General features: G+C 70.3%; 55 protein-coding genes, 1 tRNA gene and 1 other RNA gene (1 of these 57 only partly in view). 35 read left to right on the top strand and 22 right to left on the bottom strand.

Annotated features, from left to right (window positions below):
* The 3 genes from AC1DVZ_RS05455 to AC1DVZ_RS05445 form a co-directional block, all read right to left on the bottom strand.
* Nucleotides 1-397, bottom strand: the 5' end (the start) of a protein-coding gene (locus tag AC1DVZ_RS05455; protein ID WP_477617188.1) for a GAF domain-containing protein. It extends 803 nt beyond the left edge of the window; only the first 397 of its 1,200 coding nucleotides appear in the window; it begins with the start codon at nt 395-397; its stop codon lies off the left edge, out of view.
* A gap of 179 nt (nt 398-576) precedes the next feature.
* A complete protein-coding gene (locus AC1DVZ_RS05450; protein ID WP_477617164.1) occupies nt 577-1,104 on the bottom strand; it encodes a LytR C-terminal domain-containing protein in 528 nt (175 codons plus the stop codon).
* A gap of 61 nt (nt 1,105-1,165) precedes the next feature.
* Nucleotides 1,166-1,462, bottom strand: a complete 297-nt coding sequence (locus tag AC1DVZ_RS05445; protein WP_179421136.1) for a type II toxin-antitoxin system VapB family antitoxin — start codon at nt 1,460-1,462, stop codon at nt 1,166-1,168.
* Nucleotides 1,463-1,552: 90 nt separating this feature from the next.
* On the opposite strand from AC1DVZ_RS05445, the gene AC1DVZ_RS05440 reads away from it, so the two are divergent.
* Nucleotides 1,553-3,136, top strand: a complete 1,584-nt coding sequence (locus AC1DVZ_RS05440) for a helicase HerA-like domain-containing protein (protein ID WP_477617163.1) — start codon at nt 1,553-1,555, stop codon at nt 3,134-3,136.
* Between the two features lie 5 nt (nt 3,137-3,141).
* On the opposite strand, the gene AC1DVZ_RS05435 is transcribed toward AC1DVZ_RS05440, so the two are convergent.
* The 3 genes from AC1DVZ_RS05435 to AC1DVZ_RS05425 form a co-directional block, all read right to left on the bottom strand.
* Nucleotides 3,142-4,062, bottom strand: coding sequence for an AEC family transporter (locus AC1DVZ_RS05435; RefSeq protein ID WP_477617162.1), 921 nt, complete (start codon nt 4,060-4,062; stop codon nt 3,142-3,144).
* A 9-nt stretch (nt 4,063-4,071) separates the two neighbouring features.
* On the bottom strand, nt 4,072-5,979 hold the full coding sequence (locus AC1DVZ_RS05430) for a propionyl-CoA synthetase (protein ID WP_477617187.1): 1,908 nt from the start codon (nt 5,977-5,979) through the stop codon (nt 4,072-4,074).
* A 279-nt stretch (nt 5,980-6,258) separates the two neighbouring features.
* Nucleotides 6,259-6,816 carry a hypothetical protein gene (locus tag AC1DVZ_RS05425; protein ID WP_477617160.1) on the bottom strand — a complete coding sequence of 186 codons (558 nt, stop codon included), beginning with the start codon at nt 6,814-6,816 and terminating at the stop codon, nt 6,259-6,261.
* Between the two features lie 263 nt (nt 6,817-7,079).
* Between AC1DVZ_RS05425 and AC1DVZ_RS05420 the strand changes: the two genes are divergently transcribed.
* Nucleotides 7,080-8,978 carry an HNH endonuclease signature motif containing protein gene (locus AC1DVZ_RS05420; RefSeq protein WP_477617158.1) on the top strand — a complete coding sequence of 633 codons (1,899 nt, stop codon included), beginning with the start codon at nt 7,080-7,082 and terminating at the stop codon, nt 8,976-8,978.
* A gap of 132 nt (nt 8,979-9,110) precedes the next feature.
* Here AC1DVZ_RS05420 and AC1DVZ_RS05415 read toward each other — a convergent pair.
* A tRNA-Ser gene (locus AC1DVZ_RS05415) sits at nt 9,111-9,198 on the bottom strand.
* Between the two features lie 168 nt (nt 9,199-9,366).
* Entirely contained in the window at nt 9,367-9,828 is a 462-nt protein-coding gene (locus AC1DVZ_RS05410; RefSeq protein WP_477617157.1) for a DUF3817 domain-containing protein, read from the bottom strand.
* Nucleotides 9,829-9,953: 125 nt separating this feature from the next.
* Here AC1DVZ_RS05410 and ffs point away from each other — a divergent pair.
* An RNA gene (ffs, locus tag AC1DVZ_RS05405) (signal recognition particle sRNA small type) lies at nt 9,954-10,050 on the top strand.
* A gap of 11 nt (nt 10,051-10,061) precedes the next feature.
* Here the strand turns inward: ffs and AC1DVZ_RS05400 are convergent.
* On the bottom strand, nt 10,062-11,465 hold the full coding sequence (locus tag AC1DVZ_RS05400) for a hypothetical protein (RefSeq protein WP_477617156.1): 1,404 nt from the start codon (nt 11,463-11,465) through the stop codon (nt 10,062-10,064).
* Nucleotides 11,462-12,091 carry an ABC transporter ATP-binding protein gene (locus tag AC1DVZ_RS05395; RefSeq protein WP_477617155.1) on the bottom strand — a complete coding sequence of 210 codons (630 nt, stop codon included), beginning with the start codon at nt 12,089-12,091 and terminating at the stop codon, nt 11,462-11,464. The genes AC1DVZ_RS05400 and AC1DVZ_RS05395 overlap by 4 nt, the downstream gene beginning before the upstream one ends.
* A gap of 166 nt (nt 12,092-12,257) precedes the next feature.
* On the opposite strand from AC1DVZ_RS05395, the gene AC1DVZ_RS05390 reads away from it, so the two are divergent.
* Genes AC1DVZ_RS05390 through AC1DVZ_RS05375 form a run of 4 tightly spaced genes read left to right on the top strand, consistent with a single transcriptional unit; the run spans nt 12,258 to nt 16,206 of the window.
* Nucleotides 12,258-14,480 (top strand): DNA polymerase III subunit gamma and tau, encoded by a 2,223-nt coding sequence (locus AC1DVZ_RS05390; protein WP_477617154.1) that lies wholly within the window; start codon nt 12,258-12,260, stop codon nt 14,478-14,480.
* 5 nt (nt 14,481-14,485) lie between these two features.
* Nucleotides 14,486-15,052, top strand: a complete 567-nt coding sequence (locus AC1DVZ_RS05385; protein ID WP_477617153.1) for an SRPBCC family protein — start codon at nt 14,486-14,488, stop codon at nt 15,050-15,052.
* Nucleotides 15,053-15,062: 10 nt separating this feature from the next.
* A complete protein-coding gene (gene recR / locus AC1DVZ_RS05380) occupies nt 15,063-15,662 on the top strand; it encodes a recombination mediator RecR (protein ID WP_477617152.1) in 600 nt (199 codons plus the stop codon).
* The gene (locus tag AC1DVZ_RS05375; RefSeq protein WP_477617151.1) at nt 15,655-16,206 is read left to right on the top strand and encodes a DUF5063 domain-containing protein; all 552 of its coding nucleotides are present in this window, start codon (nt 15,655-15,657) and stop codon (nt 16,204-16,206) included. The genes recR and AC1DVZ_RS05375 overlap by 8 nt, the downstream gene beginning before the upstream one ends.
* Nucleotides 16,207-16,397: 191 nt before the next feature.
* On the opposite strand, the gene AC1DVZ_RS05370 is transcribed toward AC1DVZ_RS05375, so the two are convergent.
* Both AC1DVZ_RS05370 and AC1DVZ_RS05365 read right to left on the bottom strand, forming a co-directional pair.
* The gene (locus AC1DVZ_RS05370; RefSeq protein WP_477617150.1) at nt 16,398-17,549 is read right to left on the bottom strand and encodes an ABC transporter permease; all 1,152 of its coding nucleotides are present in this window, start codon (nt 17,547-17,549) and stop codon (nt 16,398-16,400) included.
* Nucleotides 17,546-18,460, bottom strand: coding sequence for an ABC transporter ATP-binding protein (locus AC1DVZ_RS05365; protein ID WP_477617149.1), 915 nt, complete (start codon nt 18,458-18,460; stop codon nt 17,546-17,548). Before AC1DVZ_RS05365 ends, AC1DVZ_RS05370 begins: the two co-directional genes overlap by 4 nt.
* Nucleotides 18,461-18,636: 176 nt before the next feature.
* Between AC1DVZ_RS05365 and AC1DVZ_RS05360 the strand changes: the two genes are divergently transcribed.
* Nucleotides 18,637-19,908, top strand: a complete 1,272-nt coding sequence (locus tag AC1DVZ_RS05360) for an aspartate kinase (protein WP_477617148.1) — start codon at nt 18,637-18,639, stop codon at nt 19,906-19,908.
* Nucleotides 19,905-20,996, top strand: coding sequence for an aspartate-semialdehyde dehydrogenase (locus tag AC1DVZ_RS05355; RefSeq protein ID WP_477617147.1), 1,092 nt, complete (start codon nt 19,905-19,907; stop codon nt 20,994-20,996). The genes AC1DVZ_RS05360 and AC1DVZ_RS05355 overlap by 4 nt, the downstream gene beginning before the upstream one ends.
* Nucleotides 20,997-20,998: 2 nt before the next feature.
* Here the strand turns inward: AC1DVZ_RS05355 and AC1DVZ_RS05350 are convergent, their stop codons facing one another.
* Nucleotides 20,999-21,505, bottom strand: coding sequence for a hypothetical protein (locus AC1DVZ_RS05350; RefSeq protein ID WP_477617146.1), 507 nt, complete (start codon nt 21,503-21,505; stop codon nt 20,999-21,001).
* A gap of 149 nt (nt 21,506-21,654) precedes the next feature.
* Here AC1DVZ_RS05350 and AC1DVZ_RS05345 point away from each other — a divergent pair, with 149 nt between their 5' ends.
* Together AC1DVZ_RS05345 and AC1DVZ_RS05340 are read left to right on the top strand one after the other, a co-directional pair.
* Nucleotides 21,655-22,509: a LytR C-terminal domain-containing protein gene (locus tag AC1DVZ_RS05345; RefSeq protein WP_477617145.1), complete on the top strand. Its 855-nt coding sequence runs from the start codon at nt 21,655-21,657 to the stop codon at nt 22,507-22,509.
* Nucleotides 22,510-22,591: 82 nt separating this feature from the next.
* On the top strand, nt 22,592-23,497 hold the full coding sequence (locus AC1DVZ_RS05340; protein ID WP_477617144.1) for a M15 family metallopeptidase: 906 nt from the start codon (nt 22,592-22,594) through the stop codon (nt 23,495-23,497).
* Nucleotides 23,498-23,510: 13 nt separating this feature from the next.
* Here the strand turns inward: AC1DVZ_RS05340 and AC1DVZ_RS05335 are convergent, their stop codons facing one another.
* On the bottom strand, nt 23,511-23,720 hold the full coding sequence (locus tag AC1DVZ_RS05335; RefSeq protein WP_477617143.1) for a hypothetical protein: 210 nt from the start codon (nt 23,718-23,720) through the stop codon (nt 23,511-23,513).
* 61 nt (nt 23,721-23,781) lie between these two features.
* Between AC1DVZ_RS05335 and AC1DVZ_RS05330 the strand changes: the two genes are divergently transcribed.
* The 9 genes from AC1DVZ_RS05330 to AC1DVZ_RS05290 all read left to right on the top strand — a co-directional run bounded on the left by AC1DVZ_RS05330 (nt 23,782) and on the right by AC1DVZ_RS05290 (nt 32,018).
* Nucleotides 23,782-24,315 carry a L,D-transpeptidase family protein gene (locus AC1DVZ_RS05330; RefSeq protein WP_477617142.1) on the top strand — a complete coding sequence of 178 codons (534 nt, stop codon included), beginning with the start codon at nt 23,782-23,784 and terminating at the stop codon, nt 24,313-24,315.
* Nucleotides 24,316-24,412: 97 nt separating this feature from the next.
* Nucleotides 24,413-25,612 (top strand): pyrophosphate--fructose-6-phosphate 1-phosphotransferase, encoded by a 1,200-nt coding sequence (locus AC1DVZ_RS05325; RefSeq protein WP_477617141.1) that lies wholly within the window; start codon nt 24,413-24,415, stop codon nt 25,610-25,612.
* A 13-nt stretch (nt 25,613-25,625) separates the two neighbouring features.
* Complete coding sequence (locus tag AC1DVZ_RS05320; RefSeq protein WP_477617140.1) at nt 25,626-27,344, top strand: AMP-binding protein; 1,719 nt, start codon at nt 25,626-25,628, stop codon at nt 27,342-27,344.
* 177 nt (nt 27,345-27,521) lie between these two features.
* A complete protein-coding gene (locus tag AC1DVZ_RS05315) occupies nt 27,522-27,947 on the top strand; it encodes an NUDIX hydrolase (protein ID WP_477617139.1) in 426 nt (141 codons plus the stop codon).
* Nucleotides 27,948-28,124: 177 nt separating this feature from the next.
* Nucleotides 28,125-29,366 carry a hypothetical protein gene (locus tag AC1DVZ_RS05310; RefSeq protein WP_477617138.1) on the top strand — a complete coding sequence of 414 codons (1,242 nt, stop codon included), beginning with the start codon at nt 28,125-28,127 and terminating at the stop codon, nt 29,364-29,366.
* The gene (locus AC1DVZ_RS05305; RefSeq protein WP_477617137.1) at nt 29,366-29,821 is read left to right on the top strand and encodes a hypothetical protein; all 456 of its coding nucleotides are present in this window, start codon (nt 29,366-29,368) and stop codon (nt 29,819-29,821) included. The genes AC1DVZ_RS05310 and AC1DVZ_RS05305 overlap by 1 nt, the downstream gene beginning before the upstream one ends.
* Nucleotides 29,822-29,828: 7 nt before the next feature.
* Nucleotides 29,829-30,512 carry a COG1470 family protein gene (locus tag AC1DVZ_RS05300; protein WP_477617136.1) on the top strand — a complete coding sequence of 228 codons (684 nt, stop codon included), beginning with the start codon at nt 29,829-29,831 and terminating at the stop codon, nt 30,510-30,512.
* Between the two features lie 5 nt (nt 30,513-30,517).
* Complete coding sequence (locus AC1DVZ_RS05295) at nt 30,518-31,297, top strand: hypothetical protein (RefSeq protein WP_477617135.1); 780 nt, start codon at nt 30,518-30,520, stop codon at nt 31,295-31,297.
* Nucleotides 31,298-31,307: 10 nt separating this feature from the next.
* The gene (locus AC1DVZ_RS05290; RefSeq protein ID WP_477617134.1) at nt 31,308-32,018 is read left to right on the top strand and encodes a hypothetical protein; all 711 of its coding nucleotides are present in this window, start codon (nt 31,308-31,310) and stop codon (nt 32,016-32,018) included.
* Here AC1DVZ_RS05290 and AC1DVZ_RS05285 read toward each other — a convergent pair.
* Together AC1DVZ_RS05285 and AC1DVZ_RS05280 are read right to left on the bottom strand one after the other, a co-directional pair.
* Nucleotides 31,966-33,099: an NAD-dependent epimerase/dehydratase family protein gene (locus AC1DVZ_RS05285; RefSeq protein ID WP_477617133.1), complete on the bottom strand. Its 1,134-nt coding sequence runs from the start codon at nt 33,097-33,099 to the stop codon at nt 31,966-31,968. The two genes, AC1DVZ_RS05290 and AC1DVZ_RS05285, sit on opposite strands and share 53 nt — an antisense overlap.
* The gene (locus AC1DVZ_RS05280; RefSeq protein WP_477617132.1) at nt 33,096-35,069 is read right to left on the bottom strand and encodes a DUF362 domain-containing protein; all 1,974 of its coding nucleotides are present in this window, start codon (nt 35,067-35,069) and stop codon (nt 33,096-33,098) included. The genes AC1DVZ_RS05285 and AC1DVZ_RS05280 overlap by 4 nt, the downstream gene beginning before the upstream one ends.
* A gap of 156 nt (nt 35,070-35,225) precedes the next feature.
* On the opposite strand from AC1DVZ_RS05280, the gene AC1DVZ_RS05275 reads away from it, so the two are divergent.
* Nucleotides 35,226-35,375: a hypothetical protein gene (locus tag AC1DVZ_RS05275; RefSeq protein ID WP_477617131.1), complete on the top strand. Its 150-nt coding sequence runs from the start codon at nt 35,226-35,228 to the stop codon at nt 35,373-35,375.
* A gap of 2 nt (nt 35,376-35,377) precedes the next feature.
* Here AC1DVZ_RS05275 and AC1DVZ_RS05270 read toward each other — a convergent pair whose 3' ends face one another.
* Nucleotides 35,378-36,031, bottom strand: a complete 654-nt coding sequence (locus AC1DVZ_RS05270) for an MBL fold metallo-hydrolase (RefSeq protein WP_477617130.1) — start codon at nt 36,029-36,031, stop codon at nt 35,378-35,380.
* 18 nt (nt 36,032-36,049) lie between these two features.
* Complete coding sequence (locus tag AC1DVZ_RS05265; RefSeq protein ID WP_477617129.1) at nt 36,050-36,568, bottom strand: DUF6328 family protein; 519 nt, start codon at nt 36,566-36,568, stop codon at nt 36,050-36,052.
* An 87-nt stretch (nt 36,569-36,655) separates the two neighbouring features.
* Between AC1DVZ_RS05265 and AC1DVZ_RS05260 the strand changes: the two genes are divergently transcribed.
* Nucleotides 36,656-37,036, top strand: coding sequence for a hypothetical protein (locus AC1DVZ_RS05260; RefSeq protein ID WP_477617128.1), 381 nt, complete (start codon nt 36,656-36,658; stop codon nt 37,034-37,036).
* Nucleotides 37,037-37,089: 53 nt separating this feature from the next.
* On the opposite strand, the gene AC1DVZ_RS05255 is transcribed toward AC1DVZ_RS05260, so the two are convergent.
* Nucleotides 37,090-40,386 carry a S8 family serine peptidase gene (locus tag AC1DVZ_RS05255; protein ID WP_477617127.1) on the bottom strand — a complete coding sequence of 1,099 codons (3,297 nt, stop codon included), beginning with the start codon at nt 40,384-40,386 and terminating at the stop codon, nt 37,090-37,092.
* 206 nt (nt 40,387-40,592) lie between these two features.
* Between AC1DVZ_RS05255 and AC1DVZ_RS05250 the strand changes: the two genes are divergently transcribed.
* Together AC1DVZ_RS05250 and AC1DVZ_RS05245 are read left to right on the top strand one after the other, a co-directional pair.
* Entirely contained in the window at nt 40,593-41,336 is a 744-nt protein-coding gene (locus tag AC1DVZ_RS05250; protein WP_477617126.1) for a VOC family protein, read from the top strand.
* 139 nt (nt 41,337-41,475) lie between these two features.
* Nucleotides 41,476-43,224, top strand: a complete 1,749-nt coding sequence (locus AC1DVZ_RS05245) for a S8 family serine peptidase (protein WP_477617125.1) — start codon at nt 41,476-41,478, stop codon at nt 43,222-43,224.
* Between the two features lie 123 nt (nt 43,225-43,347).
* Here AC1DVZ_RS05245 and AC1DVZ_RS05240 read toward each other — a convergent pair whose 3' ends face one another.
* The 3 genes from AC1DVZ_RS05240 to AC1DVZ_RS05230 form a co-directional block, all read right to left on the bottom strand.
* On the bottom strand, nt 43,348-43,698 hold the full coding sequence (locus AC1DVZ_RS05240) for an EthD domain-containing protein (RefSeq protein ID WP_477617124.1): 351 nt from the start codon (nt 43,696-43,698) through the stop codon (nt 43,348-43,350).
* On the bottom strand, nt 43,698-44,159 hold the full coding sequence (locus AC1DVZ_RS05235) for a hypothetical protein (protein ID WP_477617123.1): 462 nt from the start codon (nt 44,157-44,159) through the stop codon (nt 43,698-43,700). The genes AC1DVZ_RS05240 and AC1DVZ_RS05235 overlap by 1 nt, the downstream gene beginning before the upstream one ends.
* Before the next feature lie 106 nt (nt 44,160-44,265).
* Nucleotides 44,266-44,928: an SDR family NAD(P)-dependent oxidoreductase gene (locus AC1DVZ_RS05230; RefSeq protein WP_477617122.1), complete on the bottom strand. Its 663-nt coding sequence runs from the start codon at nt 44,926-44,928 to the stop codon at nt 44,266-44,268.
* Between the two features lie 96 nt (nt 44,929-45,024).
* Here AC1DVZ_RS05230 and AC1DVZ_RS05225 point away from each other — a divergent pair, with 96 nt between their 5' ends.
* From AC1DVZ_RS05225 to AC1DVZ_RS05175, 11 genes are all read left to right on the top strand, one after another.
* Entirely contained in the window at nt 45,025-45,804 is a 780-nt protein-coding gene (locus tag AC1DVZ_RS05225) for an IclR family transcriptional regulator (protein ID WP_477617121.1), read from the top strand.
* A 404-nt stretch (nt 45,805-46,208) separates the two neighbouring features.
* Nucleotides 46,209-47,258: an ABC transporter substrate-binding protein gene (locus AC1DVZ_RS05220; RefSeq protein WP_477617120.1), complete on the top strand. Its 1,050-nt coding sequence runs from the start codon at nt 46,209-46,211 to the stop codon at nt 47,256-47,258.
* 40 nt (nt 47,259-47,298) lie between these two features.
* Nucleotides 47,299-48,732: an FAD-dependent oxidoreductase gene (locus tag AC1DVZ_RS05215; protein ID WP_477617119.1), complete on the top strand. Its 1,434-nt coding sequence runs from the start codon at nt 47,299-47,301 to the stop codon at nt 48,730-48,732.
* Nucleotide 48,733: 1 nt separating this feature from the next.
* Complete coding sequence (locus AC1DVZ_RS05210) at nt 48,734-49,504, top strand: hypothetical protein (RefSeq protein WP_477617118.1); 771 nt, start codon at nt 48,734-48,736, stop codon at nt 49,502-49,504.
* A gap of 4 nt (nt 49,505-49,508) precedes the next feature.
* Nucleotides 49,509-50,381, top strand: coding sequence for an ABC transporter ATP-binding protein (locus AC1DVZ_RS05205; RefSeq protein WP_477617117.1), 873 nt, complete (start codon nt 49,509-49,511; stop codon nt 50,379-50,381).
* On the top strand, nt 50,378-51,769 hold the full coding sequence (locus AC1DVZ_RS05200; protein WP_477617116.1) for an MmgE/PrpD family protein: 1,392 nt from the start codon (nt 50,378-50,380) through the stop codon (nt 51,767-51,769). Before AC1DVZ_RS05205 ends, AC1DVZ_RS05200 begins: the two co-directional genes overlap by 4 nt.
* On the top strand, nt 51,766-52,341 hold the full coding sequence (locus tag AC1DVZ_RS05195; protein WP_477617115.1) for an ureidoglycolate lyase: 576 nt from the start codon (nt 51,766-51,768) through the stop codon (nt 52,339-52,341). Before AC1DVZ_RS05200 ends, AC1DVZ_RS05195 begins: the two co-directional genes overlap by 4 nt.
* Nucleotides 52,342-52,348: 7 nt before the next feature.
* The gene (locus AC1DVZ_RS05190) at nt 52,349-54,739 is read left to right on the top strand and encodes a xanthine dehydrogenase family protein molybdopterin-binding subunit (protein WP_477617114.1); all 2,391 of its coding nucleotides are present in this window, start codon (nt 52,349-52,351) and stop codon (nt 54,737-54,739) included.
* A complete protein-coding gene (locus AC1DVZ_RS05185; protein ID WP_477617113.1) occupies nt 54,736-55,584 on the top strand; it encodes an FAD binding domain-containing protein in 849 nt (282 codons plus the stop codon). Before AC1DVZ_RS05190 ends, AC1DVZ_RS05185 begins: the two co-directional genes overlap by 4 nt.
* Nucleotides 55,577-56,071: a (2Fe-2S)-binding protein gene (locus AC1DVZ_RS05180; RefSeq protein ID WP_477617112.1), complete on the top strand. Its 495-nt coding sequence runs from the start codon at nt 55,577-55,579 to the stop codon at nt 56,069-56,071. The genes AC1DVZ_RS05185 and AC1DVZ_RS05180 overlap by 8 nt, the downstream gene beginning before the upstream one ends.
* A partial coding sequence (locus AC1DVZ_RS05175) for a nuclear transport factor 2-like protein (RefSeq protein WP_477617111.1) occupies nt 56,068-56,583 on the top strand: 516 nt, incomplete at its 3' end. The genes AC1DVZ_RS05180 and AC1DVZ_RS05175, both read left to right, overlap by 4 nt.

The raw sequence follows: 56,583 nt of genomic DNA, 5'->3' as shown, positions 1-56,583 counted from the left end.
GCACCGACCGGCGGAAGTGCTCCGCTCCGATGATGTTCACGGGCTGGTCGAGGGCCAGCGCCATGCCCGGCGCGTTGGTGCCGGCGAGCCGTTCGTCCCAGTTGCTGCCCTCGACGAAGCCGATGCTCTCGGCCCGGCGCAGCACGCTCGGGGTGCCGCAGACCCAGAGCAGCTGGCCGGCGGCGTCGGAGACGGCCATGATCGCGTCGCAGTCGCGGGCTGCCCGGCCGAGCACGTCGTCCAGCAGTGGGAAGACCTGGGCCAGCGGATGAGCCTCGCGGTGGTCGCGCAGGGCGTCGGCGGGCAGCGTGATCGGCGCCTCCACCCGGTCGGCCTCGACACCGGCGGCGGCGGACCTGACCCAGGAGTCCGCCACCTGGGCGCGGACGGCCGTCATCGGTTCCACGTCGTCAGTGTGGGTGGCGCTGCCGCGCTTGTCACCGGCCGTCCCGACAGGTGAGGCGAGCGGGCGGTCCGACCAGACGGGCGGTCCGACAGACCGGCGGTCCGACAGACAGGCGTCAGACCAACAGGCGGTCGGACGTGAGGGCGTTCGGCCGACTCGACCGGCGCGGCTCAGCAGCCGGACGAGCTGGGTGCCGTCGTGGTGGCCGTCGCCTTGGGTGGTGCCGTCAGGGCGGTGAACTTGGCGCCCAGGACGAGGTCGACCGAGGAGTCGGTGCGACTGTCCTTGATGCCCTTGGATCCCTTGACCAGGGCCAGCACCAGCTTGGCCGACGCGGTCCCCGTGGCGCCGTAGCGCACCTCCGCGGCGACGGCGACCTTCCTCTGGAGCGGGTCGTTGCTCACGGCCGACACCTTGAACCCACGCTTGCGGACGTCGGACGCGGTCTTGGCCGCCAGTCCCGTGCGATCGGTGGCGTTGTAGACGTTCACCGTGACCTGCGAGGGAACCCTCACGCCGGACGTCGCCGTGCAKGTCGAGCTAGGCGCTGCCCGGGGTCTGCCGCTGTCCTCGAAGTACGAGTAGGCGTACCAGAAGGCAAAGAAGAGCATGAGCGCGACGATCCCGAGCGTGATGAGGGCACGGCGTCGGCGGGCACGGCGCGTACGCGAGGCGCCGGCCTCCACGACGTAGTTCATCGACCCACCTCCACCCGGGGCCCAGTGTGCGTGGGGTCAGTGCGGCCCCCGCTGCGTGGGGTCAGTCAAGCACGAGGACGCGCGCGTGGAGGGTAGGACGCTGTTGAAGGGCGGCACGAAGTGCGCGGTGCAGGCCGTCCTCGAGGTAGAGCGTCCCCTCCCACTCGACGACGTGCGCGAACAGGTCCCCGTAGAAGGTGGAGTCCTCGGCGAGCAGGTGGCCGAGGTCGAGGGTGCGCTTGGTGGTGACGAGCTGTTCGAGCCGCACGAGGCGCGGCGGCACGTCCGCCCAGTCACGGGGCGTCTGTTTTCCGTGGTCGGGATACGGCCGGCCCTCGCCCACCTTCTTGAAGATCACCCAGCAACCATAGGCGTATGCCGTGTGGTCGGCCCTTCGTGTGTCGTGACACCTGCCCGGGGGTGTGGGACCCGCACTAGAGTGCCGAACGTGACCGAGAACGCGACGCCGGAGCAGCCCGCAGAGCCCAACGCCCAGCTCGACGAGATCCGCGCCGGGTACTCCTTCGCGGGGGGTGCGCTCCACTTCGGGGCCGCTGTCATCGACGGCGTGGCCCATCCCGATGCGCCAGTGCGGATCCCGCTGTCGACGCTCAACCGGCACGGCCTCGTGGCCGGTGCGACGGGTACGGGCAAGACCAAGACCCTGCAGCTCATGGCCGAGCAGCTGTCCGGCCAGGGTGTGCCGGTCTTCCTCGCCGACATCAAGGGCGACCTGTCGGGCATGGCCACCGCAGGAACGGCCAACGACAGGATCACCACCCGCGCGACGGACGTCGGGCAGCAGTGGGTCGGCACGGCATACCCGACCGAGTTCCTGTCCCTGGGTGGGCTCGGCAACGGCATCCCGATCCGTGCCACGATCACGTCGTTCGGGCCCACGTTGCTGTCGAAGGTGTTGGGGCTCAACGAGACCCAGGAGTCCAGCCTCGGCCTGGTGTTCCACTACGCGGACAAGAACGGCCTCGCACTGCTGGACATCAAGGACCTGCGCGAGGTCATCGCGTTCCTCAACTCCGACGAGGGCAAGGCCGACCTCAAGTCGCTCGGCGGACTGTCGGCGGCCACCGCCGGGGTGATCCTGCGCGAGCTGATCGCCTTCTCGGACCAGGGCGCCGAGGCCTTCTTCGGTGAGCCCGAGTTCGACACGCAGGACCTGCTGCGGACCGCCGCAGACGGCAAGGGACTGGTGACCTGCCTCGAGCTGCCCGCCGTCCAGGACCGGCCGGCGCTGTTCTCCACGTTCCTCATGTGGCTGCTGGCCGACCTGTTCCACGACCTGCCCGAGGTCGGGGACGTCGACGAGCCCAAGCTGGTGTTCTTCTTCGACGAGGCCCACCTGCTGTTCAGCGACGCGAGCAAGGCGTTCCAGGACGCCATCGAGCAGACCGTGCGCCTGATCCGCTCCAAGGGCGTCGGCGTCTTCTTCGTGACGCAGTCACCCAAGGACGTCCCCGGCGACGTCCTGGCGCAGCTCGGGAACCGGGTCCAGCACGCGCTGCGGGCCTTCACACCCGACGACGCGAAGGCGCTCAAGGCAGCGGTGTCGACCTACCCGCACAGCGGCTACGACCTCGCCGAGCTGCTGACCTCCCTCGGCACGGGCGAGGCCGTGGTCACGGTCCTGTCCGAGCGGGGCGCCCCGACACCTGTCGCGTGGACCCGGATGATCGCGCCGCAGTCGCTGATGGCCCCGTCCGACGAGGCGACGGTGAAGCAGATCATCGCGGCGTCGCCCCTGTCGCCGAAGTATGCCGCCATGGTCGACCGCGAGTCCGCCTACGAGAAGCTCCAGGCGCGGTTGCAGCAGGCGCCCACCCCCGAGGAAGCCCCCGCCCCGGCCCCCAAGGCGCCGGCACCGGACCGCGCTCCCCGTCAACCGAAGGAAGAGCCGGGCTTGGTCGAGCAGGTCGTGAAGTCGAGCGCCTTCAAGTCGGCGCTGCGGTCGGCCGGCACCGTGCTCGGTCGCGAGATCACCCGCTCGATCTTCGGCACCGCCCGCCGTTCCCGCTGAGGGGCTCAGCCGAGGACGGCGGCGACCAGCAGGATCACCGGCACGGCGCCCACCGTCGTGATGAGGATGGTGTCGCGGGCCAGCACCGTGGCGCGGTTGTAGCGGGTCGCGTGCACGAAGATGTTCTGCGCCGTGGGCAGCGCCGAGGTGACCACGATGGCCAGCAGCGCATGCCCGTCGACGCCGAGCAGGACGCTCGCGACGAACCACGCCACCGCCGGTTGCACGAACAGCTTGAGCGCCGAGGTCGACGCGAGCTCGGCCACCGACCCGGCCCGGCCCAGCCCCGGACCCAACCGCAGCGCGATCCCGTAGGCGACGAGCATGCACGGGACCGCCATGTCGCCGAGCAGCCCCAGTGGCGCGGCGACCACGGTGGGCAGCGTCCAGCCGGTGATCGACAGGCCTAGCCCGACCAGTGAACCGACGGTCAGCGGGTTGCGGAACGGTCGGGTCAGCAGCTGCCACCACCGCGACCGCCCGTGCGCGTCGGCGTCGAGGAAGCCCAGCGCCAGCGGTTGCAGCACGAGCAGCTGCAGCAGCAGGGTGGGCGCCACGAACGCCGCGTCGCCCAGCACATAGCTCGCCACCGGGATCCCGAGGTTTCCGGCATTGACGTATGCCGCGGACAGGGCGCCGATCGTCGTGTCACCGAGCGAGCGGTGCCAGACCAGCCGGGCCAGTGCGATGTAGATGCCAGCCGCCGCGGCCACGCCCGCCAGCGAGGCGATGAGGTTGGCGGACAGCACCTGGTGCACGTCGGCCCGGGACAGCGTGATCACCATCAGGGCCGGACTGGCGACGAAGAAGGCGATGCGCGAGAGGACTTGCTGTGCCCCGAGATCGACGATCCTCAGGTGGGCGAGCAGGGCGCCGACGGCGATGACGACGCCGATGGTCGTGAACCCGTTGAGTACGCCCTGCACACCGACAGGCTAGGTGGGCGGTCGCAGCACCGGCGCAAGGGTCTCAAGGACCGACGCGTCCTCGATGGTGCCCGGCACGTTCGGGGTCTTCCCGTCGGCGATCTCGCGCATCGTCTTGCGCAGGATCTTGCCGGAGCGTGTCTTGGGGAGTGCCATCACGATGTCGACCCGCTGCAGCGACGCGATCGCGCCCACCTCGTCACGGACCCGCTGGTGCAGCTCGGCCCGGATCCGCTCACCGTCGGCCGCCCCGTCGACCCCGGCCTTGACGACGACCAGCGCACGCGGCACCTGGCCCTTGAGGTCGTCGTTGACCCCGATCACCGCACACTCCGCCACGGCGGGGTGACCCGCCAGGGCGGCCTCGATCGAACCGGTCGACAGCCGGTGCCCGGCGACGTTGAGGACGTCGTCGGTCCGGCCCATGACGTAGAGGTAGCCGTCCTCGTCGACCAACCCGCCGTCACCGGTGAGGTAGTAGCCGTCGAACGCCGAGAGGTAGCCCGCGACGTAGCGGTCGTCGTCGCCCCACAGGGTGGGCAACGTGCCCGGGGGCAGGGGCAGCCTGATGCAGATGGCGCCCTCCTCGCCAGCGGGCAGCTCCTGCCCGCGCTCGCCCAGGATCCGCACGTCGAAGCCCGGTGTGGGGACGGTGGGTGAGCCCGGCTTGATCGGCATCGGCTCCAGGCCGCGCAGGTTGGCGGCGATCGGCCAGCCCGTCTCGGTCTGCCACCAGTTGTCGACCACCGGCACCCCGAGCCGCTCGGTCGCCCAGGCGTGGGTGTCGGGGTCGAGCCGCTCCCCGGCGAGGAACACGGTCTCGAGGCAGGACAGGTCGTGACCCTTCATCAGCTCACCATCGGGGTCGTCCCGCTTGATGGCCCGGTATGCCGTGGGGGCAGTGAACATCGCCTTCACACCGTGGTCGGCGATCACCTTCCAGAACGCGCCCGCGTCCGGCGTGCCGACCGGTTTCCCTTCGTACAGAACGGAAGTCGCGCCCGTCAGGAGTGGTGCGTAGACGATGTAGGAGTGGCCGACGACCCAGCCGACGTCGCTGGCCGTGAACCACGTGTCTCCCGGGTCGATGCCGAAGACGTTGCCCATGGACCAGCGCAGCGCCACGGCGTGGCCGCCGTTGTCGCGCACGATCCCCTTGGGCCGCCCGGTCGTGCCCGAGGTGTAGAGGATGTACAGCGGGTCGGTCGCCGAGACCTCGACGCAGTCGGCGGGCTCGGCATCGGCGACCAGCTCGTCCCAGTCGAGCTCCTCCCAGTCGGTATCGCGCTCGCCGACCGCGGCCCGCGCCTGGCGGCGCTGCAACACGATCACCGACTCGGGCTTGTGCGAGCTGCGGTCGAGGGCCGCGTCGAGCAGCGGCTTGTACTCGACCAMTCGCGTCGGCTCCACCCCACAGCTCGCCGCCACGATGACTACCGGCTTGGCGTCCTCGATGCGCGCTGCGAGCTCGGCGGCCGCGAAGCCACCGAAGACGACCGAGTGGACCGCTCCGAGGCGCGCGCAGGCCAGCATCGCGACGACCGCCTCGGGCACCATCGGCATGTAGATGACGACCCGGTCGCCCTTCTCGACCCCGAGCGAGGCCAGGGCACCCGCGAACGTCGCGACGCGATCGAGCAACGCGGCATACGTGATGGTCTCGTGGGTGTCCGTGACGGGACTGTCGTAGTGAAGTGCCGCCTGGTCGCCGCGCCCGGCGGCGACGTGCCGGTCGAGCGCGTTGAAGCAGGTGTTGAGGGTGCCGCCGGTGAACCACCGGTAGAAGGGCGGCCGGTCTGCGTCCAGCACCCGCCCCGGGGGAGTGATCCAGTCGATCGCCTTCGCCGCCTCGCCCCAGAAGCCGTCCGGGTCCCTGAGGCTCTGCTCGTATGCCGCGTCGTACGCGCCGCTGCCCATGTCGCCGCTGCCCATGTCGCCATTGCCCATGTCGCCATCGTGCGGCACGGGGTTGGGACCCGCCAGAGCAGACGGGCAGCTGCGAAGGGCTCGTTCCCGAGCCGAAGCTTGCCAAGGAGGGCCTCCGGCTCACGCCAGCCCGCGGAGGTGCCCTCGACGGGGCCTTGATCCTGGCCGACGGTTGCTGGGGGTGGGCAGCGTGCTGGAGCACCCGGCATACCTGCTCGTGGAGAACGCCGGAGGCGTCCGCGGTCCACGGCCGCGCTGACGCCGCGGTGGTCAGTCCTGGGGGCTGGTCTGGTACTTGATGTAGGCGCTCGAGTCCCGGTGCCACAGGCGGATGAGGGCCCAGGCCCCGACCACGAGCAGGGCCAGGGCGAAGGTCTGGGCGAAGAGGCCGGCGGTGGGCAGCAGTCCACCGAAGAAGCTCGCCACGGCGAGCGCGAACAACACGCTCGCGACGATGCGGCCCCACTTGGACCCGCGCGCGGTGACGCGGGCCATGTAGAGCCAGAGGGCGCAGCCGAGCACTGCCGTGACTGTCGTGACCGTGAGGGTGACTCGCAGCACGCCGTCGATGTCGGCATCGGTCGCCACCAGCCGGCCGGCCTTGGCTTCGTTCACGATGGCGGCGCGCAGCTGGTCCCGCGTGAGGAAGCCGCGGAGGATCTCGGCGACCTCGAGGGCGGCGCCGAACCGCATGAGCCGAATGCTGTCGACGATCGAGCGCGGCGGGACCACTGGAGTGCCCGGGCGCCACAAGCGCTGGGCTTCCGGCCGCCCGTCGCCGGGACCGTCAGGGCTCAGCACTCCGCGCCACGAGATCTGTCGAGCCATCTGGTTGGTGCTCCCTCCGAGCGATGTGTTGACATCCTGTCCCGGAACTCTGCGCAGGGCCAGTTCCGCGGCTGGGGCCGCGGTGTGCGCCGGACGGTCGGTGCCCATTCGCCACTGATCGTCGGCTGTCGGCGGGTTCGCTGGCGAATGGCGGTGGTGTGCACTCGGGGACGGCGTCGAATCACGGATTCGTTGTGGTTTCAACGGAATTCGCTAGCCGGCGCCTCTTGTCGGTGTCGGTGTCGATAGGTAGACTCGAACACATGTTCGAATCATCGACCGTTGCTGCGGCGATCCAGTCGGAGCTGGACCGGTTGCGCACCGATGGCCGGGACCGGTCGCTGGGTGAGCTGGTGGAGCTGGTGGGTGCCTGTCAGTCGCTGGTCAACCAGGTCACCGCGCTGCAGACCCTGGCGCTGGCGCACGTSGCGGCGGTCGAGGATGTCGGYCTGGAGGACGGCACCGTGGTGGAGCAGCACCGCGGSYTGGGGCACCAGCGGTTGGACGCCCCGGCCCTGGTCAGTGACCAGCTGGGGGTCAGTGACGCGGTCGCGAGCAGCCGCCTGTCGGYGGCGGTGGACGTGGTGACCCGGGTGCCGGGGGTGTTCGAGGCGATGGGTGCGGGCCGGCTCGATGAGTACCGCGCCCGGGTCGTGGCCGAGGAGCTGCGGGACGCGCCGGTGGAGGTGTGTGCGCAGGTGGTGGCCCGGGTCGCCGGGTCGCTGGGCTCGGAGCCGGCGGCGGTGTTGCGGCGCCGGGTGCGCCGGGTGCTGGCGGCGGTGGACCCGGACCTGGTGCGGGCCAAGGCGGCCCGGGCCCGGTCCGAGCGGGGCCTGCGCCGCTGGCCCGGGGACGAGCCGGGGGTGGACACCTGGATGGGTTCCTTCCCGGCCGAGCAGTCCCGCAGCGGGTGGGCGGTGATCGACGGGCTGGCCCGTCAGTACGTCCTCGAGGGGAAGGCGGTCGGGGTGGAGCAGGCCCGCGCGGATGCGTTGATGGACCTGATCCACGCCCGCGCGASCGGCACGTTCGTCGTGCAGCTGGCCGTCCCCGCCGACCAGCTCACCGAGCCGGACCAGCCCACCGAGCCGGACGAGCCCACCGAGCCCACCGAGCAGACCGAGCCCAGCGCGGCGGCAGATCCCGACGGTGACGCTGTCCCGGCCGAGGCAGCCGACGCGGCTACCCCGCCGGAGGGGGAGGACGAAGCGCTGGTAACGGTGGCCGGGCTCGGGATGCCGGGCACCACCAAGGTGCGGCGCGGATGGGTGACGAGCCTCGCGGACGCCGCGCGCGCCGCGGAGACCACTGACACCCCAGACGCCGCGCACGCCGGGACCGCTGACACCACGGACGCCACGCACGCTGCGGAGGGCACCGATGCCACGGACACCATGGGCGACGTTGGCGCCACGGACCACGCTGGCACCACGGTGAGCCGGTCTGCCGCGCGCCTCGAAGTGGTCGCCTGCCATGCCGAGACCGGTGCCTTGTTGCCCGTGTCGGCCGATCCTGACAAGGTCCGCGGTCACCGGGCGATCGAGTCCAGGGCCTACCGACCACCCGCGGCGCTGATCGACCTGGTCAAGGCCCGTGACGGGCAATGCCGCTTCCCCGGTTGCACGATCAACGCACAGTTCTGCGACGTCGACCACGTCCGGCCCTGGCCCTTCGGGCAGACCCATGCGGCGAACCTGATGTGCCTGTGCCGCCGACACCACCGCATCAAGCAGACCGTACGGTGGCGGGTCCGCATCGAGCCCGACGCCACCGTCACCTGGACCGACCCCCTCGGCAGACTGCGCACCACCCTGCCCCAGGACTTCCTCCAGCTCGAGAATCGCCAGGTCGCGAACCGCCAGGAAGACATTCCGTCCCAAGCCCCGCCTCCGCCAGTCCCGCCTCCGCCCCTCGGCCTCGTGTCCCGAGGCACGCCGGTCCCCATCTGGTCCGCATGGGAGGACGAGCTTGCCCACCAGAGGTGCGCGGCTGAGCGTGCGACCCCTCGACCCGGCCGTGGCGCGTGGGTCGGCGCGAGGCTGGACGTCAGCACGCACGGCAGGGTGGTGGTCCTCGACCAGACCTACGGCCAGACCTGCGAGCGGCGTCGACCGGGCCGGGCGGGCCGACGAGCGCGGGCTGACGAGCCGCCGCCCTTCTGATCGCCACCCGTGTCGCGCGGCAGGATGACAAAGGCCCCGCCCCAAGCGATGGGAATCCCCTGCCCCAGCGCTGGAAAGCCGCTGCCCCAGCGACGAGAAAGGCCCCCGCGCAAGCGTGGGGGCCATCTCGTGTGGCGGAGGATAGGGGATTCGAACCCCTGAGAGCTTTCACTCAACACGCTTTCCAAGCGTGCGCACTAGGCCACTATGCGAATCCTCCGCCGAGGAGGCTACCTGAGCGAACGGCTTGCCCTGAAATCGCTGCCGATTCACTGCCGATTCGCTGTCCATTCGCTTCAGATCCGCCTCCGGGATGAACCGTCTCCGGAGGCCCGTCGACTGATCCGATGGGCATCGTGAGCGAGGGTGAGGCCAGCGGTCACGTCCGTCAGGTCTGGGAGCCCACTGGCGGTCCGACGAGCAGGGCGATCGTGGTCAGGGCCGCAACCGCGACCACGGCAGCTCCCGCAGCCGCCAGCGGTCGGGCCAGCATCCAGGCCTGTGCGTGCTCGGCCGGGTTGTCGGCGCGCTCGCGACCAGGTGCCAACCGCCAGCCACCGGCCAACTGCCCTCGACGCTCAGCCCGGCGGTGGAACCACACCGTCATGAACGGCGCCACGCCCGACGCGAAGGCGATGGCGAGGGTCCCGAACGACCACCGCTGGTTGACGCTGACGAACACCGTCGTCAGGCAGTAGGCGATGAAGACCACGCCATGCGCCATACCGAAAAGGCGTACCCCGAGCTCTGTCGTCTCGGTGACGTACTTGAGGAACATGCCGCAGAGCAGCAGCGCCCAGGTGATCGCTTCGGCGACGGCGAGGCGGCGAAACAGCGTGAGCGGCGACATGCGCCCATTCTCACCGGCGCGTTACTCGATCGTCCGCGCGGGGCCATGCCGTGAGGCCGCAGCGGTCGCCTGAGCGAGGGGATCAGGCGATTCGCAGACCCTGTTGCTGCCCGTCTACACTGGGCGCAGACACCCCGTGTGGTGGTACCTCTCCGAACTCCCCCAGGGCAGGAATGCAGCAAGGGTAGGAGAGCTCTTCCAGGTACGCGGGGTGTCCCTGTCTGTCCGGAGACTCAGGTGCGGTGTCCCTCGTCGAGCAGTCGCACGCGGCGCCGGCCGAACATCACGGCCGCGTAGGACGCGAGCACGAGGACCATGAGCGCGTTCGATGCACTGGACCGGGTGAGCAGCGCCGAGGCTGCGACGCCCCCGATGACCGTGAGCAGCAGCGGTCGGGCGTACCAGAAGGCCACGGACATGACCGCCGAGCCCGGCGAGAACAGCGACACCGGGGGCAGGCCGCGGAAGGCCGCCATGAGGTGCGCCCCGGCCACGAGGGCGACCATGGCCAGCGGCCACACGAGCGTGGCAACCCCGCCGGTCGAGGTCAGGGTGACCACCCCACCGGCCAAGAGCGCGACGACGGCATAGAGCACCGAGGGCGTCACCAGGTGGGCCAGCGCCTCCTGCCCGTACGCCAGCCCGATGAGGGGAGACGTCCCGGCGTTGTCGCCCTGCAGGCGCATCCCCTCAGCCCAGGCGCCGTAGCCGAGGTAGCAGGCGACGACCCCCACGAAGGCGACGATGTTGGGCACCCCCGGGATTGCCGCGTGCGCGAGGGACCAGCACCCGCCACCGGACAGGACCGCCCCGACGAGGAGCGCTCCCGGGGAGCGTCGCAGACCCAGGAGGTCTCGCGCGGCGACCACGGCCACCGGCCCACGGGCCCGCAACCGCCGCCGACGGAGCCGCGTCGTGGGGGAGGCGACGTCGAGCCTGGCCGCGCGCAGGTCGCCCGCGAGCACCGCACCGCCGATGGTCACGGCCCGGGCCGCCTGGGTCCGCAGGCCGACGTGGTGCAGGGCGCGCAGCGAGCGGACCTCACGAAGGACCGTCTCGGGACCCCTCATGCCGGTGGGCCAGGACCGCACCTGTCCCCACAGCCAGGAGCCGGCGAAGCCGAGGCCGACCACGACGCCGCCGAGGGTGGTCGGCACGAGGGCCAGCGGCGAGGCAACGTCGGCGACGACCATGCCGGTGCCGATCACCGCCCCGGTGAGCAGTCCGCCGAGGAGGCAGCCGACGAGGCTGAGCCGCCACGAGCGCCGCAGCACGACGGCGCGGTCGAGCCCGCTGACCACGACGTGGTCGAGGTAGGGCAGGTCAGGCACCACCGGGCCCCGGACCGAGCCCAGTCGGTGCCCGAGCAGCAGGAGTGCCACGACGATGGCTCCGACGACCAGGACACCCTGGACTCCGGTCAGGTGACGTGAGAGCCACGCCGGGTCGACGAACTCGAAGAAGGCGCGCGACGCGGGCACGCCGTAGACCAGGGCCGCGATCACGGCGACGTAGGCGGCATACACGGCATTGCCGTTGCCCTTGTCGGGGAGGCCACCCCGGATGACCTCGCGCGCCTGGGCGAGGCGTTCGCGGTCGGTCGTCGGACCTGTGACCTCGTTGGGTGGCTCGCTCATGGGCCGACGACGTCGACCACCGCGTCGCCGATGGCGGCCGTCATGGTGGGGTCGTGGCAGGCGACGACGAGGGCGGCGCCGGCGGCCTTGCGGGCCAGCAGGATGTCGGTGAGCAGTCCGCGTTTGTGGGTGTCGAGGCGCTGCTCGGGTTCGTCGAGGAGCAGCACCCGCGCCGGCCGGAACAGCACCATCGCGAGGTGGAAGAGGTGTTGCTGGCCAGAGGACAGCTCGTGGGGGAACCGTTCGGACAGGTGGTCGACCTCGAGCTCGGCGAGCATCGCGTCGGCCCGGTCGTCGGCGGTGCCGATCGGCCCGCCCCACGTCGAGTCGATGAGGACGAGGTGGTCGATGAGGGTCAGGTCGCGGTATGCCGTGGGCGAGCCGATGAGGGCGGCCACCCGTGCGCGGGTGGCCTGGTCGCGTTCGTCGAGCGACTGCCCGTCGAGGCTGGCCGTGCCCGACGAGGGGTCGAGGGTGCCGGCGAGGATCCGCAGCAGGGTGGTCTTGCCGCTGCCGTTCTCCCCCCGCAGGACGACGCACTGGCCCGAGGTGACGGCGACGTCGACCGGTCGCAGGAGCACGTTGCCGTCGATCTCCTTGGCGACTCCGGTGGCTGTCAACGTCACCGGTTGCGTCGTCCCTTCCGCGCCCGAACCCGGCTCGGCGGTGGGCTGTCTGCGGCGTGCGAACATCGGTCTCCTTCGTCGCCGTCAGTGTGCCACCCGGGTCTGGACGACAACCTTCCTGCCCTGCCGCGTCTCGAGCCCGCGAGGTCGCCACGCGGCATACCTGATGTCGTGGCGGGCGACTAGGGTTCCCGAGGTGAGCACCGCGTTGTACCGCCGCTACCGGCCTGAGACCTTCGCCGACGTCATCGGCCAGGAGCACGTCACCGAGCCCCTGATGCAGGCGCTGCGCACGGGCCGGGTCAACCACGCCTACCTCTTCTCGGGGCCCCGCGGGTGCGGCAAGACGACCAGCGCGCGCATCCTGGCCCGCTGCCTCAACTGCGAGCAGGGGCCGACGCCGACCCCCTGCGGCACCTGCGACTCCTGTGTGGCGCTCGCCCGCGGCGGCGCCGGCAGCGTCGACGTCATCGAGATCGACGCGGCCAGCCACGGTGGTGTCGACGACGCCCGTGACCTTCGCGAACGCGCGTCCTACGGCCCGGCGCAGAGCCGCTACAAGATCTACATCATCGACGAGGCCCACATGGTCACGCCGCAGGGCTTCAACGCCCTGCTCAAGATCGTCGAGGAGCCGCCCGAGCACGTGAAGTTCGTGTTCGCGACGACCGAGCCCGAGAAGGTCATCGGCACGATCCGCAGCCGCACCCACCACTACCCGTTCCGGCTGGTCCCGCCCGGCCAGCTGTCCGACTACATGGCCAGCCTCTGCGAGCAGGAGAAGGTCGCCGTGGCGCCGGGCGTGCTGTCCTTCGTCACGCGCGCCGGTGGCGGGTCGGTGCGTGACTCCCTGTCGGTGCTCGACCAGCTCATCGCCGGGTCGAGCGACGAGGGGCTGACCTACGAGGGGGCCGCGGCCCTCCTGGGGTTCACCGACGCCGAGCTGCTCGACGCCATCATCGACGCCTTCGCCGCGGCCGACGCGGCGGGCGTGTTCCACCAGGTCGACCGCGTCATCGAGACGGGGCTCGACCCGCGCCGGTTCGTCGAGGACCTGCTCGAGCGGCTGCGCGACCTCATCGTGGTCGCGGCGGTCCCTGACGGCGCGTCCTCGGTGTTGCGCGGCGTGCCCGAGGACCAGCTCGAACGCATGCGCCAGCAGTCGGCCGCCTTCGGCGGCGGGGCCCWGTCGCGCGCGGCCGACATCGTCAACGCGGGACTGACCGAGATGACCGGCGCCACCGCGCCACGACTCCAGCTCGAGCTCATCTGCGCCCGCGTGCTGCTCCCCGCCGCCTCCGGTGAGTCCGGGTATGCCGCGCGCCTGGACCGCCTCGAGCGTCGCCTCGACGTCGAGGGCGTCCCGTCGGTGACCCGTGCAGCCGCTGCCCCCGCGGCGCAGGCCAGCCAGCGCCCGGTTGCCGCGCCTGCGCCCGAGCCCGCCCCGGCGCCCACCCCGACGCCCACCCCTGTGCCCGTCCCGATCGCCGCGCCGGTGGTCACTGTCGAGCCGGAGGGCGCGCCCACCGAGCACGTGCCCGATGCAGGGTCACCCGAGCCCACGTCACCTGAGCCCACGTCACCTGAGCCAGTGGTCGCAGAGCCCGCCGCCGAGGCGCCGCGGTCCGGCACTCCTGGTGGTGGCATCGACGTCGCGGCCATCCGCAGGGCCTGGCCGGACATCCTCGGATGGATCTTCAAGCACAAGCGCACGACGTGGACGCTGCTGTCAGAGCACGCGGTCGTGCACGACTACGACGGGTCCAAGGTGGTGCTCGGCATCTCGACGGTCGGCATCGCCAACACCTTCCGCCACGGTCCGCACGCCGACCTGGTCCGTCAGGCCCTCATCGACGTGCTCGGTGTCGACGCGCGCGTCGAGGGGATCCCCACCCCCGACGCAGCCCTCTCCGCGCCGAGCGGCGAGGCCCACCCCACCGTCGCGCCCGCCGGCCGCTACCCGTCCGACGACCCGGCGGTGAAGGGCGACAACCCTGCACCGTCAGGCGCTCGAGGCGCCACCGATGGTGGTGCGGCGGGAAGCTCCGGTGGCGACGCGGCATACGGAGGTATTGCGGCCTCGAGCCCGCCGCCGGAGACCGGCGGCGGTTGGGCCACCGCGTCCTCCGGTCCCAGCGGCGGCCCGAGCTGGGCCAGCGACGACCCGACCAGTGCGGCGCCTGCTCCCGCCGAGCCCGCACAGGGGTCGAGGCTGGCTGCGGCCAAGGCGGCGGTGGCGGCCGAGGCGCCGGCGCGGACTCCCGACACCTATGTCGCCGATGACAGCGCCGCGAGTGCCGACGACGAGGACATCGCCGAGCTGGGCGAGGTCGGCCGGCCGGTGATCGAGCGGCTGCTCGGCGGCAAGGTCATCGACGAAGGTCCCTGATCGCCGTGCGGGGCATCGCCGAGGTCCTCACGCGTCCGACCCCGGCCGAGCGCGCGTCGTGGCTGCCGGGCGACGACGTCGTGGCACCGGCGGATGTCGTGATGGATCGTGCGTTCACCCTGGACGCTCCCCCCGACGTCGTGTGGCCGTGGGTCGTCCAGCTGGGGAAGCGGCGAGCCGGGTGGTACTTCCCCGCGCTGGTGGAGCGGGTCGTTCCGCCCGGTCGTCGGGGACTGCGACGGATCGACCACCGTCACCAGGGACTCTCGGTCGGCGACGTGGTCCCGGACTGGGGCGGGCCGGACGCGACGTTCACGGTGGTCGAGATGGAGCCCGCCCGGCACCTGCTCTACGGCTCGACCCGCGGCCGCACCCACCTGACGTGGTGCCTGCGGCTGACGCCGGTCGAGGGCCATCGCACCCGGCTGCAGCTGCGCTTGCGGCTGGCGCCGGTCAGGCAGCGGTTCGTCGCGCAGCACCTGGGTGGGTTGTTCGACCAGCTCACGGTCATGGGCCTGGCGGCCGGGCTTCGCGAGCGGGTCCGCGCCACCAGTGACACTCCGAGGGCATAGGCTCACTGATGTGTACGAAGGCGTGGTCCAGGACCTGATCGACGAGCTCGGGCGACTGCCCGGTGTCGGTCCCAAGAGTGCCCAGCGGATCGCCTTCCACCTGCTGCAGGCCGACTCGATCGATGTCCTGCGCCTGGTGGAGGTGCTCACCGAGGTCAAGGCCAAGGTGCGGTTCTGCGAGACCTGCGGCAACGTGGCGGAGTCCGAGCGGTGCCGGATCTGCGCCGACCCGCGCCGTGACAACACCGCCATCTGCGTCGTGGAGGAGCCGAAGGACGTGGTCGCCATCGAGCGCACGCGCGAGTTCCGCGGCCGCTACCACGTGCTCGGTGGCGCCATCAGCCCGATCGACGGCGTCGGACCAGACGACCTGCGCATCAAGGAGCTGATGACGCGGCTGGCGTCGGCCGAGGTCACCGAGATCATCATCGCGACCGACCCCAACCTCGAGGGCGAGGCGACGGCCAGCTACCTGGCCCGCTTCCTGCGCCCCATGGGGTTGCGGGTGACCCGGCTCGCGTCGGGGCTGCCCGTGGGTGGCGATCTGGAGTATGCCGACGAGGTCACCCTCGGCCGCGCGTTCGAAGGTAGGAGGCTTCTCGATGTCTGACGACCTGCAGGTGCTCGCCGACGAGTCGGCCGCCGACGCCCGGGCCTATCTCTCGACGGTCACCGAGGTGGCCTCGGGGACGGCGCCGGATGCAGCCATCCCGATGACGCTCCTCGCCCTGTCCCAGGTGCTCGTCATGGGCGCCCGACTCGGCGCCATCGAGGACATCGTGCCGGCCGAGAGGTTCGAGACCGACACCGTCGAGGCCGAGCTCGACCCGCTGCGTGCGGGCGTCGCCAACCTGTTCGACGGACTCGACGAGTACGCCGACCTCGTCGACCCGGTCACCTCGACCGAGCTCGCCACGGGTTCACTGTCCAACGACGTGACGGTCATCGCCGGTGCGCTCTCCCACGGCCTGCGGCACTACGACGCCGGGCGCGTGTCCGAGGCGCTGTGGTGGTGGCAGTTCAGCTATCTCTCAGACTGGGGCGAGCGGGCGGCCTCCGCCCTGCGCGTCCTGCAGTCCCTGCTCGGCCACATCCGGCTCGACGCCGACGAGGAGCGAGTCTCCGAGGCCGAGTTCGACGCCCTCCACCCCTGACCTGGCCACGATCCTGCTGCAGCCGGCCGATCCGGTCTCGCGGTCCCGCCTTGCTCGGCTCGGCTCGGCTCGGCTCGGCTCGGCTCGCGAGCAACCTTTGCTAGCAAAGGAAACTGAATGGCGGACAGGTTGCAACCTGTCCGCCTGCGAGCAACCTTTGCTAGCAAAGGTTGCTTGCAGGGGCGGGGGCCTCAGGCGATGCGGGTGCCGTTGGGCAGGCGACGGATCGGCGTGCGCAGCCGCTGACCGGCCACCACCCCGGCACCGACGCCGGCGATCAGCAGGAAGCCGAGACCGAACGGCCAGACCGGAGCGGTCTCGAGCGCCTCGTCCAACGGGTCGACGTAGTTCTCGTCGGTGAACTCCCCCTGGCCCTCGCCGAGGTAGTTCGCGCACTCCTGCACGACGGCGTCCGGCCCGTTGCGCGCCATCCGTGACCCGGCGCTGATCCAGCGCATGGGGGTGAAGCCGCTCGTGTAGATCCCGTTGTTCTTGCGCGGTTCGGAGGGTGCGGCGTCGGCGACCACGACGAACGGGTTCAGCGGCAGCATCCACCAGATCCGCTCCGTGTGGGCAACGGTCGTGCGGCGGGTGAAGGTGGTGCAGTCAGCGCGCGTCGGCTCGACCTGGCTCTTCTGGATCTCCTCGAGCTGTTCGGGCGTGAGGTTGGGGTTGCTCGGGTCGATGGCAGGCGGCTGGTGGTTCTGGAACCACGACTCGGGGATGCCGTAGACCTTCTGCGTCTCCTCCTGGGTCACGAGGAAGGCGCTGAGCCCGAACCCGATGGTGGTACCGAAGACCAGGGCCCCCATCGTCAGGTAGGTGAGCACGGCCGATGCGACCGGTCGCGCCGTGAGGGTGGAGAACATCAGGCCGATCGCGCACACCACCGCGAGCACGAGGACCAGCACCAGCAGGGACAGCGCGATGCGGCCGGCGGAGATGCCGCCCTCGAACCACGCCCACGCCAGGAACGGCAGCGCGCTCGTGAGGAAGGCCAGCGAGATCGCCCAGGCCGAGAGCAGCTTGCCGAGCGCGATGTCCCACGGGGACAGCAGCGTCGTCTGCAGCGTCGCCAGGACACCGTGCTCGCGGTCGCCGTTGACCGAGGTGGCCGTGAGCGAGGGGACGATGAGCATGGACAGGCCCAGCACGAAGAAGACGACGATGTCGTACATCGCCGATCCCGAGCTGAGGTCGGGGTCGTTCGTCGCCCAGTAGGCGAGGAAGGTGACGCCCGCGATGAGGACGACCCAGACCGCCAGCACGATCGGCCAGCGCGAGGTGCGGACCCGTTGACGCAGCTCGAGAGCCGCGATGGTCCGGATGCCGTGCCAGCTCATCGCCGGTCCTCCGTCGCTGCGAGGTAGGCGGATTCGAGGGCGCCCTGACTGGGGGCGAAGGCGATGACCCGGATGCCGTCGCGGACCAGGTCGGCGAGCAGGCGGGCGGCGTTCTCCTCGCCGGCGACCTCGACCTCGGTGAGGCCGCCCCCGACTCGGATCGAGGGCACGTGGTGTTCCTCGAGCCAGCTCGCCAGGTCTTCGGGGTCGAGTGAGTCGATGCGCCACGAGGCCGACGCCGTCGCGACGAAGCCGGCGTCGAGGCTCTGGGACTCCAGGGTCCGCCCGCGGGCCACGATGACGGCGCGGTCGGCCACCTCCTGGAGCTCGGTGAGGATGTGGCTGGAAACCAGGATCGTCTTGCCCTGTGCCGCAAGGGATCTCAGCACATCACGCAGCTCGATGCGGCTGCGCGGGTCCAGCCCGGAGGCCGGCTCGTCGAGCAGGAGCACGCTGGGGTCGTTGATGAGGGCGCGGGCCAGGCCGAGCCGTTGCTTCTGCCCTCGTGACAGGACCCGCGCGCGGCGGTCCGCCAGGTCGTCGAGGTGCACCGTGTGCAACAGCTCGTCGGTGCGGGCCCGTGCCCGGTCCGCCGGGATCCGGTATGCCGCGGCGATGGTGTGCAGCACCTCGCGCACCGTAAGCGCGTCCCAGGTGCCGAAACCGTCGGGCATCCACCCGATCTTCGCCCGGACCTCGGTCGGCTGGCTGACGGGGTCGAGCCCGTCGATGCGGATCTGGCCCTGGTCCGGCACGAGCAGCGTCGCCATCATCAGCAGCAGCGTCGTCTTGCCCGAACCGTTGGGACCGATCAGCGCGGTCACCTCACCCGGCTGCGCCGTGAGGCTGATGCTGTCGACGGCGAGCACGTCCCCGAACGCTCGCCGCACCCCCTGGACCTCGATGCTCATGGCTGAGGCTAACCCCCTCGAAGTCGGTTGTGTCGGACCTTTGACGCAGCCGGACGCGCGAGCGCTCCGTCCGGCATACGGCACCCGCGTCCCACGATGAGGACGGCAGTTATGCTGGCGACTCCGCACCGCGCCCACCGCCGCACCGCCGTCTCGGGTCCACAGGAGTTCCAACCGTGCCGATCGTCGTCCAGAAATATGGCGGCTCATCGCTGGCCGATGCAGCCAGCATCAAGCGTGTCGCCCGCCGGATCGCCGAGGCCAAGAAGGCCGGGAACGACGTGTGCGTCGCGGTGTCCGCCATGGGCGACAGCACCGACGAGCTGCTCGACCTGGCCAACCAGGTGAGCCCACAGCCCCCGCCCCGCGAGCTGGACATGCTGCTGACCGCGGGCGAGCGCATCTCGATGGCCCTCGTGGCCATGGCGATCGCCGACCTGGGCTACACCGTGCGCTCGTTCACGGGCAGCCAGGCAGGCGTCATCACCGACTCCTCGCACGGCCGGGCCCGCATCATCGACGTGACCCCGGGCCGGGTCACCGACGCCCTCGACAAGGGGCACATCGTCATCGTCGCCGGCTTCCAGGGCGTCAGCCAGGACACCAAGGAGATCACGACGCTCGGCCGCGGCGGGACCGACACCACGGCGGTCGCGCTGGCCGCTGCGCTCAACGCCGAGGTGTGCGAGATCTACACCGACGTCGACGGCGTCTTCACCGCCGACCCGCGAATCGTCCCGGCTGCCAGGAAGATCCACCGCATCTCCAACGAGGAGATGCTCGAGCTGGCGGCCTCCGGGTCGAAGGTCCTGCACCTGCGCAGCGTCGAGTACGCCCGCCGTTTCCACATCCCCATCCACGTTCGCAGCTCCTTCTCAGCGAAGGAGGGCACCATCGTCACGGACAAACCAGTTGAAGGAGACACCGTGGAAGCCCCCATCATCGCCGGTGTCGCCCACGACCGCAGCGAAGCCAAGATCACCGTCGTCGGCGTCCCGGACCACCCCGGCAAGGCGGCCGCGATCTTCCAGACCTGCGCCGACGCCGAGATCAACATCGACATGATCGTGCAGAACGTGTCGGCGACCGAGACCGGCCTCACGGACATCTCGTTCACGTGCCCCAAGACAGACGGCCAGACCGGGGTGCACGCGCTGCGGAAGGTGCAGGAGTCCGTCGGCTTCGCCTCGATCCAGTACGACGACCAGATCGGCAAGCTGTCCCTGGTGGGCGCCGGGATGCGTTCGCACCCCGGGGTCTCCGCGACCTTCTTCAAGGCGCTCGCCGACACCGGCGTCAACATCGAGATGATCTCGACGTCCGAGATCCGCATCTCGGTGGTGACGCGGGCCGAGGTCCTCGACGATGCCGTCCGCGCGGTGCACTCGGCCTTCGGGCTGGATTCCACGGAGGGCGAAGCCGTGGTCTACGGAGGCACCGGCCGGTGACCTCACTCGCCTCGAAGGCCCCGCGCCCGACCCTCGCACTGGTCGGTGCCACCGGAGCCGTGGGGGCGGTGACCCAGCAGGTGCTCGCGATGCGGGCCGACATCTGGGGCGAGATCCGAGCGGCCGCCTGCGCGGAGGACGCCGGCACCGTCCTGGTGGTGTGCGGTCGCGAGGTGGTCGTCCAAGAGCTGTCGCCGGAGTTCTTCGACGGTGTCGACATCGCGCTCGTCGACGTCCCTGCGCCGGTGGCCGCCTTGTGGGCGCCGATCGCCGCGGCCCGTGGGGCGGTCGTGATCGACAACAGCTCGGCGTTGCGCGGCGACCCCGACATCCCGCTGGTGGTCCCCGAGGTCAACCCCCTGCAGATCCGCAACCGGCCCAGGGGCATCATCGCCAACCCCGGTGCCACCACGTTGACCATGATCGACGCCCTGGGCGTCCTCCACGCCGGGTGGGAGCTCACCGAGCTGGTCGTGGCCTCCTACCAGGCCGCCTCCGGCGCCGGTCGGGTCGGCATGGGCCGGCTCTACGACGAGCTCGAAGTCGTCGCGGGCCACCGCGAGCTCGGCCACCAGCCAGGTGACGTGCGACGGCTGATCGAGCACGAGCTCGGCGCCGACTCGCCGTTCCCGGCGCCGCTGGCCCTCAACGTCATCCCGTGGATCGGGGTGGCTGCCGAGGACGGCTGGACGTCCGAGGAGCTCAAGATCCGCAACGAGACCCGCAAGGTGCTGGGGCTGCCCGACCTGCGCGTCTCCGCGACCTGTGTGCGGGTGCCCGTCGTCACGACGCACTCGGTCGCCGTCCACGCCACCTTCGCCCGCAAGATCGACGTCGCCGAGGCCCGGCAGGCCCTGGTCGAGGCGCCTGCCGTGGTGGTGCTGGACGACCCCGACAGCCTGGAGTTCCCGACGCCCTCGGACATCGTCGGCTCCGATCCGCGCTTCGCCGGCCGGTTGCGTCAGGCGCTCGACTTCCCCAACACGCTCGACTTCTTCATCTGCGGCGACAACCTGCGCAAGGGGGCTGCGCTCAACATGGTGCAGGTCGCCGAGCTGGTCGCGAAGGACCTGGCCGTCGTCAGCTGACGTCAGTCGTCGAGGGTGGCCCGCAGACCGGCCTCCCCGACCGAGAGCCGGAGCCTGCCGTTCGCAGGGAGGTCGACGACGGCGCAGCCCCGCAGGACGTCCACCTGGGGCGCCTCCACCAACCGGCACAGGGTGCGCCGGCCGGTCACCCGGAGCGCGAACTTCCCGTCCTCGTCGATGGGCGCCAAGACCCCTCCGGTGCGCGTGACCTCGTCGCGCAGGACACGTCCCCCGACGTAGGGCAGGTCGTCGCTGCCGGGGACGTCGATGCCGGCCTGTCCGAGGAAGTCCAGCAGGGCATCGTCCCCGAGCACCGCGACCCAGCCGCCGCCGAGCGGTCGGTCGTCCTTGCCCGTGTCGTCGACCGCCACGACCGAGCCCTCGAGCCCGTCGGGTCCGCCGCAGCCCGAGAGGGCGAGCATCGGGAGGGCCAGCATCACGACGCACGTGGCGGCTGCGACCCGTCGGCCTCGCTGGGCTCGTACTGCCGTGGCGGCGGGGGAGGTCATGGGTCGACATCCTCGCGCACCTCCTCCCGCAGCCCCCGCGATCACGGCTCGGTGACGAATCGTGTCTTCCGCGTGTCGCTTGACGTGTGACTGGTGTGACAGGTGTGACGATTGTGACTCGAGACCAGGGACGAGCCAGGGGGCACAGGATGAAGGACGAGGACCTCACACCAACTCAGCTGTGGCGCAAGCACCGGTTGCGCCAGGTCATGCTCTTCGTCACCATCCCCGGCGTGCTGCTGGGCACGGCCAGCATCACCGCTGCCTACTCGGCAGGCTGGATGAGCCCGCCGCCGCCCAAGCCCGCCTGCACCCCGGTCGTCGTCCCCGCGCCGGCGCGCGCGTCCTTCACCGTCAACGTCATGAACGCCACCGGCCGCCAGGGCGTGGCCGCCGAGGTCGCCGTCGGCCTGGCCAAGCGCAAGTTCACCGTCGGAGGCATCAGCAACGCTCCCGAGTCCTGGTACGTCACGCAGACCGCTGTCGTGCACCACGGTCCGAAGGGGCTCGACGAGGCGCTCCTGACGGCCTCCCAGATCCCCGGGGCGAAGCTGTTCGCCGACACGCGGACCGGCACCTCGGTCGACGTCGTCGTGGGCCTGGGCTACCAGCAGATGGTCGCGATACCCGCGCGGCTCAAGCCGATCCCGTCCGAGGTCAAGGTCAACGTCTACAACACGACTTACAAGACCGGCCTGGCCAAGACCGTCGCCGATGCCGTCGCGGCCCGCGGGTTCAAGGTCAAGGACGTGTCCAACGACCCGTTGCGCACCCTGCAGATGGGCACCGCCGTCATCCGCTACGGCGAGGAGGGCGACCTGGCCGCGACCCTGTTGCAAGGACACGTCCCCGGCGCCCAGCTGGTCAAGGACGACCGGCTCGGTGCAGTCGTCGACCTCGTCATCGGCAATGCGTTCACCGAGCTGACCCCGACCGCCGACGTCCCCCCGCTGCCTCCCCGACCCACGCAGGCGGTCCCCACGGTGGCGCGTCCCTGCAAGTGACCGCGACCGCGTGACCGCGACCTGAGGGGGCAGCGCCCCGGGCTTGGCATCCGGCGCGCGGAACAGGCACAGTGGGTGCCCCATGACGTCTCGCCCCGTGTATGCCGTTCCCCTCCTGTGTGCCGTCCTCGCCTCCGCGTGTGGTGGCGGTGAGCCCGAGTCCGCGACCGGCACCACCCGTCCGTCCGCGTCGTCCGCGGTGACGTCAGCGCCGACGAGCGCGACGACGACCACGACGAAGCCGCCGACCACGGCGACCAAGCCACCGGCGCCGGCCACGCGGCATACCACTGCTGCTCCGAAGCCCAGGCCGGCCACGAGCCTGGCCCCCGTCCCGCGGGCGGGTGCCGAGCCCACGGTGCGTTTCCCCCGCAACGAAGCCGCAGTCGGCTCGGGCGCCAACGCCTCGATCGCCCGCGTGCCTGACGGCGTCTGGAACGCGATGGTGGGCTACTCGTGGACCGCGGGGTGCCCGGTGGGGCGCTCGCAGCTGAGGTATGTGCGCGTGAACTTCTGGGGCTTCGACGGCAAGCGGTCGCGGGGATCCCTCGTGGTGAACGCGTCGATCGCCGACGAGACAGCTGCTGCGTTCTCCCGCCTCTACGCCCTGCAGTTCCGCATCCGCCAGATGAAGCCGATGGACTCGTCGTGGGGCCACAACCCCAAGGGCCCCGGCGCCGACGACTACGCGGCGATGGAGGCGGACAACACCTCCGCGTTCAACTGCCGCTACGTCGGGGGCCAGGAGGCGAGCAAGGTCTACAGCAAGCACGCCTACGGCACGGCGATCGACGTCAACGACTTCGAGAACCCCTACGTCGCCGACAACGGGACCGTTTACCCCGACCGCTACTGGCTGAGTCGGCGCGGACCGGCGCCCGGCGTCTTCTCGTCCAGCGGGAGCGCCGCGGTGCGGGCATTCACCAACCAGGGCCTGCGCTGGGGTGGCCTGTGGTCACACCCCGACTACCAGCACTTCGACCGATGACCCGGGTGTTCCCTCACCGCCGACGCGGCGGGTATGCCGTGGGGCTGGCGGCCGTTGCCCTGCTCACCGCCTGCTCGGGCGAGCCCGAGGCCGCGTCGCCGACCACTCGCGCCAGCGCCTCGTCGACGACACCGTCCACGACCACGACGTCCAGCACCACCACGACGACGGCCGCACCCAGGCCGAAACCGTCCACGACGACCCGGTCGACGCCGAAACCCAAGCCCAGTCCGAAGCCCAGCCCGAAAACCCAGGCCGCGCCGACCTGCTCCGTCCCCTCGGGGGTGCGCGCCGCCCAGGTCGTGACCGTGAGGTCGTCGGGTTCCAGTGCGACCGTGCGCGCCTGCCGCAGGACGTCCGCCGGCTACGTCCTCGACCTGGGCCCGTACTACGGCCACGTCGGCCGCAACGGTGTCAGCTGGTCCAAGCGCGAGGGTGACCTCAAGACGCCCGCGGGCACCTTCCCGCTGCGCGGGGGCTTCGGTGCGCGCGCGAATCCCGGCCTGCCGCAGGGGTGGTTCCGAGTGGACAGCTCGGATGTGTGGGTCGACGACAGCCARTCGAGCCTCTACAACACCCACCAGCGCACGCCGGTCAACGGCCGGTGGGCCTCGGCCGAGAACCTGCTCAACACGCCTGCGTACAACTACGCCCAGGTGATCGGTTACAACGAGGCGCGGACGCCCGGCCGGGGGTCGGCGATCTTCTTCCACGTCGACACCGGTGGCGGGACCGCTGGCTGCGTGTCCCTGCCGACGTCGGCCCTGGTGGCCGTGCTGCGGTGGGAACGGTCCGGCGCCGTCATGTCGATCAGCTGAGTCAGGTCGAACAGCCGGGTCAGGTCGAACAGCCGAGTCAGGTCGATGGTTTGAGACCACGGTGGCCGTCCCCTCCCCGACACGGCAGAGTGGGCGCATGACCGTCCAGACCGTCGCCATGCTCACCGCTGGTGGCCTCGCCCCCTGCCTCTCGTCCGCTGTGGGCGGGCTCATCGAGCGCTACTCCGAGGTCGCGCCGGACGTGCGTCTCATCGCCTACCGCAACGGGTATGCCGGGCTGCTCACCGGTGACTCGGTGGAGGTCACCGACGAGGTGCGGGCCAAGGCGCACCTGCTGCACGGCTTCGGGGGCAGCCCCATCGGCAACAGCCGGGTCAAGCTCACCAACGTGGCGGACTGCCTCAAGCGCGGCCTCGTCCAGGACGGCCAGGACCCCCTGCACGTCGCGGCCGAGCAGCTCACCCGCGACGGCGTCGACGTCCTGCACACGATCGGTGGCGACGACACCAACGGCACGGCAGCAGACCTGGCGGCCTACCTGCACTCCAACGGCTACGAGCTCACCGTCGTCGGCCTGCCCAAGACGATCGACAACGACGTCATCCCGATCCGGCAGTCCCTGGGGGCCTGGACCGCCGCCGAACAGGGCGCATCCTTCGCGCGCAACGTGATCGCCGAGCACTCCGCCAACCCGCGGATGCTCATCGTGCACGAGGTGATGGGTCGCAACTGCGGATGGCTCACTGCCGCAACGGCTCTCGCGCACCACCAGTGGGTGCAGGGCGCCGAGTTCAGTGGCTGGCTGGAGAACTCGCCGGAGCGGTGGGATGTGCACGGCGTCTTCGTCCCGGAGCGCCCGCTGGACATCGCGAGTGAGGCGAAACGGCTGCGCACCGTCATGGACGAGTACGACGGCGTCAACCTCTTCGTCTCCGAGGGTGCGGGTGTCACCGAGATCGTCGAGGCGATGGAGGCGGGCGGGCAGGACGTGCCGCGCGATCCGTTCGGCCACGTCCAGCTCGACAAGGTCAACCCCGGCGCGTGGTTCGCCAAGCAGTTCGCCGACCAGCTCGGGGCCGACAAGGTGCTCGTCCAGAAGAGCGGCTACTTCGCGCGGTCTGCCGCGGCCAACGACGCGGACCTCGCCCTGATCAAGGACTGCACCACGTATGCCGTGGACGCGGCCCTGCGCGGCGAGTCCGGTGTCGTGGGGCACGACGAGGATCGCGGCGACGCGTTGCGCGCCATCGAGTTCGACCGGATCAAGGGCGGCAAGGCGTTCGACCCGTCCGTCGACTGGTTCACCGCTCTGCTTGCTGACCTCGGGCAGGCGTAGCACAGTCGGTGCCATGGCACCCACGTCCGCAGCCGAGGCCAACCCCAGCACCACGGCATACCGGGAGGCGCGTGACACGCTCGTCGCCCTCACCGGGCAGCACGATCGTGCGGTCCGCGAGTTCAGGTGGCCCGACGTCGGGGAGCGGTTCAGCTGGGCGGTCGACTGGTTCGACGCCATCGCACGCGGCAACGACGCCACGGCGCTGTGGATCGTGGAGGAGGACGGCTCCGAGCAGCGGCTGACCTTCGACGAGGTGGCCACCCGCTCCGACCAGGTCGCGGTCTGGCTGTCCGAGCTGGGCGTGACCAAGGGGGACCACGTGCTGCTCATGCTCGGCAACCAGGTTGAGCTGTGGGAGACCATGCTGGGGGTGTTCAAGCTCGGGGCCGTCATCATGCCGACCACGGCAGCGCTCGGGCCGGCCGACCTGCGAGACCGCGTCGACCGCGGCGCAGCCCGGGTGGTCGTGGCCAACGCCGCGGACGCCGCCAAGTTCGAGGAGGTGCCGGGCGACTACCTGCGCGTGTGCGTGGGCGAGGCGGACGGCTGGCACCCCTACACCGACGCGTATGCCGTGCAGCCGCACCCCTTCGAGACGGTCACCGCGACCACGGATCCCTTGCTTCTCTACTTCACCTCTGGCACGACCAGCAAGCCGAAACTCGTTGAGCACACTCAGGTCTCGTACCCCGTCGGCCACCTGTCGACGATGTACTGGATCGGCGCCCGACCGGGTGACGTGCACCTGGCCATCAGCTCGCCCGGATGGGCCAAGCACGCCTGGTCGTGCTTCTTCGCGCCGTGGATCGCCGAGTCCACGATCTTCGTCTACAACTACACCCGCTTCGACGCGGCGAGGCTGCTCGACCAGATCCGCCGGGCTGGTGTGACGACGTTCTGCGCGCCACCGACGGTGTGGCGCATGCTGATCCAGGCCGACCTCAGCGGAGGCAAGGGAGATCTCCGCGAGCTCCTGGCTGCCGGCGAACCGCTCAACCCCGAGGTCATCACCCAGGTGCAGCGGGCGTGGGACCTGACCATCCGCGACGGCTACGGCCAGACCGAGACCACGCTCCAGATCGGCAACATCGCCGGGGAGCCGCTCAAGCCCGGGTCGATGGGACGGCCCATGCCCGGTGTGCCCGTGGCGCTCGTCGACCCCCTGACGGGCGAGCTGGCCGACGAGGGAGAGATCGTGCTCGACCTGTCGCGGCACCCGGTCAACCTGATGACCGGCTACCTCGGCGACGACGAGCGCCAGGCCGAGGCGATGGCCGGCGGTTTCTACCACACGGGCGACGTGGCCCAGCGGGACGGCGACGGCTACATCACCTACATCGGACGCACCGACGACGTGTTCAAGGCGAGCGACTACAAGGTGTCGCCGTTCGAGCTCGAGAGCGTGCTCATCGAGCACCCGGCCGTGGCCGAGGCGGCAGTCGTGCCTGCGCCCGATGCGACCCGCCTGGCCGTGCCCAAGGCCTACATCGCCCTGGCCCCCGGGTGGGAGCCGGACGCCGAGACCGCGAAGGCGATCCTGGCGCATGCCCGCGGCCACCTCGCGCCCTACCTTCGAGTGCGACGCGTGGAGTTCTTCGAGCTGCCCAAGACCATCTCCGGCAAGATCCGCCGGGTCGAGCTGCGCGACCGCGAGCAGGAGGCCTTCGACGGTGGGCGTTCGTTGTCGCACGAGTTCCGCGACGACCAGTTTCCCGACCTCAAGGTGTGACGGGCGCCACACTCCGTGGGCGGAGCGGCGTTGGGCTGGAAGGGATTGCGACCGGCCGTGGATTTGGTCGGGCCCCTCGACTACTCTGGCCCCGTCGAACCGGAACCGCGGGTGGTCCTGTCCGACAAACAGTGGGGACCGGGGGGTTACCGACCGTTTGCCTGATGGGAAGTTGGCATGTTACGACTGGCCAAGGCCATGCCGGTGAGGACCTGTATCGCCGTCCACGTGCTCAGTGTCGACCCCGACCGTCGGGTGCTCCTCGACCGGGCCACGCCACCGGAGCAGCCGTTCTGGGGTCTGCCCGGCGCTGTCATCGAGGTGGGTGAGGATCCGGTCATCCGGGTCCGGCGGCTGGTTTCCGCAGCGGGTGCGCTGACCGCCACCAGGGCCGAGGTCATCGACGTCGAGAGCGTCGTCGAGGGAGACCTGCACGTGGTGCACCTGGTCTTCGAGTGCGGAGCCGAGCCCTCCCTGCTGCCCACCGTGACGGGTTCGTCCGCGCTGTGGTGGAGCCTTCCCGAGATCGTCGGCCTCAACCTGTCACCGCGGACCCGCAAGGCGCTGGCCTCGCGGTGGTCCATGATCTGGCCCGACACGTGAGCTGATCCCTCCACGCCCGCAGTGGTCATTCCGACATTACGGGCATCCTGGTGCGAGTGGGCGCGGTTGGTCTCACTGGCTGGCCCTTGAGGCCTTTCGAGGCCGTTGGACCCCGAGTACGGTGAAAGCGGCGGTCCGCCGGGTCCGCCGGGGTACTCGAGTAGGCCGGGGCTGCCTGTGCGGACCTACCCATATGCGTTTCACGTCGCCCTCGACGGCAACGGACTGAACGGTCTCGAGGGCAGGGCTGGCGTGTGCCTGTTCCACTACGACCCGGTGACCGGGGACCACGCCTACAAGGTCACCTACTTCTCCGGGGCCTCGGGCGGTCACGCGCCGAGCGTCGACCCGAGCAGGCGGATCGGGTTCCTGGGCAACACCGGTCAGCACCTGCTCTTCTACGACCTCGCGACGCTGGAGGAGGCCGACCGCGTCTCGACCCTGCGCTTCGAAGTACCTGACACCACCATCAAGGGCAGCACCCACGTCGTCTGGCTCGACGACACCCAGTTCGTCACCTCGATCGGCGAGCACCTGTGGAAGCTCGACGTGAACCGGCTGACCAAGGCCGAGCAGATCGCGCCGCACGGGCTCAAGATCCCCCACGCCATGAAGCGGACCGCCTCCGGTCGCTACATCGTCTACGGGGGGATGGACCACCCGACGAGGGGAGAGGCCAAAGAGGTCGGGATCCTCGACACGGTCACCGGCGAGGTGCGCAGGATCGTGCTGCCCACCACCTGCTGGCACGTGGTCTGCCACCCGGTCCTCGACGTCTTCTACGCGATCTCCTTCCGGGTCAATGCTGCTGACCGCTCCGACTGGGAGCACTGGGGCATGGCGTGGCTGCGGCAGTACGCCTTCGAGATCGACGCCGAGGACGGGCGCATCGTGCGCCACTGGGCCGCCGACCGCGACCTGCCGGCCCACATCAACTCCGACGTGACCATCTCCGACTCCGAGCTGATCTTCTGCACCGGCGGCAGCCACACGGTGGTCTTCGTCGACCTGCTCACCCTGAGCCAGCACCGGCTCATCGACGAACACCCCGGGGCGCTGGAGAGCCTGGCGCTCACCCGCCAGTCGGCGACGACCGTGGCCGAGTCCGTGATGCGGGGCAACTTCTTCAGCAACTCCCAGCTCTATGCCGAGTCGTTGCGGGTCAGTCGTGGCGCCCTGGTCGACGGCATCTACGCGTGCCAGCTCTCGGCCGACCAGACCCTGCTCTTCACGGCCAACCGGGGCCAGAACCACATCACCGTCTACGACTACCCCTCCCTGGAGGTCCGCGACCGGATCGTCATGCCGGAGCTCCAGGAGTTCGACTCGCGACTGGGGGCCTGGGGCGATCCTCGGCTGGGCTTCCACCACTCCTACCTCGTCAGCCCCGACGCACCACGTCCCGCAGGAGCCCTCTGATGGCCGACTACACGATCGACACCACCGTCTTCGGCGGGAACACGTTCAGCTCCGACGTCACCGCCGACGTCACCTCGACCCTCACGGGTCTCGACGGCATGAACCTCACCCTCGCCGGGGGCACCACCAACACCAACAACGGCGAGAACACCGTCCACACCGACTCGACCATCACGCTCCAGCCGGTCACGCTCGAACCGGTCACGACGACGTCCACCGTCAACACCACGTCGAGCGTGGACTCGACGTCCTCGGTCGACCTCAAGCCCGTGGCGGTGGACACCTGCGTCCGGCTCGAGCTCGCTCCCCCTCCGGCCACGGAGGTCTGCACGCCGTACGAACAGACCTGGGGGTGGTCGGTGCTCGGCCTGGAGCTCTTCGCGATCACCGTGCGAGGCAGCACGACGACGCACATCAGGCCCGAGCACCACGGTCCCGTCGTGATCGACCTGTGAGCCCCCCATGACGACCGCCCGTCGCAAGCCCACGAAGTCCGCCGGCGCCACCAAGGCGGCCGCCGCGCGAAAGCCAGGCACCGACCCGATCGTCCTGACCGGACCGCCCAGCCTGTTGCGCGCCACCGTCTCGGTCGAGAACACCGTCGACCAACGGGTCGCCGTCCGTGGACTGACCCTGCACCGCACAGGTCGACAGGCCCAGACCGGTTCCGGCGCCGCCCTGATCGCGCCGGGCGCGACGGCCGACCTGCCCGTGACGTTCCGGCTCGAGCCGGACACCCCACCGGGGGAGTACGCCGCGGAGGTCGAGGTCGGCGGCGTCCGCCGGGAGGCCGTGCTCCGGGTCGAACCAGACCTGTCGATGCACGTCTCGCCCCGGCGCGTCCTCGCCGAGGCCGGTCGTCACCCGCTGACCCTGACGGTGTCCAACGACGGCAACCTCACCATCGCCCTGGCCGCGGTCGTGCGCGCGCACACCGACGACGGCAGCCCGGACCCCGACGCCGGTCCCGACGTCACCCTCACACTGACGGCCGCGGCGACCGTGGCGCCCGGCACCACGACCGTCCTCGAGGGCCACCTCACGGTGCCCGAGGAGCTCGACCCGACCCGGCGGCATACCGCACGGATCCCTGTCGGCACAGCCGATCTCGACGTCATCATCCTGCCCCGCGACCCATCGGAGTGATCACCATGAGCACGACCGCACCCGAGTACCTCACCACCCTGCGCGACGGGTTCGCCGGCGCCGTGCAGCAGTGGATGGACCAGTCGACGACGGCCTGGGACCAGTGGTCACAAGCCTGGTCGCCGGTGGTGGCGGCCGTCGGCCTGGGTATGCCGGGTGCTCCCGCCGCCGCCCCGGGTCACCACAAGGGTGCCCACCACCACGAGGGTCACCACCGTGGCGAGAAGGACTGTGGCGCGAGGGACTGTGGGTGTCACGACAGCTGTGGGTGTGGGGATGCCTGCGACTGCTGCGTACCGGAGGCCGATGTCGTCGTGCATGCCAGGGCAGGGGAGGTGCGGGTGGTGCCGTTCCGGCTGCACAACCCGTGGCGGAGGGAGCGTGAGGTGACCCTGGAGGTCGGGCCCTGGCACGGCTGCTCGGGCGACGACCTCGAGATCCGGGCCGTCCTGGAGGACGAGAAGCTCGTTCTGGGCCCCTGCGAGGACCGGATCGTCCGGCTGCTCATCTCGACCCGGGGCTCGTCCGACGACGGATCGTCGGACACCAAGGACACCAGGGGCACGAAGGGCACGAAGGACGTCAAGGACGGCAACACCACCGCGGTCCCTGTCGACGTCGTCGCCGGCACAGCACGGCGGACGACCGACGTGGACTCGTGCGCCAGCGCCTACGCCGACGTCCGCTTCGAGGGCTGCGCCCGGCCGCAGCGCGTGGCCGTCGTGGTGCTGCCCGCGGACTGCGACGCGGTCGAGGTCGGGTGTGACTGCGGATGCTGCTGCTAGGAGGACCGAGATGACCGACTCGAAGAACACCACCGCTGCGGACGAGACCTTGGCGCGCATCACCGAGCTCGCCCGACAGGCCCTGCAGGCCCAGGCAGCCCTGGCCAAGCAGTCCCTCGAGCTGGGGCGGGCGACCCTGTCCGGCGACGTGGAYCGGTCGTCGACGAGCCGGGCCTACCTCGACGCCGTCAGCCGCGAGGGTGCGCGCTACTGGCGGGAGGCGGGAGCGCTCGGCTTCGACTACGCGAGCGAGCTCATGGCTCTGGGCACGCGGAGCGCGGCCCGGATCATCAGCGACGCCACGACGGCCGGTGCGGGCTCCCGGAGCCGCCGAGGCAGCGCCGAGACCCGCAACGGCTCCGCCCCACCGGCGCCCCAGGCTGACGAGGACGACGGTGTGCGGCGGTCGCGGGTGCTCCTGCGCGCCGCCGTGGGGCAGACCGCGCAGTCCTCGGTGACGGTGGTGAACCGCCACCCGCGAGCGCGCCGGGTGGAGCTGGAGCCGAGCGAGCTGCGTGACGCCACGGGCACGGTGGTCGCGGTGACCCTGACCGTCGACCCGGACCGCGTCACCATCCCGGCCGGCGGTGAGTACCAGGTGCGGATCGAGGCCAACCTCGACGAGGACGTGGTGCAGCCGGGTGAGCAGTACGTCGGGCGCGTGGTGGTCAGCGGCGGCGACGAGGCCACGCTGGAGGTGACCGTCGAGGTCGCGGACTGAGCTCGTCCGCCGCCCCCAGAGGGGCTGCCACCAGGTCTCGCGCGGCGCGCACCTCGGGGTGCAGCCGCAGGCCCTCGCGCGCCCACCGCGGCAGGTCGGGGCTGACCGCCAACCACGCGAGCGAGGCGGCGACCGCGGCGCGAGCCGGACGGGCGGCATACCCCAGGTCGTGGGCCTTGGCCGAGGTGTACCAGTAGAACCGGCCGACCGTGGAGGCTTCCTCGCGCGTGGTCAGTGGAGTCTCGTCGCGCAGCCCGGCCCACCACTCGGCAGCCGCGGACAGCGCCCATGCGCTCCCGGCCGGCATCTCCGCGAACGGTCCGGGCAGCCCCGAGAGGTCGGCGACGAGGCTGTGCAGCATCCGCCAGCTGAGGTCCTCGCCGCCGAGCAGGTAGCGCTCGCCGGCGACGCCACGTTCGAGCAGCGCGACGTGGCCGGTGCCCACGTCGCGCGCGTCGACCACGTTGCAACCGCCGGCGAAGGTGCTGCGCGTGGGGTCGAGCAGGTAGCGCAGCACGATGGCGTTGCTGGGCGCCAGGCGGGTGAACGGGCCACCGAGGACGACGGTCGGCAGGGCCAGCACCACGGGGAGGCCGAGACGGTGCCCGGTCTCCAGCGCCACCTCCTCCTGGGCGACCTTGCTGGCGTAGTAGGGGGGCGCGGGTTCGGTGCCGAGGTGGTCGCGCTCCGACCTGGCCCGGGGGAGCAGGCTCGAACCGCGGGTGACCGACGAGGTCGTGACGACGACGCGGGAGACGCCGGCGGCGGCGGCCGCTTCGAGGACGGCGCGTGTGCCCTCGGTGTTGACCTGCTCGACCTCGCCCGCACGCGCCGAGCCGAAGGCGTAGACGGCAGCGCAGTGGACCAGGCCGTCGCAGCCCCGCAGCGCCCTGGTGAGGGCAGCCCCGTCGGTGAGCGCAGCAGCAGCCCTCGACACGGTGAGCCCGCCGATCCTCAGGATGGCTTCATGCCCATCGGGGTCGGGCCGGGTGATGGCCAGGACCTCGTGACCGGCCGCGAGAGCGGCGCTCGCGACCTGACCGCCCACCATGCCGGTGGCCCCCGTGACGGCGATCTTCACCGGCTCCCCCTGACGTGCCGGAAGCCCTGGGCATCGACGTGGTCGTCGTGGTCGTCGTGCGCTGTGGTGTGGGCGCCCTCGTCATCGGGTTCGCCCAGCCATTGGCTGACGGCGCCGAGCAGCAGGTAGAGGGCCTGCGTGAGCAGCGGTTCGGTCGGGTCCATCGGCGGGCGGCCGATGCGGAACTCGCGTCCCTCGAAGCAGGCCTCGAGGTTGTCGAAGGTCGTGGTGAAGAACCGTCGGTAGGCCTCCTCGAGGAGCGGGTTGCGCAGCTCCGGGAGCGCCGCGAGGTCCACGCCGGACCATGCCGCGGGGAGGGCGAACAGCTGTCGGCCACGCACGACGGCGTGAGTGCCGGCCGGGGTGCGCGTGAACGTCAGGCTGCCGTCGTCGAACTCGGCAGAACCGTTGGGGCTGTGGACAGTTCGCCACGTGAGTCGCTGCCAGTCGGCGCTCCGCTCCACCAGCTCGATCTTGCAGACGTCGATCGGTTCGCCACCCCAGGCGGCCAGGTAGTTGGGCTGGGGGAGGTACAGGTTGCGCTCGGCTTGTCGCGTTCGAGCGACGACCGAACTCGCCGGGCCCTCGTGCGTCGCCGACCTGTCAGCCACGCTCGACAGGACGACCCGCCGGCCACCCAGGTAGTCGGCCATCAGGCTGATCCCGGCAGCCACGTCCACGCGGGCGACGAACTCGTCGAAGTCGGCCCTGATGTCGCGCCCCACCTCGAAGACCGTCGCTCCGTCGACGAGGCGCCAGCGCATGCCGTCGGCATTGGCGGGCAGCCCGTCGAGCACGGCCTCGAACGGTGCGACGAAGGCCGGGAGGCCGTCGAAGTCCCCCACCGGGTATGCCGTCGGGTCGAAGCCCAGCGGCACCTCCCGTCGGTCGACGGTCGCCTTGTCAGCCCCGGTCGCCCACGCGAGCGTCCCCTGTCGGAGGGTGGCGACTCCGCCCAGGACGGTCGTGAGGGGCAGGTGACCGACGGGGTCCTCGGCGGCGCCGACGAGCGGTGTCAGGGCGGCCCGCACGGTGGAGAGCACGGGGTCGGGTGGCCGCGCCCCGTCGTCCGGTCCACCGGTGGCCGCGCTCAGCACGCGTGCCAGGCGCGGCTCCGTCGCGACCGACCGCGCGGCGGCCCGGGCGAGGGGGTGGGCCGCGTGCGCACCGGCGAGCGGCGTGAGCAGCCCCTCGGTCCGCCCGCCCGGGGCACCGTGAGCCAGGATCGACCGCTCCATCAGCCCTGACACGGAACGGTCGAGTCCCAGCAGGGCGGCACAGGCGCCGTCGGCCGCGAGCACCTCGGTCGCGACGACGAGCGCCTTGCTGTCGATGGACCGGGGCAGTCGTGCGCCGTCCGGGCCGACGCTGGCGGACAGTGCATCCACTACCGCGAGGGTGGGCGTGACGTGGGCGAGCAGGTCGGCGGCGACGTCGGCGGGTTCGGCGCCGGCCACCTCCGGTGCCGCACCCAGCAGCGTGGCCAGGCACGCGGCATACCCGTGCACGAGGTCGGTGACGGCACGGGCGACCACCACCCTGGAGCCGGCCTCCACCCACAGCCGCGAGACCTGGCGTCCGGACAGCACGCTGGCATCGGGCACCGGCGCCTCGACGAGAGCGGCGCCGAGGTCGACGACGTCGTAGGCCCGACCCCGGGGCGTGCGGCCCACGAGACCTGCCAGGCGCGCGAGGTCGGCCACCGAGTGGTGGCCGCGGTCGCGGTCGTAGGAGTGCAGGCTCGTGCCGACCGTCACCGGCGCGCAGCCCTCGTCGTGCAGCAGGTCGACCACCGCATGGACCACGGCGGCGCTCACGGGTGTCGGCTGGCAGAGGCGGGCGAGGACGACGGCCGGTCCCTCCCAGGAAGGGGCCAGCCGGCTGGTGGCGGAGGCCAGGGCGTCGACGTCCGCGCCCCTGACCACGATGCAGGCCAGCGGATCCCGGCTCGGCACGCCCCGTGGTGCCACTCGTCCATGAAACCAGCGCGACCTCGCCAGCGACAGGGGCGCGGGCCCGTGGATGGGCCGCCTGGGAGCCCGGCGGGCGGCGTGGCGGGCTGGACAGGACGGCTGAGCGTCCTACTCTCGAGAGAGGCCGGTTCCCAACCCCGAGGGGGTGCGCCCATGCGCACAGCACTCGCCCACCTGCACGTCCCCCACCACGAGACCCGGTGGTGGCTGAGCCACAGCGCCGCCGTCATCGCCGCTGCGGTCCTGCTCGTCTACCTCGCTGCGGTCCTGCTCGTCATCGCGGGGGTACTGCTCTTCACCTGACCTCACCAGCGTCGGTCGACCCACTCCTGCAGGTGGGGACGCTCTGCGCCGATCACCGTCGAGTCCCCGTGCCCGGGAAGCACCACTGTGTCGTCGGGCAGGCTGAACAGGCGCTCGCGGACCGAGTCGATGATCGTGTCGAAGTCGCTGTAGTCGTGCCGGGTGGCTCCGGGCCCGCCCGGGAACAGGGTGTCGCCGGTGAAGACCACCCCGAGTGACGGGGCGTGGAAGCAGACCGACCCGGGCGTGTGGCCCGGCGTGTGGAGGACGTGCAGCTCGACGTCGCCGACCGTCAGCGTCTGGCCGTCGGCCAGCTCACGGTCGGGGGTCACGGGATAGAGCTCGTCCCACAGGAACCGGTCCCGTGGATGCAGGTATGCCGGGGCGCGCGTGCCGTCGCACACCTCGCCGACCGCGTCGAGGTGGTCGAAGTGCCCGTGGGTGATGAGGACACCCTGCACCCGCTGCTCACGGGGGATCGACTTCACGATCGCGCGGCCGTCGTGCCCCGCATCGATGACCAGGCACTCCGCGTCGTCGCCGATGACCCAGGTGTTGTTCTCGAGGGTGAGCTGACCCGCGGGTCGGTCGAAGGTGCCTGCGGTGACGACGCGCTGGATGCGCACGCCGCCCGGGGAAGGTGCGATGTCCGGCATACCCCCATCCTCGCGCACCTAGGTGTGGTCACCTGCAGAGGCCCGGTCGCGCCCAGCGGCCTCGTCGCGGCGCAGCAGGCCCAGCGGCAGCAGCAGCCAGTTCACGAGGAACAGCAGGAGGATGGCGCTCGCGGCCGCGACCGCCCCGTCCCTGCCGGTGACGACGTCGAAGATGACGAACGCCACCGTGCTGACCGCCAGGGCGAGGGCGACCAGGCCGATGCGCGCGCAGACGTGGGCGATGGCGACGAGGGTGGCCTTCTCGCGCCTGCGGAACAACAGGCGGTGGGATGCAACGGGGGCGACGAGGAACGCCGTGGCGACCACCGTGAGGCAGAACGCGACGAGGTAGACCGCTTGGTCGACGTCCTCGATCTCGGTGAACCGTTGCTGGAACGGCAGGGTCAGCAGGAAGCCCGCCAGGATCTGGACGCCGGTCTGCACGACGCGCAGCTCCTGGAGCAGCTCGTCCCAGTTGCGGTCGAGCCTCTCCTCTGGGGTCTCGTGGCGACCACGGTTGAGAGGTTCCTCGGTCATGGTCCAGATGTACCCCAGATGTCCCGGTCCAACCAGCGCAACGGGAAAGGTCTGTACCTGCGGTTCGCGCCGGGTGAGGATGGCACCGTGACGACTCGGATGGTCTTGTCGGGGTGCCTGCTGCTGGCGGCCACCGGCTGTGGCGTCGCCGGGGACACGCCCGCGGGCGGTTCGAGCTCGCCCGCCACTCGGTCGTCGTCCGCCCCGTCCTCGTTCACCGAGGACCTCACCGTCACGTCACCGCCGGGCCGAGGGGGCGTGATCACGGTCCGCGGCATCGTGGAGGACGGGGTGGAGTCCGGCTGCCTCCTGCTGGGCGAGGGCGAGGGGCCTTACGTGCTGGTGGGTCATACATCGGGACTGGCGGCCGGGGACACGGTCACCGTGCGCGGCGCCGTCATGACCGGCCTGGCAACCACCTGCCAACAGGGTCAGCCCCTGTGGGTCGACGAGGTGCTGGAGCGCTGAACGCACTGGACCCCGCAGCCACGAAGGGCTGCGGGGTCCAGTGGTGAGGCGGGTTACGGCGTGACGCCGCCGACCACGACCGAGCCGGTGCCGAGCACCGCGCCCTGGCCGGAGAGGACGCGCATCTCGCCGAAGAGCTGACGACCCGCAGCGGGGGCTGCGTTCGCCGTGAGCTCGCCCGTAACCGCCGCCGAGGCACCGGGCGCGAGGTCGAGGACGGTCGCGGGGACCGTCAGCGAACCCAGCGCGGGGCTGAAGAACACGTCGAGGTAGTCGTACTGCGTGCTGCCGCTCGGGACTGCGTACCCGTCGACCCTGACCGTGTAGGTGGCCGCCACCGGGTTGGTGATGGTCACCGACTCCTCGGAGTCGCCGTCGGCCTGCTGGGCGACGATGGCGCCGGCGCGCAGGACGAACAGGTCGAGGTCGGCGCCCTGGTCGGACGGCCGCCCGATCGTCGCCGTGAGGCGCGTGGCGCCCGCGGGAACGACGACCTGGAACTCCTGCACCTCGTGGTTGGCGATCGTCTTGCGACCCGAGACCGCGCTGCCCAGGACCCCGCCCTGAGGCGTGGCGCTGACCTGGCCGAACTGGTTGGTCACCGTCCACGACACCGGAGCCGGCTGGCCCGCCGTCACCGAGGCGAGGGTCTGGGACGCCGGATCGACGACCACACCCTGGACGGCGGCGGCGATGGTGAACGGGTTGGCGAGGGTCGGCGTCGTGCGCCGTGCCTCGATCTCCAGCTCCCAGATGCCGGGCAGCGGGTTGGCGTAGCTCCGTGAGGTGCTGTTGCACGCCGGGTCGCTGAAGTTGGTGAAGCACACCAGCGACGACGTCGACTCGACCGGAACGCCGTACGGGTTGAAGGCGATCCAGCGAACCTGGCCACCCGCCTGCACGCCGCTCAGGTTGACCTGCAGGGCCTTGGCACCCTGCGGGACGGTCACGTAGACCTTCTTGGTGAGGTTGCGCTCGACCGAGCCCGACGTGGTCTTCGCGTAGGACGGTGCCGCGAGGTCCTGCGAGAGGACCACGGTGAGCAGCACGCGCTGGTCGACGACCTTGGTTGCGGGGTCGTCGATCTCGAGGATGGCCGAGTGGGTGCCCGGAGTGCTCGTGCGTGCCTTCACCGGGATGTCGACCGTTTCACGCATGGGCATCGGACGGCTGCTCGTCGGCAGGGAGAAGGTGCCGTCGTTGCCGACGAGGCGCAGGTTGTGCGTCACCCGGCCACCGGCTCCGCTGGTGCGCGTCGCCTTGACGACGTACGTCTTGTACTCGCCGGAGACCTGGCCACCGTGTGCTGCGTCGCAGCGGTTGTAGACACCAGGACCCTGGTTCGGCGTTGCCAGGAGGTCCGACAGCGGGGTGCAGACCGGGGCGGTCGTGGTGATGTCCTGCGCGGACGGCTTGGTCTTGAGCAGCTCCCAGGCTCCAGGGACGTCCACCTGACCGGCACCCTGCCCGATGGCCTCGACGTTCTGGGCGTAGTCGGCCGAGGTGTAGAGCGAGTCGCGCACCTGTCGCGTGGTCACGCCCACGCCGGTGGCCTTGGCGGCCGACAGGAGCAGAGCCACGCCGCCGGCAGTCTGCGGTGACGCCATCGACGTGCCGTTGAAGTGCGCGTAGCCCGGAGGCAGCGAGTAGCCGGTCTCGGGGACCGCGCCACCGGGCTGCCACGTCGGGATCGAGGAGACCGCCGACCCGGGTGCCATGACGTTGGGCTTGAAGCCGCCGTCCTCCCGCGGTCCGCGCGAGGAGTAGTTGTGCAGCGCCAGGGCAGAGGAGACCTCTGCGCCGTAGTTGGACAGCCAGGTCTCCTTCGTCACCGAGGAGGCGACGCTGATGACCTTGGAAGCGACCGACGGGTCACCGATGGAGTTGATGCCGGGACCGCTGTTGCCGGCCGAGATGACCAGCTGGACGCCGCCGTCGATCAGGGCGTCGTAGAGCCGGGCCCGGGCGTTGTTGCCGTCGTTGAGGGCCGGCAGGCCACCGATGGACATGTTGATCACGTCGACGCCTCGCTTCTCGGCGAGGTCGACCATGCCGTCGGTCAGCGCGACCGCGGTGCAGCCACCGCCCCACGAGCAGGCACGGGTCGAGACGATCTTGGCGCCGGGCGCCTGACCGTCCATCGCTCCGCCGAACAGGCTGTGCCCGGCGGCGATGCCGGCGACGTGGGTGCCGTGCGCGGCCTCGACGACGCCGATGTTGACGAAGTCGGCCTTCTGGCCGGGCAGGCCCGCAGGGGACAGGTCGACGTCCTCGCGGTACTCGACCGTGAAGGGCATCGACTCGGCGATGGGCGTTGCCGGGTTGTCCGTGCCGAAGTGGCCGACGTCGAAGTGCTCCTTGTAGGGCCGCATCTTCTCCGTGGCGGAGAACGTCTGGTCCTGGTTGGCGTCGACCCAGATGTCGTGGGTGGCCTCGTCGTAGAGGATGCCCCAGCGGTCGGTCTTGTCACCGTCGCGGTTGAAGTCACCCGCGGCCTCGTCGTTGGCCGAGATGCTCTCCGCCACGCGCTGGAACTTGTAGGTGCCGGCGGGCGAGGTCCACGTGCCGGCGACGCCGGACACCGTGAAGCTGGGACCGGTCACCGACGTGAGCATGGCGCGCCAGGACCCGTCGCTCTCGAGCAGCGGATCGGTGCCCGTGACCCAGTCGACGATCTTGCGCTCTCCGGTGCTGGTGGTCTGCAGGGCCGGGTGGTCCAGGTCGACGCCGGAGTCGATGACGCCGATGGTGATGCCCCGCCCGTCCCACGTGTTGTGGGCGTTCTTGAAGGCGACCGAGCCGATGTCGCGGGTCGGCATGTAGGGGTTGTCGTTCGGGGTGCCGGCACCGGGTGCGGGCTGGGGCGCTGCCTGAGCTGCCGCGGACGGCTGCTCCGCCTCGGGCCTGGGGAGCGGAATCGACTCGTTGAGGTCGACCGCGAGGACGGTCGAGGACTTGGCGAGGACGTCGACCTTGCCGGTCGGCACGCTGGCGCTGACGTAGCCGTACTTGTCGCTGACCTTGGCGACCCAGCCGCCGGCGGCCCTGATGCTCTTGGCGGTCGCGGTTGCCTGCCCCTTGCGGGTGGCGACCATGATGGTCACGCGCGGCGTGCCCTTGTCCTGGGCCCGGGTGAGCAGCTCGCGGTCGTGCTGACCGAGCTTGTCGTTGGCCTTCGGCTTCTTGATCTTGCCCTGGGCCGTTTGGGCCGTGGGGGTCTTGTCATTGCCGGCTACGCGGTCTCCGGGGTCTGCGCCCGCCATGGGGGCAGTTGCTGCTGCGACAAGTCCTGCCGCAGCGATCCCAGCGATCGTCGTGATGCCGCGGCGCGTGATGCGTCGTCCGGTCACGGTGGTGTCCCTTCAGTCATCCTGCAGGTCCTCCTGAGCTGCAGGCGTCGCACCCGGGTTGGCCGGGGCGAACCGAGTCAGTGTCACCCGGCTCGGGGCCGGCGACGAGGGCGGTTTGGGTAAATTCTTCGTAAGTAACTGCTGGTCAGCGCCCCGCGCCGACAAATGCGTTGCCTGCCCGGGTGGCAACGCCGAGGATCATGGCCATGGCCACGACGTCTCAGTTCTTCGCGCTCTGCTTCGACGCGCTCGACCCACTGGGTCTCGCGCGCTTCTGGGCAGGCGTCCTGGGCCGGGAGCTGGTCCACGACCCCGACGACGGCATCACGCTCGTGCCGGACGAGGACCCCGGGTTCCGGATCCGGTTCCTCCCGACCCAGGAGCCCAAGGACGTGCCGAACCAGATCCACCTCGACCTGACGAGCACCTCGCCTGAGGACCAGGCGCAGACGGTGGCCAGGGCGCTCGAGCTCGGCGCCCGTCACATCGACATCGGCCAACGCCCCGAGGAAGGGCACGTGGTGCTCGCCGACCCCGAGGGCAACGAGTTCTGCGTCATCGAGGCCGGCAACAACTTCCTTACCGGCTGCGGATTCATCGGGGCCGTCAACTGCGACGGTTCGCAGGCGGTCGGCTACTTCTGGAGCCAGGCGCTGGGCTGGCCGCTGGTCTGGGACCAGGACGAGGAGACCGCGATCCAGTCCCCGGCCGGCGGATCGAAGATGTCATGGGGCGGTCCACCAGTGAGGCCCAAGACCGGCAGGAACCGGCTGCACCTCGACCTCGCGCCACGACTCGACGGCGACCAGCAGGCAGAGGTCGACCGCCTCGTCTCCCTCGGCGCGACCCGAGTCGACCTCGGTCAGGGCAACATCAGCCCGGGTGAGGTCGGCCGGGTGGAGATGCTCGATCCCGACGGCAACGAGTTCTGCGTCCTGACGCCCCGCTAGGCGAGCCTCGGCGCAGGCGGCGACCACGCGGCATACCCCTCGCTTTGCCGCCCCGTTGCATCTTCCTTCCGGCGTCGAAGGGTCGTAGGTTGCAAATCGTGCGCGACAACGAGGTCGTGACACACGAAGGGAGTCACCCATGCGTAGAGGACGCCTGCTCGCCACGGCTACCGCCGGGGCGATGGTCGCGGCCGGAATCACCGGTGCAGTGACAACAGCCTCGGCAGCGACGACGGCGGTCACCGCCGCCGATGCGGCAGCAAACTATGTGGTCCTGCTCGACGCCGGAGCGTCGACGTCGGACGTCGCCGCCCAGCTCAGCGCGGCCGGAGCCACCGTCACCCGAGCCAACGCCGCGATCGGCCTGATCAGCGTGACATCGCGCGACGGAGCTTTCCGCGCCTCCGCGGGCGCCATCTCCGGGGTCAAGGGTGTCGCCTCAGACGTGTCCATCGGCTCCACGCCGCAGGGCGCCGGGCCCAAGGACGCCGTGGAGCGCGAGCACCTCGCCGCGGCCTCGACCACGAAGGGCTCGGGCCAGGCCAAGCACGAGGCGAGCAAGTCCGGCGAGGATCCGCTCGACAGCCAGCTGTGGGGCATGGACATGCTGAACCGCTCCGCGGCCCACGCCATCGAGAGCGGCGACAAGCGCGTCACCGTCGGCATCATCGACACCGGTGTGGACGGCAACCACCCGGACCTCAAGGCCAACTTCGACTCGGCCAAGTCGCGGAACTTCACCACCGACATCGTCGGCATCGACGGTCCGTGTGAGTACGCCGGCTGTGTCGACCCGGCCGACGTGGACGACAACGGTCACGGCACGCACGTCGCGGGCACCATCGGCGCGGCGCTCAACGGGCTCGGCGTGAGTGGTGTGGCTCCTGACGTGACCCTGGTCAACGTCCGAGGCGGCCAGGACAGCGGCTACTTCTTCCTCGGCCCGGTGACCAGCGCGCTCACCTACTCCGGTGACGTCGGCATCGACGTCGTCAACATGTCCTTCTACGTCGACCCGTGGCTGTACAACTGCGCCAACGGCGCGCCGCAGGACTCGGCTCCGGCCGTGGCCGACCAGCAGGTCATCATCGAGGGTATGACGCGTGCGCTCAACTATGCGTACGCCCACGGTGTGACGCAGGTGGCGGCCCTGGGCAACGACCACGACAACATCTCGAACCCGCGGCACGACTTCTCCAGCCCGGACTACGACAACCCGGACTTCTCGTGGGACAACACGCCCTACGAGCGGACCATCGACAACGCCACCTGCAAGGACCTGCCGGTCGAGGGCCCGCACGTCATCGGCGTGTCCGCGCTCGGGCCGTCGGGCAAGAAGGCCGACTACTCCAACTGGGCCACGGACCTCACGTCCGGTGAGCTCGAGGTGTCTGCGCCCGGTGGATGGTTCCGGGACGGCTTCGGCACCCCGACCTACCGCACCAACGGCAACCTGATCCTCTCCACGGCTCCGCTGCACGTGCTGCAGGCCGAGGGACTGGTCGACGCCGACGGGACCATCAACGAGGACGGTGTGGCAGTGGGTGTCCAGCGCGACTGCGTGACCAAGGGTGCCAACAGCGCCTGCGGCTACTACCAGTTCCTGCAGGGCACCTCGATGGCGTCACCGCACGCCGCCGGCGTCGCCGCCCTTGCGGTCAGCGCCCACGGCACCGTGGACGGCAACCGCGGCATGACCATGTCGCCCGACGCAGTGGCGTCGCTCATGATGGCCACCGCCACCAACCACGCCTGCCCGCCCGGCGGCGTGCAGTCCTACCTGCAGGAGGGCCGTTCGGCTCAGTTCACCGCCACCTGCAACGGCACCGACGACTTCAACGCCTTCTACGGCGCGGGGATCGTCAACGCCCTGGGAGTGGTGCAGTAGCAACGTAGTTCGTCCCATGACGCAGCAGGCCCCGGCGCACTCGCCGGGGCCTGCTGCATCAACCCCCACGGGGTTGCACTGCGACGGGGTGAGTGACTGGTCCTGCCCCCGGCGGTCCGGTTGCTACCGCGTGACCTCGATGCTGTCGGCGATCACGTAGAACCGAAACCTGGTCCGGCCAGCAGGGCCCCGGTCGGACGGAATCGGGTTGGCCTCGAACCACTGCCGGTATTTCTCGTACTCGTCCCGGTCCTCGAAGTGCATCTCCGCAATTCTATAGAACGTCAGCGCGTCCGCGCCGGCAGGGCTGCCGCTCGAGGTGGCCTGGACCCGCGCGACCACCTTGTTCAACACGAGGCGACGCAGGTACGGATTGCTCAGCAGGTCGGGAGCGTGCACGTCGAACAGCCACCGCTCGTACTCCTCGGGGGTGACTCCCTCTTCGACGTCGTATCCCAGCAGCGCCTTGAACATCAGTACATCCGACCATCGGCGCCGACGTCCCACGTGAACGACTGGGCCCCGTCCCCGAAGCCTTCTATCCTCACTCGGTGCGGGCGCAGACTGACCCCGACCAGATCGTCGACCACCTCGTCTCCGCCGCGATGCGGTGCCCGGTCGAACCCCCGAGCGCGTTGCTCCCCGACGCGCTCCTCGTAGCGCGCCACCGTCCACTCGTCAGGCATGAATCGGACGTCCCCACGGACTGAGACCACGCGGGGCGGGAGCTGGTTGATGTCGAACACGTGCGGCGACTCGTTCGACGCGCCCGGTGCGGGTGATCCGATCCAGCTGACCAGGGTCCGGGCGTCCTTGCGCCACTGAGCAATCCGGCGGTGCGTCCGCCGCTGCACGAGCGTGACGGACCAGTCGGATTCGAGGAACGCGGTCATCGTGCGCATCACCGGGTAACCGTCGGGACCGATCGTTGTCACCTGTGCGAAGGCCGCCTCCGTCTGGACGAACGACTGGGCGCGAGCGAAGGCTGCACGAATGTGTTGCTGTTCAACACCATTCATGACGAGGTCACCGCTGTCCGCGTCATCCCATCCACATCCCGCCGTTGAGGTCGATGATCGCCCCGGTGACCGAGGAGCCCGCAGAGGAGCACAGCCAGGCTGCCGTGCCGGCCACCTCATCCGGCGAGGCCACGTGCCCCAGTGGGACCTGTGTGAGCAGGGCAGCCAGTTCGTCGTGGGTGAGCCGGTCCAACATCGGGCTGGACACCGGTCCGGGCGCAATCGCATTCACTCGGATGCCGCGGCTCGCCTGATCCTTGGCAAGGTGCCTGGTCAGTCCGATCAACCCTGCCTTCGCGGTCGCGTAGGCAGGTCCTGACAGGCGGTTCCCCCCGTGCCTGCCGTTCACCGAGCTGAGCAGGACGACGGATCCGCCCCGACCCATGAGCGGGAGCACCTGCCGGCACACCACGAACGCGGACGTGAGGTTGTCGTAGATGACGCGGCTCCAGTCCTCGACCGAGGTCTCCTCGATGCCGCCAGAACCAACCGAGCCAGCCGCGTGCACGACGTTGGTGATGCTGTCCACGCCGGTGAGGGCGGCGGCGACCGAGGCCGGGTCGGCTGCGTCGTGACCGCGGGCGCGGTCGATCACCACGACGTCGTCCCCTTGCGCCAGGAACTGGGTGACGCAGGCGCGCCCGATCCCTCCGTCACCGCCGACCACCAGGGTCCTGTGCTGCACGCCAACGTTCTAGCACACGCGTGGTCGCACCCGTGGCAACGGCGGTGTGCTCAGGTTTCTTGGATACTTCCGGCTGCAACGTGGAATGATCCCGGCGTGCCCGATGACGAGAACTCGACCAGCAGCGGAATCGACCGTGCCATGCAGGTCATCTATGAGGTGGCCTCGTCCAACGAACCGGACGTCGGCGTCTCCGAGCTGGCGCGATCGCTGGGCCTCAGCAAGGCGGTCGTTCACCGCGTGGTCCGTACGTTGGTCGCCGCCGACTTCTTCTCCTTCGACGAGAAGCTCAGGCGTTACCGGCTCGGTCCCGGCGCCGTCAGCGTCGGCCTCGCGGCACTCGCCCAGATCGAGGTGCCCAAGGTGGCTCAGCCGTTCCTGGAGCGCCTCGTCGAGGAGACCGATGAGACAGCGACGCTGTCGGCCCGATACGGAGACAAGCGGATGTACCTCTCGCAGGTGCTTTCCCCGCAGGAAATCCGGATGTCGGTGCAGCTCGGCCGGCTGTACCCCCTGCACGCGGGAGGCTCGTCCAAGGCGATCCTCGCTGCCCTGGATGTCGAGCAGCAACGGCGATACGTCCACTCGGTGTCCTTGGACGCATTGACCGGCGTCACGATCACGGACCCGGACGAACTGCTTCGCGAGCTTGCCGAGATCTCCCGCCGTGGCTTCTCGGTCAGCCTGGGGGAGCGCCAGGCCGGCGCGGCGTCGGTGGCTGCTGCCATCCACGACGCCACCGGCAAGGTTCAGGGTTCGATCTCCGTGTGCGGCCCCGTGAATCGCATCGACAGCGCCAAGATCGACCGGTTCGGCCCCCTCGTGGCCGAGGCGGCCAAGAACATCTCCCGCCAGCTGGGCTACCGCGGCGAGTAGGCGCCACCCCTCAGAGGTGAGGGGTCGCGTGGAGGGCGATCACTGAGCGCCGCTCGATCGAGCGGTGCTCTCCGCGTTCCCGGCGTTCCCGGCGTTCCCGGCGTTCCCGGCGTTCCCGGCGTGCTCGGCGTGCTCGGGCCGCAGCGCATGTGGTGCTCGCGCCCGAGATGGCTAGCCCCGGTCGGTATGCCGGATCCGGGACAGCGCTCTGAGGCCTGGGTCTCAGTTCCGAAACAGACTCTTGACCTGTGCCCAGCCGTCGCCTAATCTCATCGCGTGGCGGTACACCGTTCCGATCAGCGAAACGACCGAGATTGCACAGGCGTCGTTGTCACTGGGATCGAGAACCCCACGACCGGTCCGGCCCCCGCCGCGCCGTCCAGCAGTTGACAGGAGTTCCCCCCATGGATCGTCGTAGCTTCCTGACCACCAGTGGCCTCATCGTCGTCTCGAGCGTGGCGGGAGGATCTGTGCTCGTTGGCTGCGCCAACGGAGGAGCTACGAGCACCGCCGGCAAGTCGCCGGGCAACGCGAAGCTGAAGAACCTCGTCTACGTGACGCCCTTCCAGCACATCATTTCCCACGCCGACGTGTACGTCGCCAGCCAAGAGGGGTACTTCGAGGAAGCCGGCCTCTTCATCACACCGGTCGGTGGCACGGGGACGGCGAGCTCCGTGTCCCAGGTGGCGGCGGGCCAGGGCGTCTTCGGCAAGGCCGCGGCGATCATCACGGCACCCCTGATCGCAGACCAGGGCACGGAGATCATCACGGTCGGGCAGAAGGACCACAAGAGCCAGTACAGCGTCGCCTCCGACCCGGCCAAGCCGCTGAAGCACCCGAAGGACTGGCAGGGCAAGTCGATCGGTGTCATCTCCAAGGGCGGCACCACCGAGCTGCTGCTCGATGCGATGTCGGTGGCCGCTGGCCTCGACCCCAAGAACGTCACCAAGAAGGTCACCGGCGCGGACGCGGGCTCGTTGGAGTTCCTCCGCCGCGGCGAGGTCGACGGCTTCATCACGTTCATCGGGTCGGAGACGGCCTTCAAGAAGATGAAGGTCGACCTGCACTACCTCAACACCGGCGATTTCGCCCCCATGCCCGGCGACAGCTACTTCGTCAAGAAGAGCGACGCCGAGAGTCAGGGGCAGATCATCACCGACTTCCTGGGCGCCTGTCGCAAGGGATGGGAGTTCATGGCCCAGGAGAGCAACATCGACAAGGTCCTGTCGGCCGTGAAGGCCTTCAACCCGATCGAGGTCCAGGACAAGGAGCTCGCGGCCATGAAGGTCAAGGCCGAGGTCGCTGTCTCCACGCCCGCCAACGGCAAGTTCCTGAGCATCGACATGCCAGCGTGGGAGTCGGGCCTCAAGCTCCTGCGTGAGGCCGGCATGGTCAAGGACACCGCTCGTCCCCTGTCGGACTTCGTCACCGCCAAGTTCGTCGACGCGATCTGAGCATGCGGCGGCCACGCACCTCCTGTCAGAAAGGTCCACGGTGAGTGACTTCGACCTGGTGGTGGTTGGTGCCGGTACGGCAGGGATGCCTGCGGCCATCGAGGCGTCAGGCCTCGGCCTGAAGGTCCTCGTCGTCGAGGGATCGGACCGGCTCGGAGGCACCCTGTGGCGCTCGTGGGCCCAGATGTCGGCGGCCGGGACGTCCCTGCAGCGGGCCAAGGGCATCCGCGACGAGCCGCACCTGCACTTCGACGACGTCATGCGCATCAGCAAGGGAACCGCTGACCCGACGCTGGTGCGCCTGGCGGTGAACCACGCCCCCCGCGTCATTGAGTGGCTCCTGGGGATGGGCTTCGACGTCGACCCGGCGTCGCCTGCCATCCTGCACTTCCACGAGCCGTACTCGCTGCCGCGCACGTACTGGGGCCGCCGAGGTGGCCGATCGGTGCTGGACGTCCTCATTCCCGCATTCGAAAAGGCAACGCGCACGGGCGACGTGACCGTGCAGATGCAGACGCGTCTCACGTCCCTGCTGCACGGCCCCGATGGCGTTTCCGGAGTCCGGCTGCGATCCGCGGACGGCACGGAGCGAGAGGTGACCTCCGGAGCGGTTCTGCTCACCACGGGGGGCTACGCCGGTGACCCCGAGCTGTTCGCGAAGCTGACCAAGGGTGCCCCCCTGGTCGGACCGGCATCCCCCACCTCACGAGGGCAGGGGATCGTCGCGGCGCAGGAGGTCGGTGCCCAGGTCCGGGGCGAGGACCTGTTCCTGCCCACGTACGGCGGCGTGCTGGCCGCGGACAGTTCCTGGGAAACCGTTGGCCTGGACGACTTCCCGGCACTGACTCCCCAGGACCGAGCGCCGTGGGAGATCCACGTGAACTCCGAGGGCCGACGGTTCGTGGCCGAGGACTCCGACAGCGTCGACGTCCGCGAGAACGCGCTGCTGGAGCAGCCGGGACTCACCTTCTGGATCGTGTACGACTCGGTGACGGCGACCAAGGCCCCGCCGCTGTTTCCCACGTGGAAGCCCGAGGACCTCGCCGCCGCCTTCGAATCCCACCCTTCCTTCACGACGGCGGATAACCTGCGCTCGCTGGCGACGAAGGCCGGAATCGACGCGGACGGGTTGCTCGACACCGTGTCTGCCTGGAACCGGTCGGTGGCTGACGGTCACGACGGGCTGGGTCGCCGCAGCCTCCTCGGCCCCGTGGTCGAACCGCCCTTCTTTGCCGTGCGCAACCACGGGTCGACGCTGAAGAGTCCGGCTGGGCTGGCGGTGGATGAGCGGCTTCGCGTCCGAGGCGAGAACGGCGTCATCGAGAACCTCTACGCCGCTGGCGAGGCGATCGGCGGAAGCTCGCTGTCCGGCAAGTCTTTCGTGAGCGGAATGAGTGTGACCCCCGCCTTGGCGTTCGGACGGCTTGCCGTCCGCGACGTGGCAGGCGCCGATACGAGACCAGGGAGTTTGTGACATGTGGGACAGGGACAACGTCGACTTCGTGCAGAGCCAGGACGTGCCTGCGGCCTGGGCCGAACCCGGTACCTTCGGGCACCGGGGTGGCGGCCTCAAGCGCGTGCTCAGCCGCAGCGCGGCCAGTGGTGCCGAGACCTTCCTGCTGAGAGTGGCCGACCGTCAGGAGGGCCGCCTCGAGTGCGATGTCGACATCTACGTGGTGAGTGGTGAGGGCACCCTCGACGGCGAGCCGCTTCTCACCGGCGACTACGTCTACGTGCCTGCCGGCGCCCCCTTCGACCTGCAGCCGTCGGTCACCGGACTGGTTCTCTACTGCGGCTTCTGGGGTCCGGCGCGGTGGACCGACGTCGGTGACGCCGTCGACGGACTGACCCGCCTCCGGCCGGAGGACATCCCGTGGCAACCGGCTACGTGGAGCGGGGACGTCGAGCTCGAGCCCGGGGTCGCCGTCAAGACGTTGCGCCAGGCCGAGGGCGTGCTGGTGTATCTCGCAGCGATGATGCCGGGCTGGAAGAGCGCCCTTGAGGAGTCTCACCCGGTGTACGAAGAGTCGTTCAAGGTCTTCGGTGACGTCCTCATGGGCTCGCGCGGTGTGATGCGTGAGGGCGCCTACTTCTTCCGATCCCCGGACGTCTTTCACGGGCCCCTCTACTCGCGCGGTGGGACAATGTCGTTCATCCGGTCCGACGGTCCCACGACGACCGAGTACCGAGAACCGCCGGCGGACGGCACCTGGGAACTCCTCGCAAGGAAGGCCCACGGTGAGTAGCAGCATGAGCCTCGACCCCGTGACCAGCAACGACCGTGGAGTGGACATGGCCAGCGACAAGGTGCTCCAGCCCGCTGTACGTTCGGGCTCCGGTGCGGCAATCTCCATCCGCGGCGTCAGCAAGACCTATGCAACGCATGCGGGCGATGTCCGGGCCCTCGAGGCAACCGACCTGGAGATCCGTCCGGGGGAGTTCGTGGTGCTGCTGGGGCCCTCGGGTTGCGGCAAGACCACGCTGCTGCGGATGCTGGGCGGGTTGATCACGCCCACCTCGGGAAGCATCGAGATCGGCGGCGCGCCGTTGTTCGCGCCCAACAGTGCCCAGCCGTCCCAGGATGCTCTCGGGTCGCTCGGATTCGTGTTCCAGCAGGCGAATCTCCTGCCGTGGCGCACGGTCTGGAAGAACATCGCACTGCCGCTCGAGGTCCTTGGCGTCAAGCGGGACGAGCGACGGCGTCGTGCAGCGGAGCTTGCTGAGCAGGTCGGGCTGCAGGACTTTCTCGACCACCACCCGCGAGCCCTGTCCGGTGGCATGCAGCAGCGCGTCGCGATCGCCCGTGCGCTGATCCACCAACCGGGGATCCTGCTCATGGACGAGCCCTTCGGAGCCCTGGACGCCATGACGCGCGACCAGATGAACGTCATGCTCCAGCAGCTCTGGCTCGACACGGGCAAGACGGTGGTGCTCGTCACGCACTCGATCTCCGAGGCGGTCTTCCTCGCCGACCGGGTGGTGCTGCTCTCGCATCGTCCGGGACGTATCCAGGACGTGGTCCCCGTGRACTTCGCGCGCCCCCGGCCCATCGACCTGTCCAAGGACCCACGCTTCGGCGAGACGGTCGTGCGCCTGCGCGGTCAGCTCGGCGAACACCCGTGACTGCCCCACCCCACGCTGCGACAGCGGGGCTGGCGCATTTCGTTGCCGACTTGCGCCCTGCCGACATCCCGGACGAGGTCTCGATCAAGGTCCGGAACCTGTTCCTGGACTTCGTCGGGGCTGTGGTCGGTGGTACGCAGCTGCCCGAGGTCGAAGCGCTCGCGAAGCCGGTGCGCGAACGCGGCGCACACCCGGTCGCGTCGATTCTGGGTGGATCGATGCTCACCTCCGTGCCCGATGCCGCCTTCTGCAACGGGATCGCCGGCGACGTGCTGGAGCACCAGGACGGCTACCGCTTCGGAGGCTTTCACCCTTCACACCTGCTCCCGGCACTGCTCGCCGTCGCCGAGCACGTGGACGCGTCACTGCTGGACCTGCTGACGGCAGCCACGGCCTCGTACGAGGTCGCGAACCGGATCGGGCGGGCCCTGCACCCTGCGGCGACGGCCCGGGGTTGGTTCCCACCGGCGGCGGGCTACGGCGCCGCCGCGGGAGGCGCACGGTTGCTCGGTCTGGACGCGCGCGGCACCGCGGCTGCGATGGGTGCGGCTTCGTACTTCGTCCCCGCTGTCCTGATCGACTCGATCTTCGGTGGGTGGACGGCCAAGCCGGCCTTCGCCGGACAGCTGGCCAGGGCWGGCGCCGAGGGTGCCCTGGCCGCGGCCGAGGGCCTGACCGGGTGGCCCGAGGTCGTCGAGGCGCCCCGCGGGCTGGTCGACCTGCTCGGCGGGGACCGGATGGATCCCCGTGTCCTGGACCAGCTGGGCGAGAACTGGACCGTGCTGGACGTCCATCAGAAGCGTTTCGCGGGCTGCCGGCATACCCATGCCGCGGCGCAGGCCGCGGCACAGCTGGTGAGCGAGCACGGCATCGCGGCCGTCGACGTGGAGGCGGTGGACGTGGAGGCGTATGCCGTGGCCCAAGCACTCGTCGACCGTCACGTCTCGACCGGCGCTTCGGCCATCGCCTGCACCTTGAGCCTGCCCTTCGTCACCGCGGCGGCGATCGTCCACGGCGAAGTGACGGGGCGTCAGTACGCACGGGACGCCATCGACGACCCGCAGGTGCAGACGCTGGCACGGCTCGTGACCCTGCGAACGGCCCCGGACCTCGAGGCGCGATATCCCGACTTCACCGCCAGCAGGGTCACGATCAGGACGCGCGACGGCGGCACACGGACGACAACGGTCGACCTCCCCGCGGGTGACGCGAGGGCACCGTTGACACGTGAGGAGCTCCTGAGCAAGTACCACGCCTACACCGACCCGGTCCTGGGTCGTGAGGCCTCAACCGAGGCAGCACAGCTGATCCTGGATCCGTCATGGACGCCGAGCGTTCGCGAGCTCACCGCCCTGCTGCGCTCCACCACGGAAAGGACACCGAGATGAGCGATCCCCGCAACACGCTGCACACCATCGTCCCGCAGGAGCTCACCGCCGAGGCGTTCGCGCCGTTCGGCGAGGTCCTCTCCCTCGATGCGACACCGCGGCTGCCGATCAACTTCTACTCCGGAGCCAACGCGGTCCACGGGCCCGTCCGGCTCGAGTCCGACACCACGCCCGAGTTCCTGGTCTTCCGCGTCGGCCAGCGTGGTGAGGACCTGAGGTACCTCGAACGCCATGTCGAGATGACCCAGACCATGATCCCCCTCGGCGGGCAGCCCTACGTCGCAGTCGTGGCGGAGCCCGGGGCGCCGGAGGAGAACGGGTTCCCCTCGCTGGATGCCATCAAGGCTTTCCACGTGCCGGGCGACGTCTCCGTCAACCTGTTTCGCGGCACGTGGCACGAACCTCCGTTCCCTTCGGTCAACGGCCAGATGTTCCTCATCACCAGCCACGAACGGCTCACCCTCGGGCTGCAGCAGCCGCTCGACGAGAACGGCGAGCTCAACATGTACGACGTCGAGAAAAGGTCTCCCCAACACCGACTCGGGTTGCGCGTCCGCGTCGTGCTGCCCTGAGGCCGTCATGACGACCACGCACACGACGATGGCCGGCGGTCTCGTCGGCGCCTCCCAACCACGCACCGACGGCGAACAGCTGCTGACCGGGCGGGCCAGGTATGTCGACGACATCGTCCTGCCTGGAATGCTGTACCTGTTCGTCGTCCGGAGCCCCGTGGCGAGGGCTCGGATCGTGGGCGTCGACCTCGAGGAAGCGCGCCGGGCACCCGGAGTGGTGGCCGCCTTCGATGGCAAGGAGGCCGCCAACCACGCGGGGCCGATCCCCTACTTCATCGACCCGGTCGCGCGAGGTGGGGTCAACACGGAGATCCGTTGTCTCGCAGTGGATGCCGTCGTCCATGCGGGCCAGCCCCTGGCGGCCGTCGTGGCCCGGAGCCGCCGCGAGGCTGAGGCGGCCGGGGCAATGGTCAGGCTTGCACTCGACTCCGAGCCGCCCGTACTCGACGCGCAGGAGGCGCTGCAACCGGGATCGCCTCGGGTGTACGAGGCCTGGGCCGACAACGTGGTGCTGCACCAGACCTATGGGCAGGGGGATGTCGACGCCGCGCTCGCCCGGTCCGACGTGGTGATCCACGAGACCCTCACCATCGCCCGCCAGACCACCTCGCCGATCGAGCCGCGCGGGTACGTGGCCTCGTGGGACGCTGCGGACGAGCTTCTCACCGTGCACGGCTCGTGCCAGAACCCCCACCAGCTGCGGTGGATGCTGTCGGTCAGCCTGGGCCTGCCCGAGAACCAGATCCGCATCGTGACCGCGAAGATCGGCGGCAGCTTTGGGCTGAAGATGCAAGGTAACCCCGAGGAGACACTGGTCGCGCTCGCGTCCCGCATCACCGGGGCCCCGGTGAAGTGGATCGAGGACCGTCGGGAAACGCTGATGGCCGGGGCGCGTCAGCAGGTGCACCACCTCAGCGTGGGGGCCACGGCAGACGGTCGGCTGGTCGCTCTGCGCGACCGGATCGTCGCAGACTGCGGAGCGCTGTCGGCCCAGCCGGGCTGGGCGATGCCCAACATGTCGGCGACGACGCTCCCGTCCTGTTACCGGTTGCTGGACGTCGACGTCGACCTCCACATCGTCGCGACGAACAAGCCGCCCCTCAACGCCGCCCGCGGGTTCGGCAAGGACGCCGCCCACTTCGTGATGGAGCGCGCAGTCGACATGGTGTCGAAGCGCCTTGGCCTGGACCCGGCCGAGGTCCGGCGGATCAACATCATCCGCGCGGACGAGTTCCCGTTCCGCACCGCCACCGGGTTGAACGTCGACAGCGGTGACTACGAGGGTTTGCTGGACAAGGTCCTGACCGCCGTCGATGTCGAGGCCGTGCGCGCCATGCAGCGCGACGGGCGCGCGCGCGGGAGATATGTCGGTCTCGGCCTGGCATTCGAGCTCACGCCAGAGTCGGCGGACGGCCCGGGGTCGCTGGTGTCCGGCTTCGACGTCACGACCGTCAGGATGGACATGACTGGAACCGTGACCGTCCTTACTGGTGTCACGTCCCCCGGCGGGGGCAACGACACGGGGATCGCCCAGGTGGTGTCGCGCGAACTCGGCGTCCCCATCGGCTCGATCCGGATGGTCCAGGGCGACACCGGCCAGTGTCCCGCTGGCTTCGGCAACTTCAGCGGCCGGAGCATGGTCGTCGGAGGGGGTTCTGCTGCACTCGCCGCCCGCGACGTTCGCGACCGGTTGGCGACGGTCGGGGCACGCCTGCTCACCGCGCTCGCGGATGACGTCGAGGTTGCGGACGGTTTCGTGAGCGTCCGCTCGGAGCCGGCTCGCCGTATCCCTGTCGCCGACGTGGCCGAGGCGATCCTGACCCGCGCCTTCGCCGTGGCCGACGACATCGAACCGGTGCTCGAGTCCACCCGCGCCTACAAGCCGGGCAACATCGACCACAAGCCGGACGCCCAGGGCCGGATCCAGCCGTATCCCACCTACTCCAGCTGCCTGCATGCCGCTGTCGTGGAGGTCGATGCCGAGACCGGCGTCGTGCGTTTCCTCGACTACGTGCTCGCCCACGACTGCGGGACCATGATCAACCCCGCGCTGGTCGAGGGTCAGGCGTACGGGGCGGTCGTGATGGGGCTCGGAGGAGCACTCACCGAAGCGTTGCGCTTCGACGACGAGGGACGGCTGCTGACCGACCGGTTCAAGACCTACCTGTTGCCCCGTGCCGCCGACGTCCCCCATGTCCGGATGGTCCACCAGGTCACCCCCAGCCCATTCACCACGTACGGCAACAAAGGCGCAGGCGAGGCCGGCGTCGGCGGCGCGCAGGCGGCAGTGGCCAACGCGGTCGAGGACGCCCTTGAGCCCTTCGGGGTCGAGGTCCGTGAGATCCCGTTGCCCCCACCGGTCGTGCTGCGCCTCCTCAGAGAGGCTGGGGCCGAGTGATCACGCGACTTTTTGACTACGTGCGCCCCGAAGGGATCGCCGATGTCGTGGGCGCCCTCGTGCGTGGCGAGGACCCGGTCGTGCTCGGCGGCGGCACGATGCTCGTGCCGGACATGACTCATGGCAGGACCCGTCCAGGGATGGTCGTGGACCTGGTGGCGGCCGGGCTCTCCTACGTCGAGCCGCGAGACGACGGCGTCGCGATCGGTGCGATGACCACGTATGCCGAGCTCCTGGACCATCCCCGGGCCGTCGTGCCCGCGCTCCTGCGCGCCGTTGCGGCCGGCGTGACCGGTGGACCGCAGATCCGGAACCGCGGCACCATCGGTGGGTCGGCGAGCTATGCCAATCCCTCCTCCGAGGTGCTGGCCGCGCTCGTTGCCCACGAGGCCGTCATGCGGCTTTCCAGCTCCCGTGGGGACCGTGACGTGCCTGCGCACGAGTTTGCCCTGGATGCCTTTCGCACCGTCCGCCGTCCGGACGAGGTGTTGAGGGAGGTAGTCATTCCCCGCCTGCTCGAGGGAAGCCGCACCGGCTACGTCAAGCTCAAGCTCGCGGAGGGCAGCTGGCCGATCGCCACGGCGGCGGCAGTGGCCCTCCACGACCGACCGGTGCGGGTCGCCTTGGGCGGAGTCGCCGCCACCCCCCTCCAGCTGGAGGTCGACCGACCACCGACGAGCGGCAGCGAAGTGATGTGGCGGTCACACGTGCGGGAGCACGTCGGGCGAGTTCTCACCGAACCGTGGTCGGACGTGCTCGCCGACGCGGCATACCGCTCTGATGTGGCTCCGGTCGTCGCTGTGCGCGCCGTTCTCGCCGCCTGCCAGGAGGGCAATGATGACTAGTACCACGATGCGGATTACGTTGCGCGTCAACGGCGTTCCGCACGAGTTGGACATCGATCCGCGCACTCTGTTGGTGCACGCCGTGCGCGAGGAGCTCGGCCTGACCGGGACGAACGTCGGCTGCCTGACAGGGGACTGCGGAGCGTGCACGGTCCTCCTCGACGGACGGACGGCCAAGTCCTGCTCGGTCCTGGCTGCCACGGCGGACGGCGTGGAGGTGACGACGATCGAGGGCCTGCGCGGCGCCGACGGAGCACTGCACCCGGTGCAACAGGCGTTCTGGGACGAATTCGCGTTCCAGTGCGGCTACTGCATACCGGGAATGGTGCTCGCCGCGTGCGAGCTGTTGGAACGACAGCCCAACCCAGACTCCCGGCAGGTCGACGAGGCCATCAACGGCAACCTGTGCCGCTGTACGGGATACGGCTCGATCAAGCGGGCCATCTGTCGTGCGGCCGGCCAGGGCCCGACGGAGGAGCCGTCGTGAGCGATGGAGTCGGGCTGCGCCGGGCGGTCGACGTGGTCGAGGACTTCCTCGCCTCGATCGGCGCAGGTCGCTGGGAGCGCGCCGAGCGCCACCTGGCCCCAGGTGCGGTGATCGTCTTCCCTGGCGGAGCCGTGCACCGGTCGCTCTCGGATGTCCGCACCTCGGGCGCCGCGCGGTACCGCCGTGTGGACAAGGTGCGGGACCACTACGACAGCGCAGCAGGTCCCGACGGTTCCGTGGTCGTCGTCTCCACCGGAACCCTGTTCGGCGAGAACCTGCACGGCGTGCTGTTCGAGAACGTTCGCTACGTGGACCGGTTCGTGCTGCGGGAAGGGCTCGTGCACGAGCAGCACGTCTGGAACGACCTGGCCCTGTCGGGTGTGCTGTCCGCCCGTGACGCCTCAGCGGTCCCCGAGCAGTGGCGGGCCTCGGCCGGAGAGGGTCAGGCCGGCAGCGCCGCCCAGGCCGCCCCCGCCGCCCCCGCCGCCCCCGCGACCCGAGCGGCCGCGGGC

It is taken from the genome of Pedococcus sp. P2_E5 (genome assembly GCF_056403895.1).
This window is presented reverse-complemented; position numbering and strand designations above follow the sequence as displayed.

What these genes read in the sequence shown, in the direction of transcription:
- AC1DVZ_RS05340 (WP_477617144.1), top strand. Translation starts at nt 22,592, where the DNA reads ATGACGTCTCGCCCCGTGTATGCCGTTCCCCTCCTGTGTGCCGTCCTC.
- AC1DVZ_RS05220 (WP_477617120.1), top strand. Translation starts at nt 46,209, where the DNA reads ATGGATCGTCGTAGCTTCCTGACCACCAGTGGCCTCATCGTCGTCTCG.
- AC1DVZ_RS05365 (WP_477617149.1), bottom strand. Translation starts at nt 18,460, where the DNA reads ATGAGCATCGAGGTCCAGGGGGTGCGGCGAGCGTTCGGGGACGTGCTC.
- AC1DVZ_RS05245 (WP_477617125.1), top strand. Translation starts at nt 41,476, where the DNA reads ATGCGTAGAGGACGCCTGCTCGCCACGGCTACCGCCGGGGCGATGGTC.
- AC1DVZ_RS05410 (WP_477617157.1), bottom strand. Translation starts at nt 9,828, where the DNA reads ATGTCGCCGCTCACGCTGTTTCGCCGCCTCGCCGTCGCCGAAGCGATC.
- AC1DVZ_RS05250 (WP_477617126.1), top strand. Translation starts at nt 40,593, where the DNA reads ATGGCCACGACGTCTCAGTTCTTCGCGCTCTGCTTCGACGCGCTCGAC.
- AC1DVZ_RS05320 (WP_477617140.1), top strand. Translation starts at nt 25,626, where the DNA reads ATGGCACCCACGTCCGCAGCCGAGGCCAACCCCAGCACCACGGCATAC.
- AC1DVZ_RS05270 (WP_477617130.1), bottom strand. Translation starts at nt 36,031, where the DNA reads ATGCCGGACATCGCACCTTCCCCGGGCGGCGTGCGCATCCAGCGCGTC.
- AC1DVZ_RS05190 (WP_477617114.1), top strand. Translation starts at nt 52,349, where the DNA reads ATGACGACCACGCACACGACGATGGCCGGCGGTCTCGTCGGCGCCTCC.
- AC1DVZ_RS05295 (WP_477617135.1), top strand. Translation starts at nt 30,518, where the DNA reads ATGAGCACGACCGCACCCGAGTACCTCACCACCCTGCGCGACGGGTTC.
- AC1DVZ_RS05180 (WP_477617112.1), top strand. Translation starts at nt 55,577, where the DNA reads ATGACTAGTACCACGATGCGGATTACGTTGCGCGTCAACGGCGTTCCG.
- AC1DVZ_RS05210 (WP_477617118.1), top strand. Translation starts at nt 48,734, where the DNA reads ATGTGGGACAGGGACAACGTCGACTTCGTGCAGAGCCAGGACGTGCCT.
- AC1DVZ_RS05370 (WP_477617150.1), bottom strand. Translation starts at nt 17,549, where the DNA reads ATGAGCTGGCACGGCATCCGGACCATCGCGGCTCTCGAGCTGCGTCAA.
- AC1DVZ_RS05400 (WP_477617156.1), bottom strand. Translation starts at nt 11,465, where the DNA reads ATGAGCGAGCCACCCAACGAGGTCACAGGTCCGACGACCGACCGCGAA.
- AC1DVZ_RS05345 (WP_477617145.1), top strand. Translation starts at nt 21,655, where the DNA reads ATGAAGGACGAGGACCTCACACCAACTCAGCTGTGGCGCAAGCACCGG.
- AC1DVZ_RS05305 (WP_477617137.1), top strand. Translation starts at nt 29,366, where the DNA reads ATGGCCGACTACACGATCGACACCACCGTCTTCGGCGGGAACACGTTC.
- AC1DVZ_RS05195 (WP_477617115.1), top strand. Translation starts at nt 51,766, where the DNA reads ATGAGCGATCCCCGCAACACGCTGCACACCATCGTCCCGCAGGAGCTC.
- AC1DVZ_RS05300 (WP_477617136.1), top strand. Translation starts at nt 29,829, where the DNA reads ATGACGACCGCCCGTCGCAAGCCCACGAAGTCCGCCGGCGCCACCAAG.
- AC1DVZ_RS05425 (WP_477617160.1), bottom strand. Translation starts at nt 6,816, where the DNA reads ATGGCTCGACAGATCTCGTGGCGCGGAGTGCTGAGCCCTGACGGTCCC.
- AC1DVZ_RS05265 (WP_477617129.1), bottom strand. Translation starts at nt 36,568, where the DNA reads ATGACCGAGGAACCTCTCAACCGTGGTCGCCACGAGACCCCAGAGGAG.
- AC1DVZ_RS05315 (WP_477617139.1), top strand. Translation starts at nt 27,522, where the DNA reads ATGTTACGACTGGCCAAGGCCATGCCGGTGAGGACCTGTATCGCCGTC.
- AC1DVZ_RS05275 (WP_477617131.1), top strand. Translation starts at nt 35,226, where the DNA reads ATGCGCACAGCACTCGCCCACCTGCACGTCCCCCACCACGAGACCCGG.
- AC1DVZ_RS05375 (WP_477617151.1), top strand. Translation starts at nt 15,655, where the DNA reads ATGTCTGACGACCTGCAGGTGCTCGCCGACGAGTCGGCCGCCGACGCC.
- AC1DVZ_RS05350 (WP_477617146.1), bottom strand. Translation starts at nt 21,505, where the DNA reads ATGACCTCCCCCGCCGCCACGGCAGTACGAGCCCAGCGAGGCCGACGG.
- AC1DVZ_RS05240 (WP_477617124.1), bottom strand. Translation starts at nt 43,698, where the DNA reads ATGTTCAAGGCGCTGCTGGGATACGACGTCGAAGAGGGAGTCACCCCC.
- AC1DVZ_RS05325 (WP_477617141.1), top strand. Translation starts at nt 24,413, where the DNA reads ATGACCGTCCAGACCGTCGCCATGCTCACCGCTGGTGGCCTCGCCCCC.